The sequence below is a fragment of the Psychrobacter sp. van23A genome (assembly GCF_030845275.1).
Lineage (GTDB): Bacteria > Pseudomonadota > Gammaproteobacteria > Pseudomonadales > Moraxellaceae > Psychrobacter > Psychrobacter faecalis.
This window is the reverse complement of record NZ_CP132595.1, coordinates 1730144-1787814: the sequence shown is the minus strand read 5'-3', so window position 1 is coordinate 1787814 and position 57671 is coordinate 1730144. Positions and strand designations below refer to the sequence as shown.

The following is a 57671-nucleotide window of genomic DNA, read 5'->3' as shown; positions in this document are numbered from 1 at the left end:
ATTTCTAGGTTTAGGTTTTAAGTCCTTTTAAGTATTGGCTATTGTAGCATTATTCGCAAAACTTTCTTATGTTCGTCAGTTCTTAGTCAGTAAAGTGCTGTCAGTAGCATGGCTGAGGATTTATGCTACTATAAAAATCCTAAAATAAGATTGTTTATAGCCGCGTTAATATTGTAAAAATAATTTTTGCGATTGATGTGGTTTTTATAGCTTTATGCTGCAAGGAGTTGTCGTCGTTATGCTATCTACCATGCCTAGTAGTACAGGCTTTCAGCCTAGCCCAGAGCAGCTACAAGTGCTACAGACTGCCAGCGAGTTTGCTTATCAGGTTTGGAAAAGTCGAACGGGCGCTTGCCAGACGTTTTTGCGCAGTTATCCATTACAGAGCACGTTAACGCGCCAGCAAATTGATGATTTGATTCAAGATTATACCTTGGATGAGAATTATCAGCTCGCCAATGAAGACAAGGTAATGAGTGGTTTGCGGCATTTGCGTATGCTGCTAATGATGCGCTGGATTTGGCAAGATGCCTTGGCCATGATTGAGCTTGAGCAATTGACCGATGAGCTGTCTGAATTTGCCGATGGCTGCATTTTATTTGCCAAAGACTATACCTATCAGCAGCTGATTGCGCAATATGGGCAGCCGACCTTTATTAATGCGAAGGGGAATGTGCAAGTCGATGATATGGCGATTATGGCAATGGGTAAGCTTGGCGCGCATGAGCTCAATTTATCCAGTGATATCGACCTTATTTTTGTGCATCAGGCGCGCGGTGAAACAGACGGTGACAAAGCAAAAGGCACGCGCAGTATTGATAACAAGCGTTTTATGACCCGGCTTGGACAAGGTATTATTAGACTGCTCGATAATAATACCGCTGATGGTTTTGTGTTTAGGGTTGATATGCGTTTGCGTCCGTGGGGCGATGGCAGTGATTTGGCGATTCATTTATCCGCATTGCAGAAGTACTTTGCCCAGCATGGGCGGGCGTGGGAGCGTTTTGCTTGGCTCAAAGCCCGCGTGGTTGGACACATCGAGCAGCCGTTTTACGATGACATACAAGCGCTGATTAAGCCTTTTGTATTTCGTTATTACGTTGATTATAGTGCTTTTTCAGCCCTCAGAGAGATGAAGTCTCTGATTCAAAATCAAGTCGCTCAGCGCGAAGACTTAGACAATATCAAGCTTGGCGCGGGTGGTATCAGAGACATTGAGTTTATCGTTCAAGCCTTTCAACTGATTTATGGTGGTCGGCATCCGCAGTTACAGGTTAAGTCTTGTTTGGCAGCGATGCAGGCACTGTGTCAACTTGGGTATTTAGAAGAAACTACTTATCAAGAACTGCAGGCAGCTTATCGTTTTTTACGGCGTCTTGAACACGGTATTCAAGCGATTAACGATCAGCAAACGCAGCGCTTACCGCATGACCCAGAGTGGCAGCATAATTTGGCAATGACCCTTGGCTTTGATGATTGGGCTGGGTTATTAGCGACGCTGAATGATCACCGCTATCATGTCAATGTGCCGTTTGAGCGTATGGTTACTGAACGGCAGATACCGGATCAAGACGATGATGAGTTTGAGCCTGAACATCTAAACGAGCAGATTGCGCGCTTAAATGAGGTATTAACTGAAGAAAATCGCGAGCGTTTACAAGGTTTTTGGCAGTCAAAAATGGTCGCCAATTTGAGCGATGAAGCGCGTGAGCGTTTGGATGATGCGTATCCTGTGATTGTCCACGCGCTCCTTGTCCATGAAGAGCAGCAGCAACTTGCTAATATCGCTTTGCCGCGTTTAATAAATTTGCTAGAAGCCATTTGCCGCCGTTCTATTTATTTGGTGATGATAGCAGAAAACCCCAATGCCACCGTTGAGCTGATTCCGATGTTGTCGGCTAGCCCTTGGATTGCAAAAGAGTTGGCGCAGTATCCGGTACTTTTAGACACGTTTTTGCAGCAGCGCTATCGACATCTGCCAGACAAGCTTGAGCTGCGTGATATTTTGCGCCAGCAGTTGTTGCGCGTAGAGCCTAACGATGAAGAAGAATTGCTGAGCGTACTGCGATTGTTTAAAAAGAACCAAGTGCTCGCAGTGGCTGCCAGTGACGTGCTGGCAGAGCGCCCTATCATGAAAGTGTCAGACTCACTGACCTACATTGCTGCTGTGGTGTTAGAGGCGGCGCTGGAGCGTGCCTTTGCGGAAATCGTCAAACGTTATGGTTACCCAATTGGTCAAGATGGCGATCCGGTCACCGAAGCGGATTGCGGCTTTGCGATTATTGGTTATGGCAAGCTTGGCGGGCTTGAGTTATCCTATTCATCCGATTTAGACTTGGTGTTTTTGCATAAAATAAAAGAGCAGGGCATGACCACGGGTGAAAAATCGGTCAGTGGTATGAAGTTTGCCGCCCGTTTGGCGCAAAAGCTGATGACTTATCTGAATACCCAAACTCGTGATGGCCGTGCTTATGAAGTCGATATGCGCCTGCGTCCCTCGGGCAATGCGGGCATGATGGTGGTTTCTTGTCATGCGTTTGAAACCTATCAGCTTGAGAAGGCTTGGTCTTGGGAGCATCAAGCATTGGTACGGGCGCGAGCTATCTGCGGTGATAAGCGCGTGACCGCCCGTTTTTGTGACATTCGTCGTACCGTTTTGGCGCTACCGCGTACCATTGAGCAAGTCCGTATCGAAGTAACCAGTATGCGTATTAAAATGCAAAAGCATTTGGGCACCAGTCAGCACCAGCAGCAAGCGGGCAAGTTCCATCTTAAACAAGATGCGGGCGGTATTGTAGACATTGAGTTTCTCGCGCAGTTTGCGGTATTGGCTTATTCGCATGAACATCCAAGCTTGACCAAATGGAGTGATAACGTACGTATTTTTGAAGAAGTTGCCGCGCTTGGTATTTGGGAAGTAGAAGTTTGCCAAGATTTGACCGATGCGTATTTACGTATCCGCGCCGCGACCCATCAATTGGCACTATCTGAGCAATCGTTACTGGTGGATGAGTCATTATGGACAGAAACGCGAGCACTGGTACAAGCGCAGTGGCAGCATTTGATGGGCGTAGAATCTGCTGAATAATCCTGCCATAAAACAATAATGCGGCGTTATAAGTTCATTGCAATAAGCGTAGGGCTTTGATAGCCATTGTAACGAATGGTATATGAATAAAAGCCATGCAGTGATAAACTAAAATATTGTATTTGCTTCTCGTGCCGGTGCTATAATCACTGGCACCTTAAATTTGCAGATAGAAAAATTGCATCTGAAATTGCATCTAAAAATAGGCACTCAGTGTCAGCAGGCAATTTTACTTAAAACACTTATTTAACCATTAACACTCAACAAGAAAAGTTAGACGTCAGCGCTAGCATAAGGACTATTAAATGAATATGGCAACACAAGAAGGTAAGCTTTGGATGAATGGCACGATGATTGAACAGCCAGATGCCAAGGTTCATGTGCTTACGCATAGCCTGCATTATGGTATGGCGGTGTTTGAAGGGGTACGTGCTTACCAAACGGCTGACAATCGCACTGCAATTTTTCGCTTAAAAGACCATACCGATCGTCTACTGGGTTCTGCCAAAATATTTCAAATGAATGTACCGTTTGATGCAGCCGCACTTGAGCAAGCGCAAAAAGATGTGGTTAAGCAAAACAACTTGGCAGAAGCCTATATTCGCCCACTTATTTGGGTTGGCGCCGAGAAATTGGGTCTATCATCGCGTGACAATAGTATCAATGCGATGGTCGCTGCTTGGCATTGGGGCGCATATCTTGGTGAAGACGGTATCAAAAACGGTATCCGTGTAAAAACCTCGTCATTTACCCATCACATGACCAACGTGACCATGTGTAAAGCTAAAGCCTCAAGCAACTATCCTGTGTCTATAATGGCTAACCAAGAAGTCACGCGTAATGGCTATGATGAAGCTATCTTGATGGACCCACAAGGTTATGTCTGCCAAGGCGCGGGCGAGAACTTGTTCTTAGTCAAAGATGGTGTACTGCATACCCCAGATTTGGGCGGCGGCGCCCTTGACGGTATCACTCGCCGTACTATCATTCAATTCGCTGATGATTTGGGTATCAAAGTCGTTGAGCGCCGTATCACTCGTGACGAGTTTTACTTAGCCGATGAAATCTTTATGACAGGTACCGCGGCTGAAGTGACGCCTATTCGTGAATACGATGACCGCGTCATCGGTAATGGTGGTCGTGGTCCATTGACTGAGAAGTTGCAAACCTTGTACTTTGATGTAGTCCATGGCCGTAATGAGCAATATATGGATTGGTTAAGCTTTATTGATTAATTTTTAAAGCTGCATTTTATTTTTAAAACCATATTGTATGAAATAAAAAAGCTAAGACTGAAACAGTCTTAGCTTTTTCCTCTTTATCATTGCGTCACTTTTATTATGACTTTGAGGTGTAATGGACAAAATTCATGCTAAAAAGTAGAAGGTACTCGCTAATGGACATAATTCATGCTATTTGAGCGACTTTGATAGTAGAAAGTCTTTAATAAACCGTAATTTACGGTGCTCACTTAGACCGTGATGACTGTGTAATTGTCGCTTGAGCTCGCTGAATAATCCTTCAAGAGAATTGGTGGTATTTGGTATGTCTAAATGCCCATATTCTTGATAAGTGAATAACCAATCACTATTGGTTCTGAGACTACGATAAGCACTTCTAAGGCGCTTATGCGTGTACCACGTTCTACTGTTATCGTCATTGATACTACGCTCATTAAGATAGGCTTCATGAGTCAAATACCAATGATCTAAGCGCTGTATGAACGCCTCTTTATCAAGCAGTTTTATTTCTAAAGTAAGTCGTCTAAGCTCAATACTAGCAATGTTCTTAGGTCGACGAGTCAGATAGCGGGTCACTATTTGCACCTGATGAAACTGGCACATCTGGCAAGGGGTGCGGGTGAATAAAGTACGCAGTCCTCGTCTACCATCACAGGTGATGCTTTGTATATCAACGCCTAACGATGCTAGATGATCAATTCCTTGCTTGTAGGCGCTGTTGGTTTCATGACTCACTATCGCGTAATAAAGTACGGTTCTAGTGGTATTGTCCATAAAGACCATTAAACCAAACTTGCGACCAAAGTAAGTGGTGTCCATGATGATATTAGCAGTCTTTGGTCGCTTAATCTGATACTGGGTACTGACTTTATCTAAGCGTCTTTGAATGGTTTTAAGACTACAGTGATATTTATCAGCCAGTTGCTTATAGGTCTGTTTTCCCTGAGTGTATTCCGTCCAAAGGGTCTGGTTATTGAGTCTTGTGCCACCTAAAAACTGCCGTCTGCAAGCGAGACATTGATACTGCTGTTTACCAAGCTTGCGTCCGTTCTTCTTGGTGTGTTTATCACGACAAAAAGGGCAGTTTTTTGATTCATGGCGTTGATTCCTTGCAAATATAGACAGTATATAGCGTTAGACCCTACGTCAGCATGAAAAATGTCCATTACACCGACTTTGATAATTATTAAAGGTTCAAGAGGGTGATGTTATATCTGACCAGCGCATCAATTTTACTTCATACTGAGCTAATAACTCTGCAAACTCGTCACTGATTAACCACTTATACTCAATCTCACGAGCCCCTTTGATGTCATCCTGCCAGCTATTACTTCTACTTTCAGGAACAGCAGGATGACACATAATCAGTGTAGGTGATACGTTAGCTGTATGACAGGGTGCAGCTTGCAGCCACTTTTTCCATAACATTGCTAATTGCTGACGATCAGCATCAAAACCATAAACCCCACCAAATTTATCATTGGTTATAATTCGATGATGCTGACAAGATTTTCGCCAAGCATAACCACCTAGTATATAAATGATCCAAGACTTTACGTCATTGATAAGCGGTGTAGTAACGCGTGCGCTCAGCATGCCTTTTGCTATCTTATCACTATAGCGGTTAGTGAGCTCTTTAATTAAACCCTCACGAATAACAGGAAACTGATGAATATGTTGATGTCCGTCAATAAATACAGGCGCACGATTAAAGCGTTCTTCAAATCCATCTAATTGTTGTTTAATAATATCGGTTACTTGCATGGGATTAAAACGACGCAAGTAGCTAGCGATAATGATTGATTTTAATGAACCACGCAGGGCGGAAGCAAATATACCCGTCAAATCTAAATGCAAGCCAATATCGACATTGAGTTGGTTCAGACGATTGATATCGCTATCCGTAATTGTACCGCCAACCATATAGCTGCTGGCACCAATACGTCCAAGTTCAGCAAGATGAATGACGGCATCGTTAACGGCAGTCGACAATCCTAAATCATCAACGTTAATAATCACAGGGCGGGCATGGTTAGATAGCGCAGCAGCTTGCTCTTTATAATGAGGATGGCTCATGATTTAAACGCCCAAAACTTGCCCAAGGCAAAGGTCATAACGGTAATAACGCCCGTGACCAGTAGCCATATCACTATATAATACTGCTCGCCAAACCAACGTAACCCTAAAACAAATAAGCCTTGATTGGCAATAAATCCTGCAGCAGAACTACTAAACCATTTTCCTAAAGCAGGAAGATGCTTTTTTTTATGAATATGATTATTGTTGTGCTGAATGCTCTTATCTGAATACTCTGATTGTTTAAAGGTAAGATAAAAATGCCCGAAAAAGCTGACCATAAAAGCAAGTAAAAAAGCGCCTACGTTTGCCCATGCTGGCGTGGCAGTCGTGAAATTAACAATACTGACCAATACTAAAAAATGCACCAAAGCCGCACTGGCACCAACGGCTAAAAACCAAAGGGCTTGCATAGCATTCGATTGCGTTTCTGCTGTGTTATTCATCAGCTGGTTTGTCCATTGCACTTTTGGCCGTCGCCTGTAGGTAATTATCAGCGTATTGATGAGTAGTATGCGCAGACTTGCTATTGATGACTTCATCGATTAAATACAGTGGTCGCTGCTTAACCTCTTCATAGAGTCTACCGACATATTCGCCAATCACGCCAATACAAACCAGTTGTATACCAGTAGAGAACATAATTCCTGCGGCAACCGTTGCCCAGCCTGCGACATCGCTACCAAATATTAAGGTATCTATCACGATATATAAGCCGTATAAAAAAGCCAATGCAGAGACTGCAAAACCTATGCGGGAAATCAGCCGCAGTGGTCGCTGAGAAAAGGAGGTAATACCTACAAGTGCCAATTCAAACAAGCTGCCATAGTTAAATTTACTTTCACCAGTATCGCGATTGGCAGCGGTAAAGGGCAAATAGACCGTATTAAAGCCAACCCAAGCATACAAGCCTTTCATAAAGCGTTGGCGCTCTGGTAATGAGCGTAAAGCATTTAGCACCTTGAGATTCATCACCCGAAAATCACCGGCATTAGGACGAATCTCGTAGCGCTGACTGTCTTGGATAAAATGATAAAAACTGCCTTTTAAAGTTTTTGCAAGTCGGCTTTCATGCGGGCGATTGGCTTGAATACCCGCGACCATATCAATATCCGATTGCTCAATCATCGTTAGCATTTGTGCTAATACTGCTAAGGGATGCTGTCCATCGGCGTCAATCATAGCAACCATCTCGCCTCGCGCAGCTGCTAGACCAGCACTGAGCGCAGGCTCTTTACCAAAATTACGCGATAAACGTATGAGCTCTAATTCTGTATTTGCTGGACGAGTAGGCATTAACTGTGTGACTACCTCGACTAAGTTATCGCGGCTACCATCATCAACAATAATAATCTCACAGTTTGCTATTCTTGCTGTTGAGCTCTCTAGATTTTGCTTGGCCGATGCTATATCTACTGGCGCGCGTAGTGTCTGCGTAAAGGCGAAGACCTCTGGCAAAAAGGCTTGTAAGGCTTCAGCATCATTATACGCAGGCATAATAATTGACAAATAAGGGCGAGATTGTGACAACTGTTCTAGCATAAACACTCAATTATTTTATTCATATAAATGGCTATTTACCAGCCGCTGATAAGCAAATGCTGATAGGCAAAGTTTTATTTAGAATGCTTAAAGCAGCGACTTGGGACATAAGCCACCCAGTTTATCAATAACGGTTTTTCTATCTTACCGTCACGCCAATCAATCTGCCATTGACCTTGCTGCTTAATTAAGGCATTAGCGTTGTTATGGCTATTCTCTACTTCAGTAGTGGCAATAGCATCAACATCATCAAGCAACGGCAGGACGATATCTTCTTCGCCCTCTTGCCACATGACTAACGTGCCATTTTCTTGTAGGCGCTGGGTGTTCATCCAGGGCGAGTGACTGGCAGGACCGGATATCATTTGTGAGGGAAAGCCGCTATTCATCGCCACTAATGCGCCAAGCCAGCGATCACCTGAAACGCTATCAAGTGTACAGCTACTCAATGATTGCCAAGTAGTCTGTGCTTGAACTGTCAATGCCTGCTCCGGCCACTGCATACGAGAAGGCTTATGACGAATCTTGTCGCCGAAGCCCACATATACTACCATTAGTACGGTAACAAGGGACAACCAAATAGTCAGAGCTTTTCGTAGCTTGATGGCGGTTAATAATTGAGTGGCAGGTGCTATCAAGGAGGCAGCGAGCAACCCTGACAGTGCCCACATTGGCATGCCCCACATATCACGCAAGCCCACCCCAAACACCAAGCTTAAAACAACCAATACCGCGATTGGTGATAACCACATATACCAAAGCAGTCCTGCGTCCTGCGGTAAGCTGTGCTTGTAGTCATCAGTCTTTAATAAACGCTTGCGATTAACAGCAAGCATAATTAGTAGCGGAATATGGGCGACAAGCTGAGCAATGATAAATCCTATCCAGCTAAAATGCCGCTTGATGTTATATGCCCCCGCAGCAACCTCTTGCGAGCGTCCACTGGCATAACTAAGCGGCAACCAATCGTGCGTTGCTAACCAATATAAATGCGGTGCGAAGATAGCCAACATAATAAAAGCCGCTATCCACGGTTTCGGTTGTTTTAATAATGGCCACTGTTTTGGCAGCATTAAATAGAATGCCATTGGTATCAGTAAGAATATCACGGTGTACTTGGTTAGCATGCCAAGTCCACCAATCACACCCAGTAATATCCAATCTCTGAGACGGTTTTGAGTCAAAGATTGATAAAACGCTAAGTACAACCCTGCCCAAATGGGAAACTGAGCGACGTTGTGATTAAACTCAAGGCTAGGGTAAGTGTAGTACAGAACCGCTAAAGTTAACGCGCTACCGATTAGAGCGGTGGTTGGTGACCAAATCTTCTTACCTAACTGATAAATTAGGACTGAGGTCAGTAAGACAGATAATTGGCTGAGTAAATAAGGGCCAACATGACCAAACAATTGATAAAAGCTGTATAATATCCATGACGATAATGGGGGATGTTTATAATAGCCCCATTGCCATTCGCTGCCCCAATTTATACCCTCGCTAACATCGAAGGGTACACTGCTGGCTAGAAAGCTTGGAGTGATAGACCAAACCAAAAAGTAAGCCATTAAAAACAACCCAAACCCGCGCCAAGATTTAGGTTTTTCAGGCTGTTGTTTAGAGAGAATATCCATGCCATTATTTATAGGCTGAGCATAAGAGGACGATTGTTCAGTAGGTGTCATAATACGAGCCTTATAATATACAACCAACTTAAAGTAAGTCTGGTCTATAAGTTTTTCCGTATTATAGAGACAATTGATAGATAGGCATAGTCGGGCACGATTTTTATCTGTCGTATTATGAATTTTTAGTTACTAAAAACCATTAACATATAATAATTTTTATTGTACTTGATTATTAGGATTTAATTATGAGTGATGAGATTATCAAAGTTTTTGTAGGATGCGATCCTAATAACTGTGATTTAGAGCAAATGATGGTTCTAGAGTATAGTATTCATAAACATACCAAATCGCCAGTTGAAATCATATGGATGCAGCTATCACGCAATCCAGATAGTTATTGGTATTCTAACCCTGAAATAGGAGAAGGTTGGAATACGGCTAAGTGGGCAACCCCTTTTTCAGGATTCCGTTGGGCAATTCCAGAATATTGTAACTATTCTGGCAGAGCAATTTATATGGACGCTGATGTGGTCATCTTGAGCGACTTGGCTCAACTATGGCAACATCCTATTGAAGGCCAAGCTATCGTAGCTGCGAAAACGAATGCTGATATGACGAGGTTATGTACCTGCCTATGGGATTGTACCAAAGCGAAAAGCAAGATACTGCCAATTGAGCAGCTTAGACAAGATGTTGATAGTCATCAAAAAATGATGGATCTAATTAAGTTTAACCCTCAACTCGTTGAACCTTATGAAGATAGCTATAATTGTATCGATGGTGAAGACTTGGCATTAGAACAGATTAAGATATTACATTATTCAGACATGGGCACGCAGTTTAGTCATAAATACGCGCTTGCAAGAGTCGAGGAGGAGGGGTTTAAACATTGGTTCGATGGTAAAATAATGCCACATCCAAGAACTGAGCTTAGTGAATTATTTGATAGTTATTATAATGAAGCACTTGCTGCTGGATATAAACTAGATGATTACCGCGTCTCGCCGTTTGGTCATTTTCCGAAAAAAACGCATAAGCGTTATAAGGGTAATAAAATAACCCGTCGAAAAGATGGTAAGTCATTTTTTTCGCGTTTATTTAACTTATAAACTGTCAATAATATTGAAATGCAGGTAGCATGCAACTTTATAAAAAACGATTGAGGATACTTGATGCGTGCTATGGCGTCACAAAAAGATAAGATTGTCCTATCTATCAACTCTCTACAAGGCGCGGGTGCCGAGCGATTTGTTTTAACAATAGGGGCAGCTTTTCATCAATTAGGCTTTGATGTTCATGTATTGCGATTTAATGCTAAAGTAGAGTTTACGTTAGATGAAAACTTAACTTATCATTTAATAGACTACGAGCGTTATCGTTGGTTACCAAAAGGTAAGATACGCTATTCAGTTATTGCCAAAAAAGTAGACAACTATATTCTTAAGAATATTGGTCAGCCTACTTTGCTTTTATCTAATCTGGAGCGTTCAGACAGTATTTTTTGTTATAGTAAGCTGCCAAATATTATTTATGTTATCCATAATACGTTATCGTTATATTATAAGTTTAATGAAACAGATAGTGATAATTTGAAGTTAACACTAAGAGATAGATATTCAAAACATCCTTGCGTGTGTGTAAGCGAGGGTGTTAAAGAAGATTTTGTAAGATATTTTGGTGAGAGTAACCCAGTAACTGCTATTCATAACCCAATTGATAGAGATGGTATTCAGAATTTAGCTGAAGCTTTTATTCCAGAGTATCAAGACTATATCATTCACGTTGGTAGCTTTAAGGAAGCAAAGCGCCACGATATTCTATTAAAAGCTTATGCGCAGACAGATCAGTCTTTGCCATTGTTATTAGCGGGTCAAGGTAAGCTTAAAGGTGAAATAGAACAATTAATTATAGATCTCGATTTGTCAGATAAAGTTGTTCTTCTCGGGTTTTGTGAAAATGTATTTCCTTATATTAAACATGCTAGATTTAAAGTATTAACCTCTAATTGGGAAGGGTTCGCTTTAGTTATTGCAGAATCTCTAGCGTTATCTACACCTGTAGTTAGTACCGATTGTCAATCTGGACCCAAAGAGTTACTACCAAAAAAGAATTTGATGCCAACAGATGATATCACCCTTATCAGTGAGAAGTTAAACCAAGCTATGAAAGACTCACAACAATTCTCTGCTCCTTTTAATGAAGCACTTCTACCTATTCCCATCGCTAGAAAATATTTAGCGTTTGCAGAAAGCTTTGCTAAACAAACATAGGCTAAGTAATGAGTATTTAACCGTGTTTAGGGTAAGCTCTTAACTCAAAAAAACTTACCCAACCTTTTCTGGTATTTTCAAAATTAGGATATACTCTAGACAATAGTTATTTATTTAATAAAATACCGATAGCTATAACAATTAACAATACGATACCGCCTATAAATCTATTACGCTGTCGTATTTTTTGCCGCTTAAGCTTGGTATGACCACGGCTGGCCTGATATTGCTCAATATAAATATCACCATCATAGTCTTTATCGAATATTTTTATATAACCGGGATTGAGTGCTTCTACGGTTAAGGTGTCGCCAAGCTTCTCCATAGCGACATCCAAACTGTCTTGATCTACTTGAGTTTGTTTGCCGTCTACTTGTTCGGTTATCCATTGTTCTACTAAAGCCATAGTATTGGCAGTATTGCTAAAAAACATAGTACTAGCCAGATAGTCGTGCGACATGCCCGGCAGTCCTTTAGTCTTATAAAATGCGACATCAGCATCAATAGTATTAAAATAATCTAAAGGTTTTTTGACCAGTGCATCGGCATCTAAATATAAAATATTTTTATTAGGGAATTTTTTTAGACATTCTAAAATGAAGTGTGGTTTGATACGAGTATTTGCCTCCCAGTAACCCGCATCTTCCACTTCTTTAAAGTAGTAATTGAGGTTAAATTCATCGAGCGATTGCTTTAGATTTAAAGCATGACTGCGATAACTGTCGGTATAAAAACAACATACGATAAAGCTATCCGGTGCACTGATTTTTTCAAAGAATAATGGAGTTGAAGCTGAAGTCATGGAAAGCTCTGTAAATTTAATAATAAAACACGAATGGTGAGATTTTCTGGCGCTATATTAGATAAGTATTTCAAATATATCCAGTAGTATTAGTAACTGATTTTAATCTAACCACCACTCAGAGTTTTTACTTTTATGTAAAGAGCGCATAGTAGAAAAAGCACTGTTGTTTTTTTGAAGCTTGTCAAAAACGGATAATAGCATTGTCGTCGCTAGCTTATCGGACCCATAAAAACTCTCATAACGCTTACGCATGTTTTTTAAAGTATCATCAGAGCCAATACGAAAATAAGTCAAGCCGTCGTATAAAGGAATGTCATTCCGATAAAATGCCTCAATATTGTCGTCGAGCAGGGGCAAAGATTCAGAATTAGCAGGTTGTAGCAAAAACTGTTTAGTTTCATAAATTCTTAAAGTATTCACAAGCGTAGTGATGTTCATCAAAATAGCAGCCCTGATGCTATCGGTTGAATGATCAACAAAGGTGTCACAGGCAGAAACAACCCAGCGTAAAGACAAATGCTCTAACAGATAGTCTGTTTCTGTATTCCATAACTGCTCAAACTCAGAAAAAATTTCTTTGGGCTTATAATTGCGACGTAGTAATACTACGAGTGTGGCATGATAAAAACAAAGCTCTGACTGCCCGATAAACTGATGTTTTAAATTCTCCAAATGAGCAGTTAAATCATTGGTTCGCGGTTTATGCGTTAAGGCTGAAGCATCGCACATAGCATCTGTGATTAGAGAGGCTTTCATCTCATCAAGGCTTTTATTCATAAAGGTTTTGACGATTTTTCCCGCATTTAATTGTTTTTCACTTTTAAACAGTAAAATCGCTTTTCTTCGCCATCCACTCGGTGCTGTCATTTAATACAAACCCTATTCGTAAATGTTTATATATTGATTGAAGCGTGTATCTGACCAAAATTTTCTATCCACTAATACATTTAAAAAATAGCAATTAATCTAGTGCACTAAATAGACCCTGAGAGACTGGTGAATGATTTACAACAGGCACGTTATTTTCTTTATAAATCTTACCTAGCAGGTTAAAAGACGGCACAATCCGATCAGTAATTGCCTTATCTAATTTACAAGGCGCGCTATCGCCTTTACTCTCATAAAATCGAGGTTGGTTATTATTCAATAAATCAATCCCATATAAGTGAATCGTGCCAGCGTGACGTGAATAAGCCAACTGGGCGGCGACGTAAGCTACTGTTCCTGCTTCTATAAACCCATATGTCATATCTAAAGATAGGCCGATAGGCGCAGGCTGATGCTGCGTATCTATAACAAAGTTAGGTTGATTGGCCAATAATGCTAGCGGTATCTTTTTATTATGTGAGAGTGGTTTTAATAGCAGCCTACCAAACCAAGACTTATTTGTTTTTACGCTCCAAGCTCGATCGGCAGGATAGATAATACGCATTGCATTATGGTATTTGCTTATCATGCTGGGGTGTGAGATTGCTAATGCCTCAAACACTGCTAGAGTTGCATACAAAGGCTGGCCTGTGTAGTACTTGTTTAAAATATCTGGTTGATGTTTGACGAAGCGCGCATCACTAATGACATAACCGACGACATTGGTAAAATTGTATTGAGCCATTAGGCTAATACTGCCATTCACAAAAATAGTCGCCGTATCTACTAAGTCCGCAAATGATAAATCTGTAATAGATGGACCAGAAGCAATGATATTGACTGCTTGCTGGTGAAGGTTTTGCTCGGCTTCTCTTGCATCAAAAGCAGAAATACCAACACTCTGATTGTCAATATTAAAAGTGGCGCTAGGAGGTAATTCCATGTTGGGTTCCAGATGTTTCTATGACTTAGTTACACCCAATACTCTTGCAACCAAGGGCTAGGCTTCACATGACGATACCATTTACCGCCGCCGCCTTTGATAGCGTCTGGTGGATTAATTTCACCATGAAAGATAACAATTTTTGCGCCTTCAGGTAACGTCGGTGCACGTACAAAATTCAAAGGAGTAGGCGCCATACACTGATATTTAAAACTGACACACCAGTTTTTATCCCAGTACTCTAAATGGTGATGCTCACGCAGATAGTTAGAAAGATAAGCCTGCTCATGACGAACCTGTGTACGAATGGTTTCAAAGTTGCGCTCAAAGTTTGCGAGCAAATTAGGATAGGAGCCCATACCGATATTAAAGCGATAAACCGAGCTATTGCCAATCATGCGCCATGGCTTTTTCCAGTCACGAATAATGACCACGCTGTCTTCATACTCAGCTCTATAAGTGAAAAAAGCATCAATATTATCGACGATAACGATATCGATGTCTAAGAATAAGGCGACACCTTTTAAATCATATAACTCTGGCTTAAAAGTGGTCAGTTTTTTCCAGCCACGTTCAGGGCCTGCTGGTAAATCCATTTCTGGAATCGGATAACAAGCAACTGCAGGGTCGATACCAGTACTATCATCGGTTAGGCAAACCATTTGAAAATCTAAGGTCAAATGACGACTGACCATATTATAAAGACGGTTGACGTATTCAGGACCATATTTATCGCCCCATTTCATACAAATAATATAACGCTGCTCGGCAGTGCTATGATCGGTTTGTAGTTGCTCGGTCGATGAAAGGCTGGTTACGTCAGTCGCCATAATGTACTCATATTAAAGTCAATGAAGATTTGTTCAGTCATTATTCAGTCAAAAAATATCCTAATAAATAACCGCTTGCTCATATTAGCATAGCTATCATTGACGATATCTCTAGATGCTTAACTGATTGTACGAATGTTGCTTATTAGAATTAAACTTTAGAATTATTAGACATTTGCTTATTATCATATAAGGCATGTTTTTGGATATTACCGTTGATAAAATCAGCCAAAGCTTTTTCGTCAGCCCTATAAGGGTTGTCTAATAAAGGGATTTGTTTAAAACGGCGATAACCCCACATATAATGACTGTAATGAGATTCAATCATATGCTGCATGGCAATATTGAGCGCATGAGCAGCGGTTTCAGTATTGCGGTCATAGAGCGCTGGATCGTCTAATTTATAACAATAAATGTCAAAACCCTGCCCGTCGTCGCGGCGAATACAAGATAAACCAACTAACGCACACTTGGTTTTACTTGCTAGCTTTGATGCTAACGTGCTGGTTAACGTTTCAATACCAAAAAACGGCACGATAACCCCGCCTGAAGGTTCGGGTACATGATCAGGCAACACAATACTAAAACCGCCTTGTTTTAAGGTTTTAAAGACCGCTTTGACACCACTACCATCGGTCGGAACCAGTGTGGCATTAAGACGCGAGCGACCTTGTAGAACAAAATCGTTGGTAAGCTTACCTTTAACAGGCTTATACATAATCGTTGGCGCGCCAAACTGATTGAGCCACGCGTTCATCATCTCCCACGTACCCAGATGCGGGACAATCGCCAGCATTCCATTAGGATTGGCAAGCCCTTCTAAGAAATACTCTTTATTATGCACGTCACGAATCTGGGCAATGCTCCATTGCGGTGGCATCGCCCAGCTTTTAATAGATTCGATACTGGTTAAACATTGATGATAAATAATCTCTTTGGTTAATGCGCGTTTTTGATGAGCAGATAACGACGGCGCAACCAGTGCCATATTAATACGCACAGTACGCATAATACTAGCATTTGGTAGGCGTAATATTATCCAGGCAACAAAACGTGCCAGCATCTGCAAAACAGACAGTGGCACGAATTTGAAGAAATGATATGGATTCATAACCATTCACATGGTGATGAATCACATAACGGGCAATATAAACAATATTTGCGCATGACTAAACCAATTATTGTGCAGGTTTATTGGTATCAGGCTGGGCCTTTTCGCGTACACGGATACCAAGTTCACGTAGCTGTTTGCTATCTACCGGAGCAGGCGCTTGCGTCAATGGGTCTTCAGCAGTTTTGGTTTTAGGGAAGGCGATCACGTCACGGATAGAGCTTGCGCCGACCATTAGCATAATGAGGCGATCCAAACCAAATGCTAAACCACCATGCGGAGGCGCACCGAATTTTAGAGCATCAAGTAAGAAGCTAAATTTCTCTTCGGCCTCAGCCTCATCGATACCTAGCGCTTCAAATACCGCTTTTTGCATCTCAAGGGTATTGATACGTAAGCTACCACCGCCGATTTCAGTACCATTTAACACCATATCATAAGCGATAGAAAGCGCTGATTCAGGATTGGTTTTTAATTCTTCAACTGAGCCTTTTGGCTTAGTAAACGGATGGTGCATTGACGTCCAGCGGCCATCATCCGTTTCTTCAAACATTGGGAAGTCAGTCACCCAAAGAGGCGCCCATTCACAGGTCAGCATCTCTAAGTCTAGACCAATTTTTTGACGTAGTGCGCCGATGGCATCGTTGACGATACTGGCTTTATCAGCACCGAAGAAGATAATATCATTACTCTCGGCACCCGTACGCTCAATCAAGCTCGCTAGGATGTCATCGGTCATGTTTTTAATGATAGGCGACTGTAGACCAGATTCTTTATCCACGCCGTTGTTGATGTTACTGGCGTCGTTGACTTTAATATAAGCCAAACCACGTGCACCATAAATGCTCACAAACTTGGTATAAGCATCGATTTGCTTACGGCTGAGCGCAGCGCCACCAGGAATACGTAGAGCAGCAACGCGGCCCTTAGGATCGTTGGCAGGACCGGCAAAGACTTTAAAATCAACGTCTTTCATTAAATCAGCAACGTCGACCAATTTTAATGGAATACGTAGGTCAGGCTTGTCTGAGGCATAGTCACGCATCGCTTCAGCGTAAGTCATACGCGGGAAGTCTTCAAACTCCACATTCATCATGGTTTTAAATAGATGCTTAATCAAACCTTCGTTGATATTCATGATTTCTTCTTCATTTAAGAAAGAAGTCTCAATATCGACTTGGGTAAATTCTGGCTGACGGTCAGCACGTAAGTCTTCGTCACGGAAACACTTAGCGATTTGATAATAACGATCAAATCCTGACACCATCAATAACTGTTTAAATAGCTGTGGTGACTGCGGCAAAGCAAAGAAGTTACCCGGGCGAGTGCGTGAAGGCACTAGATAATCCCGTGCGCCTTCTGGTGTGGCACGAGTCAAGATAGGGGTTTCAACGTCTAAGAAACCATGGTCATCTAGATAACGACGAATGGCTGAGGTGGCTTTAGCACGGAAAACCATACGCTCTTGCATTTGCGGACGACGCATATCAAGGTAGCGATATTTTAAACGCAGATCTTCTGATACCGTGGTTTTCTCATCATTTAATGGGAAAGGCGGGGTTTCAGATTTTGCCAATACTTCAATCTCTTTACCCAATAGCTCAATCTGACCACTGGTCATATTAGCGTTTTCAGTGCCTTCGTAACGACGGCGAACGCGACCGGTAATTTTTAAAACATATTCAGGACGTACCGCATCAGCAGTCGCGAATGCTTCTGGCGTATCAGGGTCAACGACAACTTGTAAGATGCCTGCGCGGTCACGCATGTCTAAGAAAATCACACCACCGTGATCGCGACGACGATGTACCCAGCCTACGATGCTAATGGTTTGCTCAAGTAAGCTTTCGGTTACAGCGCCGCAATATTCGTCTCGGTATTCGCTATGCGTCATAGTGCTTTGCGTCATAATATAATTATCCAGTTGTCAGCCCAATTCGAAATACAATAATGCAGCCGCTAGCGTGTAATATAAGCGCCGTGCCTTTGAGTATTTAGCCAAAAAAGCACGAATAACGCGATATAAGACAAATGGTCATCACGTTGGCTGCAGAAAATTTGATGTAAACGCATATTATGCCTAATCTGCCTTTGTTATACAACCTGTGGCTTCCAATCAGTAGTGTTCAAACGAAGGGTAGGGACGTATCAGTAGAGGTGGTATTTATGCAGTAGTATTTGTCTTAGGTTAAATATTGTCATTTTGCTTGAAAATGCTAGTCACTGTGCGCATATCAAGCTAACTTATTAAACCGTATTAAAACCCCTTCAATTATCTATTAAAATTATTTATTTCAACTATCAAGGAATCCTGCTCATGCTTTTTCATCCTTCTAAAAATCCTGTTGAGCTAAGAGTTATCCATCTCAATAAAAGCCAAGAGCAACGTCGTGAAGATCTGATGGAGGCAACGCAAGGTAAAGCGGCGCTTAAACAACTTAAAAAAACCATGGCGAAAAAAGCCAAGCAAGCATTAAAAGTAAAAAATAAGAGTAAAAACAAAAAGAATAATAGCGATGAGAAGCAGCAAGTTTTTGTGCTTGATTTTGATGGTGATATCAAAGCCACAGCGGTGAAGCATTTACGCGAAGAAATCAGCACACTCATCAGTACCGCTAATAAAGGCGATGAAGTCGTCGTACGCTTAGAGTCGGGCGGCGGTTTGGTTCATGGTTATGGCTTGGCAGCGGCACAATTAGCACGTTTAAAAGACGCCGGTCTAAAGCTTACCGTCTGTGTCGATAAAGTCGCGGCCAGTGGCGGTTATATGATGGCTTGTGTCGCCGACAATATCGTTGCCGCACCCTTTGCGATAATTGGTTCAATCGGTGTGGTCTCGCAATTACCAAACTTCCATAAATGGCTCAAAAATCATGACGTTGATTACGAGATGTTCACCGCAGGCGACTATAAGCGCACCGTGACCGTGTTTGGTGAAAATGACGCCGAAGACCGCGCTAAATATCAAGAAGAGCTGGAGCAGACGCACGAGTTATTCAAGCACTTCGTTAATACTTATCGTCCAACACTGGATGTCGCTAAAGTTGCCACTGGTGAGCATTGGTATGGGGAAGATGCGCTAAAACTTAACTTAATTGATAGCTTGCAAACCTCAGACAGCTACATTTTAGAGCGTATGGAAAATAATGAAGTGTATGCGCTGCATTCACGTCAAAAGCCCACGCTTGCCGAAAAATTGGGTTTATCACAAGCTGCAGAAGCCACACTCAGCATGGCGATTGATAAGCTACCAGATGCATTGGCACGTTTTGATTTAGACTCTCGCTTGAATATCCTAAAATAAGTTTAAATATCATTAGGTTGCTTGATAGTTAGCGTTTTAACATTCCAATACTGAATCGTGCATTGTTTGTATTTTGTAAAAGGCGTGTCCTAGCGGGTCGCGCCTTTTTTGCTGTTTAATCGCAAATGCTGTGTTATAAATGGGGCAGATAAAACAGAGTATACGTACGTACACTATAAAATCTCATTAATCTTTTTATGCAATCTCAACACATAGAATTTTGATGTGAATTTCATAAAAGCCATTAATCATCAGTAAAGAAAAGGATGTCAACTATGTCTACCGACACATTAATGTTTACCGCCAGCGAACATGGTCAAGCCATGCATGCCAAAGTCAAAGAGTTTATCGAAACCCAAATCGAGCCAATAGAAGCACAGTTTTGGGCGGACTGTCATGCGCAAAACCCTGATGGTAATTGGAAAAATTGGCGCTGGCCAGAAAAGTACGAGAGCCTACGTAAACAAGCGCGTGAAGCGGGTTTATGGAATTTATTTTTACCTGATGATAAGCTTGGGGCTGGGCTGTCGGTTACTGATTATGCACCGATTGCCGAGCTCACCGGTCGCAGTTTGCTCGCGCCTTATGTCTTTAATTGTAATGCCCCTGATAGCGGAAATATGGAGCTGTTATGGCGTTATGGTTCACAGGAGCAGCAAGATAAATGGCTAACGCCGATATTAGAAGGTAAAACGCGTTCGGTATTTTGTATGACTGAGCCTGATGTGGCGTCAAGTGATGCAACCAATATGCAAGCGACTGCTGTCGTCGATGGCGATGAGATTGTTATCGATGGTAGCAAGTGGTGGTCATCGGGTCTTGGCGACCCTGCCGTCGATGTTTTGATTGTCATGGCTTATACTCCTGATGAGGATAAAGACCGTCACCATCAGCATTCGATGGTCTTGGTGCCAGCAAACACCGCAGGCGTTAACATCGAACGTATGTTAAAGGTATTTGGTGATTACGATGCGCCGCACGGTCATGGCGAAGTCCGCTTTAATAATGTGCGTGTGCCAGTCGATAACTTTATCGGTGGACCTGGTATGGGCTTTGAGATTGCGCAAGGTCGCCTAGGACCAGGTCGTATTCACCATTGCATGCGCTGTATTGGTGCTGCCGAAAAGTCTCTTGAGCTCGCGGTTAAGCGCGGTATGCAGCGTACCGCGTTTGGTAAGCCTCTGCTACAATTAGGCGGTAACTTTGAGCGTATCGCTGACGCCCGTATCAAAATTGACCAAGCGCGTTTATTGACACTATACGCGGCGCAAAAAATGGACGCGAAGGGGACCAAAGCGGCATTGACTGAAATCTCTGCCATTAAAGTCGTTGCACCGACTGTCTTGCAAGAAGTGGTTGATATGGCGATTCAAATTCACGGTGGCATGGGTGTTTGTCAAGATACGATGTTGCCTGCTTTCTTTGCACAAGCTCGCGCACTACGTTTAGCCGATGGTCCTGATGAAGTACATAAAACCATGATTGCCAAATTAGAATTAAAACGCCAAGGTTTTAGCCGCTCGTCTAAACCTCCTAAATCTTAAAAAGTCGGCTACATTGTCATTTAAATTATATGACCAAAAATTCACTATCGATGATTTGATAGTGAATTTTTAACTCTTAAGCTTTTATAAACAACAAATAACTGGTAAAAAATAAACGACCACACGATAAGGAATGTCTTATGGCAACTGAACATCATGCCAACCATACTGATGCTGACAATCAAACCGTTAATAAAGTTTTAGATAAAGGCGGCGAAGTGCGCGAGGGCGAAGAGCTTGACGCCAAAGCGGTCAGCGACTGGCTACGCGAGCAAGGCGTTGATATAAAAGGCGAGCCAACGGTGACACAATTCTCAGGTGGCGCTTCAAACTGGACTTACCGGCTGCAATATGAAGGCGAAGGTGACGGCCAAGATTTGATTTTACGCCGTCCGCCAAAAGGCACCAAAGCCAAATCGGCACATGATATGGTGCGCGAATATACCGTGCAAAAAGCTTTAAAAGATGCTTATCCCTATGTACCAAAAATGGTCGCGCTGTGTACTGATGAAGACGTTATTGGCGCAGACTTTTATGTCATGGAGCGAATGGAAGGTATCATTCCGCGGGCTAATTTGCCAAAAGGCGTCGATTTAAACGAAGCGCAAACACGCGAGTTATGTACCAATGTCATCGACGCTTTGATTGAGTTGCATGAAGTCGATTATACCAAGCACCCTGATTTGGTAAATCTTGGTCGCGGCGAAGGTTATTGTGAGCGTCAAGTGACGGGCTGGGATAAGCGTTATGTCAAAGCCAAAACGCCCAATGTGCCAAGCTTTGCTTTGGTAAGACAATGGCTTGGCAAGCACACGCCTGCCGATAGTAAAACTTGTGTTATCCATAATGATTGGCGCTTTGATAATGTGATTTTGGCGGCTGATGATCCGACCAAGGTCATCGGTGTGCTCGATTGGGAAATGGCTACCTTAGGCGACCCTTTGATGGATTTGGGTAGCGCTTTAGCGTATTGGATTGAAGAAGATGACAACATCATCATGCAGCAATCTCGCCGTCAGCCAACGCATTTAAAAGGCATGATGACCCGTGATGAAGTGGTAACCTATTATCTTAAAAAGACGGGCCTTAAGATAGACAACTGGACGTTTTATGAAGTGTTTGGACTATTTCGCCTAGCCGGTATCGTGCAGCAGATTTATTATCGTTATTATAATAAACAAACCAGCAATCCAGCTTTTAAGAACTTTTGGATTATCGTCCATGTCTTACATGCTAAATGTCTCAAGCTGATTGCTCAGTATGAAGGCGAGGCTTTATTTATAAGCCACGTGCAACCGCATCTGCAAGATATAGGCGTCGATGCGGCGATGGTCGAGCAACTACCAAGTCCGATTCAAACGGTTATCAAGGGCATTTTACCAAAAAGCTATTTTGGACAAAGTAATTCTAAAGCTAAAGAATAAACGCTTTAAACGCATAGTAAATGCACAAATTTATAGCCGTTGATTCAATCTAAAAAATTTAAAAAAGTACGATTAATAAGGCAATGTTTTATGACAACCATACTTTTAGCGCGTCATGGTCAAGCGTCATTTGGGCAAGAAGATTACGACCAGCTCTCAGAGCTTGGTAGTATGCAGGCGCAAATGCTGGGTCAGCATTATGCAACGACCCAGCGCCGAATCGATGCGATTTTTAGCGGTAGTTTGGTTAGGCAGCAAGATTCTGCGCGCCATTTTTGGCAAAGTTATCAGTCATCTTTTGGCGAGAGTAACGAAAAACCAAGCGTAACTGCCATCAATCTAGATGAGCCTGATAGCTATGTACTGCCGCAGTTTGATGAGTTTAATCATAAAGATGTACTGATAAAATCTAATCCTGCTTTTGCTAGCCGTGTGGGAATTGCTGCTGAGATTGCTAAAGCAGAGGTGCCAGTCACACGGCTGGCAGAGTTGTTTGACGACGCGATGCAGCGTTGGCATGCGGGCGAAAACGACAGTGATTATATCGAAAGCTGGCTACAGTTTAATGAGCGCGCCAAGCAAGCGCTTGAGCAAGTACGTCAACAAGTTGCCAATTTGCAGTTAGGCGTTGACAGTACGGTTTTGGTGTTTACCTCGGGTGGTATTATCGCTGCGATCACTGCGCAGTTATTACAGCAGGGCAGCTCAACAGCCTATCAAATCAATAAAAGTTTGGTCAACACTGGCGTGACATCGCTGACGCTTAAAAATGAACGGAGTCGCCTGTTGTCTTTGAACGAATACAGTCATTTATTTGCTGAGGGCAAACGCTTTGTGACTTGGCGCTAAAAAACAAAGATCAAAGTCTTAAAGCCAGTTAATTAAAAACATCGTGAAGCGGTTACTGTAACTAGGTAGCCGTTTTTTATGGTTTTAAAATCAATCATTACAGGGTGAAAGTAGTTTGATTCTATGCTGCTTTAGGTTGCTTGCGTGTTTGCTTTAGGCTATAACTGCTAAACTTACTCTGTAGATTTACGTTACGATAGACAGTCGACGTCATTTATATGAATACCAATAGGATGGTTTATGAAAAATAAATTAATAAACTTAGTGACCAGTAGCGCTAACCACCATAAAAATCAGTTATTTAGTGCCATTCAGCCAGCGCGTTATCTGAAAGGTTTAAATAAGCAACAGGTTGGCCGCGGTAAAACGGTTTTAATCACTGGCGCAAGCTCAGGGTTAGGCGAGGGTATGGCAAGACTCTTTGCAAAACTTGGTTATAATCTTGCCATTTGCGCCCGCCGTACTGATCGTTTAGAAAATTTAAAAACCGAGCTATCGGCGCAGTATCCTGATATCCGTATTGAATACCGTGTCTTGGATGTCAGTGATTACGATGCGATATTCGAGGTGTTTGATGGGTTCGCAGCGGATTTTGGTCATATTGATCGCGTGGTGGTCAATGCCGGCGTCGGTGATAGCCGCCGGATTGGCAAAGGGCGCTTTGATACCAATCGCAAAACCGTCGAGATTAACTTCATCTCAGCGCTTGCCCAATGTGAAGCGGCGATGAATATTTTCCGAGCTCAAAATAGCGGTCATCTGGTGGTGATATCTAGTATGTCAGCGATGCGCGGCTTGCCTAAGCATTTGACCGCTTATGGCGCAAGTAAAGCGGGTTTAGCACATCTTGCAGAAGGTATCCGTGCCGATATGCAATTGACCAAATTGCCGATTAAGGTATCGACCATTTATCCAGGTTATGTGCGCACCGAAATCAATGAAAATGCCAAACCTTTACCGTTTGAAGTAGATGCAGAAACAGGCACCAAAGCGATCGTTGCTGCGATTGAGGCAGAAGTAGACGAAGCTTGCGTGCCAAGCCTGCCATGGTCGATTGTCGGTCAAGCGATGAAGCATTTGCCATTACAAGTGGTTAATAGAGTCAGCTGATAGCGGTTGTGTTGTTATTAATTTTAACCCCAGTTCGGGATAAGGGCTCAAAAAAAGATAAAAAAAGAAGTCCAAAGTTGCTAAAGTAAGTTTACCAAGACCACTTAAGCAAAAAGGACTTCTTACATGGACAACCTAACCGAACTATACTGCCATATTGACGACTTTTATCAGCAATTCAAACCTGAGTTTGAGGCTCACTTAATCGCAACGGGCCGTCAACGGCTAAGAGCATGCAAGATAAGTGTATCAGAGATGATGACCATCTTGGTACTGTTTCATCAACTGCGGTATCGACAGTTTAAGTCTTTTTACTACCATCACATGCTTGGCATGATGAAGCGGGAGTTTCCAAACTTGCCCTGTTATTCACGGTTTATAGAGCTGATACCACGCAGTATCATGCCATTATGTGCCTACTTGCAAAGCATGATGGGCGACTGTACGGGTATCAGCTATATTGATTCAACCAAGATAGCAGTTTGTCATAACAAGCGTATCTACCGTCATAAAGTCTTTGAAAGAATGGCAACCCGAGGCAAAAGCAGCATGGGCTGGTTCTATGGCTTTAAGCTGCACGCCATTATCAATCATAAGGGCGAGCTTTTATCTGTTAAAGTCACTGCGGGTAATATCGATGACAGAGTGCCTGTTAAGGATATGGCAACGTCTGTGTTTGGCAAGGTGTTTGGGGATAGAGGATACATCAGTAAAGCACTAAACGCGTGGCTCACAAAACACACTGATACTACGTTGATAACTAAACTTCGGCGTAATATGAAACCCCAATTGCTTGAGCCTATAGATGAGGCACTACTCAATCATCGCTCTTTGGTTGAAACGGTGTTTGGAGAGCTTAAAAACTTGTGCCAAATCGAACACTCACGCCATCGTAGTGTCACGGGGTTTATCACAAACTTACTGTCAGGTTTGATTGCTTATTGCTGGTTTCCCTATAAACCCACCATCAAAAACATGCCTCAGCAGGGACAGGTAGCCACATTGTAAATAGTATCAATGAGTTACAATGTGGCTTATCCCGAACTGGGGTTAATTTTAAAACTAATCAAGAAAAATTAACGCAACAAAAAGCCCGCTACATTGTATATAGTGGGCTTTTATTTTTTGAAACTTATAAGTCTTAACTACTGAGAGTCTTAACGACTATAAGGTTTGCGGATTATCTGACATGTGTTTTTCACGCAATTTTTGGCGCAGTACTTTACCAACGTTACTCTTTGGTAGCTCAGTAACAAACTCGATATAACGCGGACATTTATAGCCGGTTAAATTGTCTAGAGCAAATTCTTTAATCGAGTTTTTGGTCACGTTATTGTCGGCAGGGATGACGTAGATTTTGACCGCTTCTCCTTGACGCTCATCAGGAATACCGATCACCGCGCAATCAAGAATGCCTTCACAATCAAGCATCACGGATTCTACTTCGTTAGGAAAGACGTTAAAGCCTGAGACCAAAATCATGTCTTTCTTACGGTCTAATAATCTAAAGTAGCCTTTTTCATCCATACTGACGATATCGCCCGTGCGAAAGTAACCATCTTCAGTAAAGTCTTCGCTACTGTCTCTATTCAGATAACCTGAGGTGACGTTAGGACCTTTAACACACATCTCACCAGCTTCATTGACACCGACGCGCTTGCCGTCTTCATCTATGATGATGACATCAACGCTCGGGACTGGGACGCCAATAGTGCCGTTAAACTTACGGTCGGTAACAACGTTGGCAGTGCCGACAGCCACACCCTCAGTCATACCCCAGCCTTCAATCATGGCGCAACCAGTGGTTTCAAGCCAGCGCGCTGCCGTCTGTTCGGTCGCTGCCATACCGCCTGCTTGCGAGATACGTAGCGAGCTAAAATCAAGGTCTTTAAAGTTTGGATTATCAAGCAAGCCTTTAAACAAAGTATTAACTGCTGGGGAAATATGGAACGGTTGTTTAGATAAGGTTTTGATAAATCCAGGTATGTCGCGTGGATTGGGTATCAGGATAAAGGTATAGCCTGAACGCATACCGAGTGAGCTTAGCATAAAGGCAAAAATATGATACAGCGGTAGGGCCATGACCATATTGATATAAACTTCATTAATCTCTGACGTGATAGGGCGCGTCCATGCTTCTGATTGCATGGCTCCTGCGACGATATTACGTTGAGATAAAATCGCACCTTTAGAGAGTCCGGTCGTACCACAGGTATATTGTAAAAATGCTTTTTGATCCAAAGTCATTTTTGGCTTTTGGAAGGGTAGGTTTTTGCCTTTTTTGAGCACATCGGGAAACTTTGTGACTTCATGCTTAGGGTCGTTTAGCTTGTATTTGGGCACCAAACGTTTGACTTGACAGATAATGGTATTTACTAAAATACCTTTGAGGCCCATCATATCGCCCATTTTTGATAAGACGATACGCTTAATTTGCGTCTCATCAATCACTTGCTCGAGCGCTTGAGCGAAATTATCCACCACAAAGATAACCTTTGCATCTGAGTCATTTAACTGATGGCGCAGTTCACGGCCAGTGTAAAGAGGGTTAACGGGCGTACAGACGTAACCTGCGCGCAAAATACCAATCATGGTTGGCAAGTATTGCGGCACGTTTGGCATCATCAGCGCAACCACGCTGCCTTGAGGCAGTCCTTGTGCTTGTAGCCAAGCGGCGACGGCAAGAGAAGCCTTATCAATGTCATCATAGGTATGAGTCACGCCCATACAGATACTCATAGGATGCAGACGAAAGCGATCAAAACACTCTTCATACAGCTCCACGATGCTGCCATATCTATCTGGATCGATCGTTTTCGGCACACTCTTAGGTATATTGGGCAAGCCAAGGTTTATTCAACGTCATAGTCAGCGTCCTGGAATTTCAATTAAGTTTCTATCGTTAAGCAGTCGTATCCGTGTCAATAAAAAATCAGCGCTGACGTAAAGCAATGGCCGCTGAGTTTGATAACATCCTTATCTATTGACGGACTACTAAGTTTCTTTGCAACTAAAATATAATGTATCGACGATATAATGATACATTTAAGCAACACATTAGCATGAATCTAAGTAAAGGCAATATTAGCATGCGAGTACTGCCCAGTACACATTAAAAGTTTATAAATAAATGCTTCTATAGGAAAAAAAAGACCATCAATGAGGTGGTAGTGAAACATGCTGATATTTGGATAAAAATTTAAGATGGTCTTTGGATAAATACGATATATAACTTAAAAACCGTTTAAGTCGTGCCTAAAAATATCACTGCAAAGGAATAGCGATAGGTTAAAGAGTAGTGCGTTTTTACTTAAACTTTAAACGAGACTGAATCGGCACTATGTGCGGTTATTGTTCGGTTATTGCTTGATTAATGGTTTCGCTTAATTTTTGCGGTACACGAATAGGGCGCATGGGTGCGCTATTATTGCTTGCAGAGTCTGGCGTGACTTGGTTTTGCACGCAAGCGATGACAATTTTAGCGCGACTTAATAAAGTAGTGTTTGAAAAGGCAGTACTTTTCTGAGGAATATCATTGTCATTCGGCGCTAAGCGATGGATACTTTGATAAAATATAATGCTGGCAGGTTTTAGCTCAACCTTATCAATGCGTACGTTGATGACCTCATCTAATAAAATGGCTTTTTTATACTGCAAATCTGCTTGGCTAACGACAAAATGCTGAATCTCACCATCATCGGTCTGCAAAAAATAGCCATTTAAACCAAGCTTGGTGAACCAGTCGCGGCGGCAGTTTTCAAAAAACACCAGATGATTGGCATGGTAGACGATGCCGCCAGCATCAGTATGGTTAATATAGACATTGTAATCAGTAGCAAATAGCGGGGTGCTTGCGTGCATCGATTGTGCAGCGGTATTTTTATTCATGGTTGTCATCAGGTTACTCAGTAAATTTGCGCCATTAATAGCATGTAGAGTTTAAGAGGTTGATATATAAGGTTATAAAAATAAAAAATAAGAAATAACAATGCTTAGATTGTTACTCATGACAGCTACTCTATCGTAAGAGATAAAGGCGCGCAACAGCTAGCTGTGGCGATGTCTGTTATGATAAGCCTTTATTTATCATCTCTTGCTGCTTGCTTTATTTTATAAAAATACTTGTTATAGAAAGATTTTATTTCAATTCATAATGATAGGATAGTTTATGACCCGTTTTGTTTGTTTTAATATCAATGGTATTCGCGCTCGTCAACATCAGTTAGAAGCGATAAAAGAGATTATCGACCCTGATGTGATCGGTCTGCAAGAAACCAAAGTACACGACGAGCAGTTTCCGCTCGCAGATGTGGAAGGTTTGGGCTATCACGTCGAGTATTTTGGTCAAAAAGCGCATTACGGCGTCGCATTATTATCTAAAATTGCCCCTATTTTTGTGCAAAAAGGTTTTCCGGGAGAAGATGAAGAGGCACAGAAGCGCTTTATCCATGCCCGCTATGTATTCGACGGTCGCGAAGTGGATGTGCTTAACGGTTATTTTCCGCAAGGCGAGAGCCAAGACCATCCGACTAAGTTTCCTATGAAGCGTGCCTATTATGCGGATTTGATAACCTATATTGATACACTAAAGGCAGAAGGGCGCTCGCTGGTTATCATGGGTGATATGAACATTGCCCCAGAAGATATCGATGTTGGTATCGGCGAGGCCAATGCCAAGCGCTGGCTTAAAAATAGAAAAACCTCGTTTTTACCTGAAGAGCGCGAATGGTATGGTAACTTGATGGCGCGAGAGCTGACCGATACTTATCGTCTGCATTATCCAGACAGCACCGAATTATATAGCTGGTTTGATTATCGCAGTCGCGGTTTCAATGATGATCCTAAGCGCGGGCTGCGTATAGATCATATTTTATGTACGGCAGATTTGATCGACCATTGTGTCGATGCTGGTATCAGCTATGAGCTACGCGGCATGGAAAAACCGTCTGACCACGCGCCAATTTGGGCAGCGTTTGATTTAAATAAAGTATAATAACTGGCTTTGAACCATAGACTTTTAATATCAGATTTTTAGCATTCGTTTTTAAGAACTAAAAACGAATAACTAGAATTTTATAAAGATAATTTATAACCAATAATACATCAGCATTGATGAATAAGGATTGAATGATGGCTGTCGGCAACGTTGCAGTACCTAATACGATTTATCCTATTGATGGGATTAAACTAAGCGCCACCGCTGCAGGCGTACGCTACAAAGACCGCGATGATTTGGTGGTGATAGAGATTGCTGATAGCGCCAACACTGCGGTTGTGACTACTAAAAATACCTTTTGTGCCGCACCGGTACGTGTTTTACGTGAACACTTTGCTAAAGCCAGCCCGCGTTATTTAATCACCAATACCGGCAACGCCAATGCCGGTACGGGCGCTGATGGTAAACGCCGCGCGGTTGATATCTGTAGCGCCCTAGCTGCTAAAGCGGGCGTGGATGTCAGTACTGTTTTGCCATTTTCGACAGGCGTGATAGGCGAGCCACTAAACAGTGATGCTGTTATCGCAGGCTTAGACAATGCCTTAGCCAATTTGGCCGCCGATAATTGGCTGGCCGCGGCCAATGGTATTCGTACGACGGATACGATTCCAAAGCTTGCCAGTGAAAAGGTTGATGTCGATGCTATCAGCTATCATATTACGGGCATGTCAAAAGGCTCGGGAATGATACGCCCCAATATGGCGACCATGCTTGGCTATGTGGCCACTGATGCCAATATCGCCGCTGACTTATTGCAAGAAATGCTGAGCAAAATTAATGAGCAATCCTTTAACCGCATTACTGTCGATGGTGATACCTCAACCAACGATTGCTGCGTCTTGATTGCAACCGGAACAGCGAGCTCGGAGATTATTGATAGCCCAGAGCATCCGCATTATCAGCCGATATTTGACGCCTTAACAGCAGTGTTTGTGCGCTTGGCACAATTGATTGTACGAGATGGGGAAGGCGCGACCAAGTTTATGACGGTAAAAGTCACGGGTGGCAATACTACGCAAGAATGCTGCGATGTGGCGTATGCGGTCGCCCATTCACCACTGGTCAAAACGGCGTTTTTTGCCAGTGATGCCAACTGGGGACGTATCTTAGCAGCGGTTGGTTATGCAGGTATCGACGACCTTGATACCGAGCAAGTCGATGTCTATTTAGATGAAGTGATGATTTGTCAAAATGGCGGTGTGGCGCCAAGTTATACGGAAGCGGCGGGCAAAGAAGTCATGAGCCAGCCTGAGATTACCATTCATATTAATTTGGCCCGCGGTGATGCCGAGGATACCGTTTATACCTGCGATTTGTCTTATGATTACGTTAAGATAAATGCGGACTATCGCAGTTAAAAGTTATCTATCATTTTATAAAAACGCTCAAAGCCATCCATTATAATGTTAGCTTTGAGCGTTTTTTTATGTTCAATATTTTTGTATTAAATACGGTCTAATTTAAACCGTTTATTAACAGCAGTTGCAAAAGCTGACGTTACTTTACAAAGCAGTTATAGAGGCTAGGCATCGGTGCGACCTATACTGATTGCAGTAAACAATAGACGGTACTATTAATAGTTGAGGAAATTTATATCAATTGTGTTCGTTTTTATTTTAGATGAGCTTAGATTGACTTTCTGATTAACAGTATCTTTATGACTGCTTGCTACCTTTTGAATAGTGATAATTGATTAAAATGAGTTTGAAAGGTAATGATCAATACTAATAAATAAACTGAGGATTTAATAATGAAAAAATTAGCAATTGCGGCATTGATGACGACTTTTGTCTTGTCAGGTTGTTCTACCATGGGTATGAATGATGAGCGTACTATGGTGGTCGAAGGCGAACCTGTGAATGTGAAAGTGGTTAACATTCCAAGTTTCAAAATTGAAATAGCACCACTTAAAGCGGTGTGTGAGCTGCCCACCGCGAGTGGTACTATGGTTGAGTCAGAGTGCCTACAATATCGCCAGACTTATCAGAAAAACTACACGCCTCTAAATGGTGATATTCAAGGCTTTACTTATGAGCCAAACTATCGCTATATTCTAGATGTGCGTCAAGAAGCGGTTATGAATGAAGCAACGAAAGTGGTTAAGCCGGTTTGGATTTTAAATGAAGTGATTTCAAAAACTGCTGAATAATTTTAGTTGTAGCTTATTATAGAAAAGCCTCTAATCATTAGAGGCTTTTTTTAGTCACAGAAAAAGGTAAACGTATTTTATCAAAAAGCGCTGTAAAACCACGTCCCTTCTAGGGCGTGGATATCAGGCGTCAGCTATTGTCGCTCAGCCTTAAAACAGACTTGTCAACCAAACTTATTAAGACCATAATCACTCTATGAAAACGCTCAAGTTGCGCATCAAAGACAAACATGCCAATCAGCTAAATAAACTGGCTGGTGCGGTTAACTTTGTGTGGAACTATGTAAATGACTTGAGTTTTAAACATCTTCAACGCACCAATCATTTCTTTTCAGCTTATGATATTGCGGCTTATGTAAAAGGTAGTGGCGAGCTGCTAAACCTGCACAGCCAAACCTTACAAGCCATCACCGAAACCCATACTAAATCTCGCAAGCAATTCAAAAAAGCCAAACTAAACTGGCGAACCAATAACCCAAAATCTAAGCGTAAATCACTTGGTTGGATTCCTTTTAAAAAAGCAGCAATCAAATACTTAGGTGTCAAAAAAGTAGGTAAAAAAGCTCTTAAATCCACCATTCAATTTAGCCTGGCTAAAGGCAAGAAGCTGACCATCGACGTGTGGGATAGCTATAATCTAGCACTCTACACCATCAACACCTGTGAGCTTGTGCAAGACAGTCGCGGCCACTGGTATGCCTGTATCACCATTAAAGAGTACCCAAAAATTGAGTGCGGTACAGGCGAAACTGGTATTGATTTAGGCTGCAGGGACTCAGCAACGACAAGTAATGTTGAGGTACTAAAAACCAAAGTCACCCAGCAATACGCTAAAAAACTAGGCATTGCTCAGCGGGCTAAAAACAAACAAAGAGTTAAGGCGATTCACGCCAAGATTAAAAATACCCGCCAAGACTTGATTCATAAATTTACCACCAACCTTACCAAGACTAATAAAATAATCATCATTGGCAAACTTCAATCAAAATCATTCACTAGGGGCAAACTCGCCAAGTCCGTCTATGATGCAGGTTGGTTTGAGATTAAGCGGCAACTGACCTATAAGTGCGAGAACGCAGGTTGCTACTATGATGAGGTGAATGAAAGTTACACCACCCAAACTTGTTCGTGTTGTGGCTCACGCCAAAATAGTCCGAAAGGTAGGACGGGTCTTGGAATAAGAGAATGGCTTTGCGAGTGCGGTGTCACTCATGACCGCGATATTAATGCGGCAAAAAATATTCTCGCGCTCGGGCTTGAGCGTCTAGTAGTAGGAATCCCCTCACTTTAGAGAGGGGAGGAAGTCAAATTAACATTGACTGTAATTGACACTAACGCCGCGGGTAGCAGTGGGGATGCGGTTATCAGCATAAATAGCAAGACCACCGCGAGCGGTTTCTTTATATTTATCAGACATATCCGCGCCTGTCTGCTTCATGGTTTCAATGGCTTTATCCAATGAGACAAAGTGCTGACCATTGCCGCGGCAGGCAAGACGAGCGGCGTTAATGGCTTTTACCGCGCCCATCGCATTGCGCTCAATACAAGGGACTTGTACCAAGCCGCCAATCGGGTCACAAGTCAGACCTAAATTATGCTCGATACCAATCTCGGCGGCATTCAAACATTGCGCTGGCGAGCCATCCATAATCTCTGCCAATGCCGAACCTGCCATGGCACAGGCTGAACCGACTTCGCCCTGACAGCCCACTTCAGCCCCAGAGATAGAAGCGTTTTGTTTAATTAAGCTGCCAATGGCGGTGGCATTTAATAAAAACTTACGGACGCCATCTTGGTTATAATTGGGTAAAAAGTCACGATAATAGTGCAAGACCGCAGGAATAATACCCGCCGCACCATTGGTCGGTGCTGTGACAACTTTACCGCCATTGGCATTTTCTTCATTGACGGCAAGTGCATACAAATCAACCCAATCCATCGCTGCAAGCTTATCGGTTTTGGCGATAGGCAAGTCTTTTTCAGCGCATAGTTGATTATGTAAATCGTGAGCGCGGCGTTTAACATCAAGTCCGCCCGGTAAAATGCCACTGTTTTTACAACCTTGAGTCACACAGTCCTGCATCACCTCCCAAATCGTATCTAAATAGCTAAAGATATCTGCTTGATTGCGATAGTGACATTCGTTAGCGAGTACCAGCTCACTGATACTTAACCCATGCTCACGGCATTGTTCAAGCAACTCTGCGGCAGTATTAAAAGGGTAGGGAACGATATCAATCGTTGGGCTGGCATGATCCTCATCGGGATTGTTTGCGTCATCTTCGTTGATAACGAAACCGCCACCAACCGAATAATAGGTTTGCTCGTACTTGCTACCATCGGCCAATAACGCGCGGATGGTCAAGGCATTAGGATGATAAGGCAATACCGTATCATCGTACCAATACATATCGCGCTCGCTATCGAAGTCGATAATATGTTTGCCTGATAAATTAAGCTGTTTATCAGCAAAAATAGGCGCTAGATATTCGCCAGTCAAGCGAGTATCAATGGTACTCGGCGTATGTCCAAGTAAACCCAAATATATCGCCGTATCGGTTGCATGTCCTTTACCGGTAGCGGCCAAAGAGCCATAAAGCTCGATTTCAATATTTTTAATCGTCGTTAATGGGCTTTGCTTAAGCAATGACGTCAAAAATAAATTGGCCGCCACCATGGGCCCGACCGTATGAGAGCTCGACGGTCCAATACCAATTTTAAATAAGTCGAAAACACTAATCATATAAATACCAATAAATTGTCAGTGCATCAGCGTATGTGATAAATAGGCTTAAGTACTGGTGTGAAAAAAGATAATAGATAACGGCCCCCAAAGCCTTGATAAATACAGCACAATGACAAGAGCAGGCATTTATTTAAATGCACACTTTAATAAATGTGAGTATTTAAAAAACATGGGATATTATCTATAAATGTCTCCCAGTATAGGCGTACAGAGGCCTGCTGAATAATAACTTTTATTTATCATAGAACTCCGTTATCATGCTCGCAGCCATTACCTGTGTAACATCCTGTAATCTTGCTAACACTATATAGTGAACAACGTCGCAGAAATCCTTAAACTACTTTTAATAGAACCTATTTGACGGTCTGCATTTGGTCAAAGTAAATGACTTTCCTGCTGTTATCGTTTTTTAATTCCTCTATAGTTGTTGATGATTGGCATGACTTAGTTGTTATCGTTTTGACTGAATTCATATCTGTATTCTCATAGTTGTATTTCTCACAGTTTTTTAGCTGACTAATATTCTCTCAGCTCAAATAGGACAGCGCATGACAACTCCCGAACCTCATTCTCCAAACCCCGAAAATAGCACCCAAGAATCTGCTTCGCACAATGCATTAGAAGCGGCTGGTATTGATGCAGCTGCGACGAGTTATCCGCACAATCCAGACTTTGATAATGGTCGTTGGTTTCCAACGTGGCGTCCGTATGGCGGTGATTTGGATCGTGATCCGGTCGGTATCAATGAGTATTTGCCGCCAGCAAAGAGCGTGTTATTAGGTGTGCAGCATACTTTTGCGATGTTTGGGGCGACGGTGCTGGCGCCATTATTAATGGGCTTTGACCCCAATTTAGCCATTTTGATGTCCGGTATTTGTACGGTGATGTTTTTTATGATTACCGGTGGGCGTATGCCTAGTTATTTGGGCTCAAGCTTTGCCTTTATTGGGCCGGTTATTGCGGTGACGGCTTATGCAGGCGTGGGATTTAATGACAATTTGAATGTCGCCTTGGGCGGTATCATGGCATGCGGCATCATTTATGCGCTGATAGGTCTATTGGTCATGAAGACGGGTACAGGCTGGATTGAGCGTTTGATGCCGCCCATTGTTACCGGTGCCATTGTGATGATTATTGGTTTGAATTTAGCACCAGTGACCATTCAAGGGGTATCTGCCAACCAGTTTGATGCATGGATGGCTACGCTGACGGTATTGTTTATCAGTGGGGTGGCGGTATTTACCCGCGGTATGCTGCGCCGTTTGCTGCTGTTGGTTGGCTTGATATTGTCTTATATCGCTTATTTCTTTATGACCAATGTGCTCGGTTATGGCGTTCCGATTGACTTTACTAGTGTATCAGCAGCATCATGGTTTGGTCTGCCAAGTATTCATACGCCGCATTTTGAGATGAGTGCGATTATATTAATTGCGCCTGTTGCCTTTATTTTAGTGGCCGAAAACTTAGGGCACTTTAAAGCGGTCGAAGGTATGACTAAAGCACGAGTAACGCCTTATATGGGTCGGGCATTTTTTGCTGATGGTTTAGCAACGACGTTTTCAGCGGGTTTTGGTGGTACAGGTGTGACCACTTATGCAGAAAACATCGGTGTCATGGCTGTGACCAAAGTATATAGCACGACGATTTTTGTGGTAGCAGGTCTGGTGGCTATCTTGCTTGGGTTATCACCAAAGTTTGGCGCAATTATTCAAACGATACCGGCGGCTTTATTGGGCGGCGCATCTATTGTGGTATTTGGTTTGATTGCGATTGCAGGGGCAAAAATTTGGATAGACAATCATATCGATTTTAGCAAAAACAGCAATTTAATCATTGCCGCGGTCACCGTTATTATGGGTACGGGTAATTTTAGCTTGCATCTAGGCGGCTTTGATTTGGGCGGTATCGGAACGGCTACTTTAACGGCTATTGTGCTAAATGCTTTATTTAATCGACAAAAAGATTAACCGTCAAAAAGATTGATTTGTTCATCGTAAAAAAAGCCACAATAAGTATTGTGGCTTTTACTTATTGTGGCTTTTATTCATTACCGCTTTATTTATAATTTCGTTTATAGAATCTGGCAAAAAAACGATAACGGCGTAGTGCGCGTGGCTTAGGTTTTAACGACCCTAAATAAATGGCAAACATCGTCAGTAGCGCGCCGCTCCATTGCAGCGTATTAATCGGTTTATCAAGCCAGCTATAATCAATCACCAAGGCCGCAATGGGCTCGGTTAATAAGAGCAGCCCTGTCAATGCTAAAGACAGCTTAGGAATCGAGTAGGCGATAAGCCCCCACGCCAAGCATTGCATCACCGTGCCATAAATCAATATCCAACCAATCTCAGACCAAGTACTGGGCAAAATATTACCCATATCAAAGATAAACATCGGCAGAATCATTGCTATGACGCCGCCGATACTCACCAGCTGCATCAGCATAAATATCGGCGTTGGCTCAGTATCATGGGTTTTACGGATAAAGGTCATGGACGCGGCAAGCATGGCACCTGAGACGATGCCCGTGACAAACCCCCAAGTCGCAGCGGTATTTTGCGCAAACTCAGGGCTACCTATCATTGCCACGCCTAGCATGGCTAAAAATAAACTGATGAGCTGCAAAATAGATTGCCGCTCATTAAAGTATAAAAAGCCAATGGCCGCCAAAAAGAAAATCTGCAAGCTATTAAGCAAGGTTGAGATACCGGGACCGACCGCATAAATACTCTCATGCCATAGTGCCAAATCGAGTCCTAAAAACGCGCCTGATAATAGACCGTAAAAAACAGCACGCTTTGAGCGCGGAAGTCGTTGCCCTGTCATTTTAGCCAATATAGCAAACACCACGCCAGAAATAGCCAGTCGCCAAAATGACATTGCCCAGCCACCGATATCGACATGGGCGACAATTAAGCTGCCCAAACCAAAAATAACGCAACCAATGACCAAGCCAGTAGCGGCGGAGCGTGAAGAGGCGATAGCCATGCAATATCCTTATCTCATTACTATGTTACTTTTTTAAAATGCTTTTTAAGTGTGGTTTGCTAAAGAGTTGATTTGTATAGACAGGCCATATTGTCAGTGTTTTGCTCTTGAATTGGAATGCTTTGGTGCAATTTATTTTATAATGACTTATCACTCACCATAGATAAATAAAGCGGTCACCTTCTTACAGCAATAGCATTGGCGCACAAGCTGCCATTTGTTATTCTATCATCTATTTGTATTTTGAAGCACATCCTGTTTTAAAATAGTGATACTCTTCAAATACTTAACTTAATATAGTGAATTTTATATAAAATAGAGACATGATATTTTTGTGCGAAACTGTCGTAAATTTTCTTCGCTTGCTGTGCGCTTCGCTCTCCAGAGGCTTCAAAAAATCTATGACAGTTCCGCTATATCGTTTTTACAATGAACTCCCCATATATTCACAGTGCTTCTATTACTTTTAGCCTAGGTTTGCTTATGCTGCAACGTTCTATATCGAAACGACAAATAGACTTCTTATCTACACTGCTGCCACGTCGCAGTTTCATTGCGCGTCTATTTGTCATGAGCGCCATAGCTGCTACGTTTTTTGGGATGTCAAATGCACAAGCCGCCAGCTGCAAAATACCCAAAAGCTATTATAAAAATGTCTCTTGTACCTCTAGTAGTGGCTATTTCTTAGCGATAAAAGATTTCGGTGCACCAGTTGCCTTGATTGATAAGCAAGGCAAAAGTGTGCTTGATTTAACCCGTTATCAAAAAGTAGATGCCGATAAAATATCGGGTGGCTTGTTACCAGTGCTGCGCAATGGTCGGGTGGGCTATGTCAATATGCAAGGTCGCGAGGTGATCCCTGCGGTGTACGATATGCTCAAAGAAGGACAAAATTGGGCGCGTCCCGTCTCTGAAAATCGGATTGTGGTCAAGCAAAACGGTCATTATGGGGTTGTCGATACGGGCAATAAAACCATCGTGCCATTTGCCGCTGCAATTAGTGACATTGACGATTATCGTAGCGGCATGACGCGAGTACGTAAAAATCAAGCCATCAACTGGTTGGATAAAAATGGTAAACCTATATCTGACCCAAATAGTAGTGCTGCTAGTCAAACAGCGAAGAGTGCCGCTGCTAATAACATCAAGAATAATAGCAGTAATGCCAAAGAATCGCAGAAGCTAGAACCGTCTCGTGGTTTTACCACCTTGCAGCCGCGTCAACAAGACGGCAGATGGGGCTTTGTTGATGAGAATAACATCTCTATGATTACCTATTCTTTCGATGAAGTGCGACCATTTTCTGAAGGCTTGGCGGGCGTGCGTATCGATAATGAATGGGGCTTTGTCAATTTAGGCGGCGAGTTGGTGATTCCTTTTCGCTTTGATAATAGCACTGTGAGTGTGAGTGATTATTATAAAGACCAACCTGCATTTGTATTTACAAATGGCAAAGCTTGGATTGGCAATTTAGAAAACGGCAATAAAATGTGTATTGATAAAGAGGGTGACAGCATTGCTTGTGATTAATACTTAAGACTTATCATTTAATATCACGCTTAAATTTGCCGGTAAAAAAAAGAGTGTCAGAGCGATAGATCATTCATCGTTCTGACACTCTTTTTTTGCTTGAGACGGACTAGCATTAAACTTAAATGGTTATTTTTCTAGCAAGTGCTTACTAATCAAATCGACCATATAAGGCTGATAGTATTCGGGAATATCGTGTGCCATGCCTTCGATTAAATGAAAAGTTGCATTGGGTATGGTCTTTGCAACCACCCGTCCTTGCGAAGCGGGTAATAAGCCATCAGCGCTGCCATGCAGCACAATCGTCGGTGCTTTAACTTGTTTGCTATATTTGCTAATCGAGCCAGAAGCTAAGATGGCATTGAGCTGTTGTACCGTACCAAGTGGATGGAAATTACGCTGATAACGTATCTTAGCAATGTCACGTACCATGCGCACATTGACGTGTCCTGGCGTACCAACGGTTTTCATAAACCAGACGCTATGACGGACGATATCGCGCTCAGAGTGGCTCTCAGGACGATTGATAAGGGTATATAACTGCTTAGGTTTCGGCGGTTTTAAAAACGCTCGATTGGTGGTGGTAAACATCAACGCCATACGTTGCACCAAACTTGGATAACGCGCGGCGACGATTTGAGCGATCATACCGCCCATAGAAGCGCCAAGCAGATGCGTTTTACCAAGTTTTAAGGCTTTGATTAAACGTGCCGTATCTTCTGCCATGTCGGTCAAATTATAAGCAACCGGTGCGCCTTTATTTGACAGACCCGTTTGCAAGCGCATCATCATTTTCAATTGACTGATACGCGGCAAGCCATCAATCTGTACTTTAGATGACAAGCCGATATCACGATTGTCAAAACGAATCACAAAAAACCCAGCATCGATAAAGCGTTTGATAAAATTGTCGGGCCAGAAGATCATTTGTGAGCCCAGCCCCATAATCATAAGCAATGGCGGATTCTTGGGATCACCACCGGCTTCAACGCACAGCTCAATGCCATCACCAATATCTATCATTGCTTGATAAAGATGTTCGCTCAAATCAGACGGATACCAAGCATGATCGCCAAACTTTTGCCATTCAGGCGTCGGGTAATCGATTGTTGGAGAGTCGATTGTCGCAGCGCTAAGTGCTGAAGAATTAGATGGTGAAGAGCTAAGCACTGTATCATTGGTCATTTTGTCATTAAGCACTAAAGCATTGTCGGTTTCTTCTGAATTTACAGACGCGTTTGTGTGATTGGTGGGGTTTGATTCTGTCATGAAGTATCCTATTTAGATGGTCGTTGGCTTAAAATTCGAGCATCTCAAAATCAAGCTTGCCAACGCCGCATTCTGGGCACGTCCAGTCGTCTGGAATGTCTTCCCATTTGGTACCAGGCGCGATGCCTTCTTCTGGGCAGCCAAGCTCTTCGTCGTATATCCAACCGCAGACAATACATTCATAACGTTTCATAAATAGTCCTATCGATTATTTCCAGTTTTACGATTACTAATGTTTCTTTTACCAGCGTTTTTGCTATTACCAGTGGCGTTAACTAAATTAATCGGCATTTTTAAAGCAATTATTAAGTATTCTAGCCAACATTTAGCGTGTAAAAACGCACGTAGTTTAGCATATAGCGGTTATTTTCATAGTTAAGTTTACACTTGTATATTGAGATTCACCAGCTTTTATCAAGTGCCTATGCGTCACTTTCAAGGTTTTAGCAGGGCTGTCATTGCCGATTTTGCCGCCACGATAAAGCTGATTATGCTATAATTATCGCCGCTATTTTTAGCGATTGTCATCTCATTTATCACCTACCTCATTTACCACCGTCATATCATTATTTAAGTTTTATAAGTTAAGGGTTACTATGAGCGCGAATGCCGCCGTTACATCAGCTGAAGTTAAGACCACAACCGATTCATCTAATACGCTCAATACTGACCATCCATTTTGGCAAATCATTCGCACAGTACCAGACTTCCCAAAAGTTGGTATCGATTTCTATGATATTACACCGTTACTACGCAGTCATATCAATGCAGTGATTGATGAGATGTTAGCGGCTTTGCCTAAAGGTTTGCTTGATGAAGTGGATTGCTTAGGCGCCGTAGAGGCGCGTGGATTTGTATTTGCCAGTTTGCTGGCGGGACGTTTGGGTAAAGGCATGATTTTGCTGCGTAAACCCGGTAAATTACCGCCACCGGTTGCCAATAAAGCTTATGCGTTAGAATACGGCAAAGACACGCTTGAGATGCAAAATAATTTGCCGCCTGAGCGGGTATTATTGGTCGACGATATATTGGCGACAGGCGGCACGCTGATGACCGCTTATGAGCTTTGTAAATCTGCACAGCATACGGTAGTTGGCGCCTTGGTATTGTTAGATTTGGTTGCTCTGCATGGCGAGTTTCCTGTACCTGTTTATACGGTTTTAAAAGCTTAGAGAAATGGTTTTTAGCATAATAAAAAGCGCGCTGAATTAATAGTTCAGCGCGCTTTTTAATGGCATGTACTTTGTTGGTTCGTCTTGACCTGCGTTACTTGTCTTGCTGATAACTTTTACACGCCTGTTCGACGAGCAAGCGGCTAATCGTTTTTGGTTTGGTCAGCTTAAAGTCTTTGGTTGTCAGTATCGGTTTATCGGATTGCCAAGATTTTAACACTTTATCGTCAGCAGCATAGTTGACATAAGCGCGACGATAATAGCTTGCATCCTTACATGAGATAAGCCATTGTTGGTCGCTATGATGAATGCTGGTTTCTTTCACTGTTTTATTAGCGGCTTTGTCTTTATTCTCTTTTGCTTTCGCTTCATTTTCTTTAGCGTCTTTTGCGCTAACCTTTGGCGCAGGATAGGTTCTACGAATAGAGACGGTAATGTTTTCGACCTCTTTTTCATCAATAATATGAATGTCTGAGCGTTCGATAGAATCCACATCCAAGCTAAAAACAGAGCCAGTTTGGCTTTTTGAGACCTCTAACCAGTTTGCCGCATAGCCACTCATTGCAAGCGTACTACCTGCTAATATCACTGCTAGCCGTTTCATAATCGAGCCTTGCTTGTTGTTATATAAAGTCGCTTATCATAGCCAACTTGATAGAAGCAGGCAAATTACTTTTATGACAAGGGGTTCATACTGAGACAATCTCAGCACTCGTGATTAGCAGGCAAACGCATAAAATATATAAATATCGCAGTTAATCTCGCATCGCCGCGAGCATTTGCGCAAGCTCATCACGCGCACCGATAAAGCCATCGATACCCTTGGGTAATAAGTCTTGGGTGACGATATCTTGCTGATAAGCGGCACTGAACTCGTCATGGGTTAAGCTGACCTTCGCCATGTCGGGCAAATCCATTGACATACTTGGTGACAGTTGGCGTGTCACTTCGACATCCATGGCTGCCAGCTCATCAATCAGATTGGGCGCGATGGTCAATAGATCACAGCCAGCTAGTGCTAATATTTGCTCGGTCGAGCGGAAACTTGCGCCCATCACTTGGGTCTTATAGCCATGTTGTTTGTAGTATTGGTAAATAAGCTTGACCGATTGCACACCCATATCATCTGAAGCAGGGACATTTTGGCGGTTTTGCTGACGTTTTTGCCAGTCTAAAATACGTCCAACAAAAGGCGAGATTAGGGTAACGCCCGCATCGGCACAAGCAATCGCTTGATGTTGACCGAATAATAACGTCAAGTTGCAGTGAATTCCCTGAGTTTCAAGGTAACGCGCCGCTTCAATACCTTGCCAGGTTGCGGCCATCTTAATCAATACGCGCTCTGAATCAATACCTGCTTTTTGGTAGGCTTCCATAAAGCTGAGCGCTTTATCAATGGTGGCTTGAGTGTCATAAGATAAGCGTGCATCGACTTCGGTTGAAACGCGACCTTCAATCAATGCCAAAATATTACAGCCGATTTGAACGGTTAATTCATCAATCACTGCATCGACATCACCGCGATGGCGACTCATGGTTTCTGACATCAGCGCTTCATTGTCCGGATGAATCAGCGCTTTGGTAATAAGGCTTGGATTGGTCGTGGCATCGATGGGTTTTAGACGCGCAATGGCGGCAAGGTCGCCCGTATCAGCGACAATAGTGGTCATGGTGCGAAGCTGTTGTAATGCGCTCATCAGATATCCTATGATTAATTTACGTTTTGATGTTTTTATTTAGCCGTGTTATTTAGATTGGTTATTTCAGTTAGTTGCTTATGAATTTTCATTGATAAAGCGATTTATCATGGCGGTATGGTGAATTTAACGGCTATCTTTAAACTGTATCATATATTTGGACGGTTGTAGCCTGATAGTTTTATAGGGTATAGCGTTTATCGTGCATAACTGTGCTAAGATTTATGGCAAATTGCTTATTTGCGCGTATTTACGAATGGGCACTGTCGATAGTTTTTGCTATAGTAGAGCCGATCCACTGTTTGGCTCGCTAAACATGAGAACTAAGCGAGCATTTATTATTAAAATAAGCAGGTTACCTAGCTAATAGACAACAGTCATAAACTTTAGCAATAACTTTAGCAATAATATTAGAAAAAGGATGGGCGGTAATGAGTGAGCAGTCACCAGAGCAAAATGTAGACAATCTAAACCAAACCCCTGCAAGTGTTGATGGGGCTGCAACTGATAAAGCGTTTTTAAACACATTGCGCCAAAGTATTGATGCAGTTGACTGCGAAATTCAAACGCTCATTAATAACCGTGCCAAATTGGCGCAGCAAGTAGCGACGGTAAAAAAAGACCACGTTGCCAATAGTCCTGATGCCGAAAAAACCAATCCTATTTTTTATCGTCCTGAGCGTGAAGCGCAAGTGTTAAAGGCGGTGATGGAACGTAATACTGGGCCCATCGCCGATGAAAAAATGGCGCGTTTGTTCCGCGAAATCATGTCAGTCTGCCTTGATTTGGAAGCACCGCAGCGTATTGCGTTCTTAGGCCCTGTCGGCACCTTTACCCATGCCGCCGCTTTAAAGCATTTTGGTAAAGCCGCCGATACCGTGCCGCTAAATACTATTACTGACGTCTTCCGAGAAGTTGAAGCAGGCACAGCAATGTATGGCGTGGTACCAGTTGAAAACTCGTCAGAGGGCGTGGTTAACCATACCTTAGATGGCTTCTTATCTTCTAGCTTAAAGATAATCGGTGAAGTTGAGTTGCCTATTCATCAAAACTTCTTGGTTGCTGAACACACCAAAATTGATGGCTTAAGCCGTATCTACTCACATCAGCAGTCATTGGCGCAGTGCCGCCATTGGCTCGATGTTAATTTCCCAAATGTTGAGCGTGTGGCGGTATCGAGCAATGGTGAAGCGGCCCGCCGTCTCAAAAACGAATGGCATTCAGCGGCAATCGCCGGTGATGTGGCAGCGGCAGAGTACGATTTACATAAGCTGTATTCAAACATCGAAGACAATCCTAGCAATACCACGCGTTTCCTAATTATCGGTCACGAGGCGATTGCGCCATCGGGTCAAGATAAAACTTCAATTATGGTTTCAGCGCATGATAAAGCAGGCGCCCTGATCGAAATCTTAAAGCCCTTGTCTTATCATGGCGTGTCGATGACCAGTATCGAGACGCGTCCTGAACGTCCAAATAAATGGGCTTACGTGTTCTTTATCGATATGGATGGCCACATCGAAGACGCAAATGTGAGTGCAGCAATTGCTGATATCCGTCCATTGGTCAAAGATTTGCGCATTTTAGGTTCTTATCCAAAAGCCGTGCTATAAAGCTGGCTTAATAGAATGGTTTTAACAGTAGGGATTCATCAACAGTAAATGCCTTATCACATCCAAGGATAAATCATGCAGTCATCACAGTCGACAGAGTCAAATTTATCACCGCTAGTGCCGGCCTATGACAGTATTTTAGAGCTAATGCCTTATCAGACGGGCAAGCCGGTTGAAGAGTTGACACGCGAGTACGGTGTCTCAGATGTGGTCAAGCTTGCTAGTAATGAAAATCCACTGGGCTGCTCACCGCATGTCACGCTTGCGATTACCGAGCAACTGGGTCAGCTGGCACGTTATCCTGATGGCAATGGTTATTATCTCAAACAAGCACTTGCTGACTTTAACGATGTTGGTGTCGACCAGATTACTTTAGGTAATGGCTCTGATGATTTGCTTGATATCTTAGCGCGTAGTTTTGCTGGCGTCGATGATGCGATTATTTATAGTCAGTATGCTTTTATCGTTTATCCGATGCTGGCCAAAATGCAAGGCGCAAAAGGCGTGGAAGTGCCAGCCAATCGTTTTGGTCATGATTTAAAGGCGATGAGTCAGGCGGTAGCGGACAATCCTAATAGCAAAATGGTCTTTATCGCCAATCCTAATAACCCAACGGGTACGCAGCTTACGCAGCAAGAGTTACGTGCATTTGTGGCTAGTGTGCCAAGCTCAGTGTTGGTGGTACTAGATGAAGCCTATATCGAATATAGTCCTGAGAGTAATAATAGAGCGCTGCTCGATGAATTTGAGAATGTGGTTATTGTACGTACTTTTTCAAAAGCCTATGGGCTAGCAGGTTTGCGTGTTGGTTATGCGCTAAGCTCAGTCGCTGTCGCCGATTTACTCAATCGCATTCGTCAGCCCTTTAACGTTAGTAGAGTCGCTTTAGCTGCTGCCAATGCTGCGCTTGCAGACCAAGACTTTATTGAAAAAACAAGACTTAATAACCAAGAGCAAATGCGCTGGTTAGAAAAGCAGTTTGATGCCTTGGGGCTAGGGTTTATTAAGTCGCATGCCAACTTTATCATGGTTGAAATAGAAGTTGAGATGGAAGACATAAACGCGGCTGCCATTTATCAAGCATTGCTAGAGCAAGGCGTGATAGTGCGTCCATTAGCAGGTTATGGTTTGCTCAATTGGCTGCGTATTACGGTAGGGGTTGCAGAAGATAATATGCGCCTGATTGATACCTTGCGCTCAATACTGACTGAAGATTAATAAAAAAGTAGTTATCCGTATTTTAATCAAAAAATAAATCAATTTTACGACGCCAATATCAGCATGCTTTATGCCTACTGATGCTGGTTTGTTGAAAGAGAAACGCCGTGAGTCGCCAGCAAAACAACCTTAGCAATCAAAATATAAGTAATCGAAACTTAAGCAATCAACCCATAACCAACCAAAACAATCATATGCAATCGTCTATACATACTCAGCCGCCATTATTTGAGCAAGTCTGTGTTATCGGTCTCGGGCTGATTGGCGCGAGTCTTGCCCAAGCCATCAAAGACCTTGGTTTAAGTGCGCGCTTGGTGGCGGTTGATCGACATGCACCAAGCATCGATGAAGCCATGCAACATGGTTTGCTAGATGCGGGTAGTGCCGTCTTAAGTGAAGTGGTATCGGGCAGCGACTTAATTGTCATCGCCGTGCCAGTGCAAGCGGTAAAGGCTGTGTTTGTCGATATCAAAACCGCGATGGATCATGGACAGCTTGCTGCTGATTGCCTCATTACTGATGTCTGTAGTACCAAGGTTAATATCATTGAGGCGGCAAAAGCGGTCTTTAGCTCGCTACCAACGGGGTTTGTCCCTGCGCATCCGATTGCTGGAGCGGAAAATTCAGGCTATCATGCCAGGCGCGCCACTCTATTTGTCAATCATAGCGTGATTATCTGTGAGCTGCCAACGACCAATGATAACGCTGTTGCTAAGCTTCGTCAGTTATGGGAAGCAGTTGGTGCGACGGTCATGCCGATGGCGGCTGAACGTCATGACGCAATATTGGCACATACCAGTCATCTGCCGCATTTGCTGGCGTTTAATTTGGTTGAACAGCTGGCAAGTCATGATGACAATTTAGATATGTTTCGCTATGCCGCAGGCGGTTTTCGCGACTTTAGCCGTATTGCCGCCAGCGACCCTAAAATGTGGCATGATATATTTTTTGCCAACCAAAGCGCGATTATAAGCGCTCTTGACGAGTATGGCGTTTATCTACAGAATATGCGCCAGCTTATCATTGATAAAGATTCGACCGCCCTCATGGGGCTTTTGGGCCGCGCGCAAGCCGCACGGCGACATTTTGGCCATATGTTAGCCAGCACCCCTTATACGGATACTTCTGCCATGTCAGCTTCTTATAATATTACTCCTAGCAACACCGTCTCTGGCACCATTACTATTCCTGGTGATAAATCTATCTCGCATCGCAGTATCATGCTTGGTAGCCTTGCCACAGGTGTCACCAACGTCACAGGGTTTTTGGAAGGAGAGGATGCGCTGGCTACCTTGCAAGCATTTCGTGATATGGGCGTGAGTATTGAAGGCCCTGATAAAGGTAAATTAACCATTCATGGCGTCGGTATGAACGGTCTAAAACCAAGCAAAACGCCCTTATATATGGGCAACTCAGGCACCAGTATGCGCCTGCTTGCCGGTATATTAGCAGCGCAGTCATTTGATAGTGTATTGACAGGCGATACCAGTCTAAATAAGCGTCCGATGGAACGTGTGGCCGCACCATTACGTGAAATGGGAGCCGTCATTCAAAGTACCGGTCATAATGGTACCGCACCGCTTAGCATTACGGGTCGAGCGAATGTTGGTGAGCCGCTCCAAGGTATGGAATATGATATGCCAGTTGCCTCTGCACAGGTTAAGTCTTGCTTATTATTGGCGGGACTTTGGGCAGAAGGTACCACGACCGTTATTCAACCTGAAGTTAGCCGCGATCATACCGAACGTATGCTCTCAGCCTTTGGTTATCCTGTGATGGTTGATGGCAATCGTGTCAGCGTCAAAGGTGGCGGTACGCTTACAGGCGGCGATATCGCCGTTCCTGCTGATATCTCATCAGCGGCTTTCTTTATGGTAGCCGCAGCTATCAGTCAGGGCAGCGAGCTGACCCTAACGCAAGTGGGTATTAATCCGACGCGTACGGGTATCATTGATATTTTAAAATTGATGAATGCTGATATTAGCCTAAGCAATGAAACCCATGTCGGCGGCGAGCCAGTGGCGGACATTACTATTCGCAGCTCAAGCCTAAAAGGTATCGAGATTCCAGAATATTTAGTACCTTTAGCGATTGATGAGTTTCCCGTATTATTTATCGCTGCTAGCTGTGCCCAAGGTCGTACGGTGTTAACCGGTGCAAAAGAGTTGCGTGTGAAAGAGTCAGATCGTATCGCCGTGATGGCAGACGGTCTACAAACACTAGGCATTGATTGTACGGTGACTGAAGATGGCCTGATTATTGAAGGTAAAGGCATCGAAGGTAAGGGCAGTAACGTTAATGAAGTGAATAACAGCCAGCCTGTCTTTGGCGGCGGACATATTACCTCGCATCATGACCATCGTATTGCCATGAGTTTTGCGGTTGCCAGCTTACGTGCAGCGAAGCAGATTACCATTGAAGGCGTTGAAACCGTCAATACCAGTTTCCCAGGATTTGCTGAGCTTGCCAATCAAATTGGTATGTCTATCAAGGTCGATAATGGCGCGGCTTAATATTGAAGTTGTTAATTACCTGACAAAATATTATTAACTTCTAAAATTTAAAGCTTTATCTTCTGAATCTGTTAAAGTCCAAAAGCTAAATTTTAAACTTGTTATAAAATTTATTTAATAATAGTTGTTGTCGTGAGCAATGTGTTGATACTTAGTTGGTATCAACGCATTGCTTTTTACTTTCTACCCTCTACGTAGTAACCCTGCGCTCTTACTTTTATCATTTGATAATGGTTTAAAAATAGGTAAGGGCGCGCTTTGCTCTAAAAAGTTGTATCGTCTTATGGCCACTCAAAATGTTGTCAAAAAACCCGTTGCTCCTATTCAAACCACCAGACGCGGTATTGCCACCGCGCTAACAGCGTTCTTTATTTGGGGTGCATTTCCGTTATACTTTAAGCAGCTCGCTGCTTATGATGCGACCGAGATTATCGGCCATCGCATTATATGGACCTTTGCCTGCTTGCTTATCGTATTGGTGCTGACCAAGCGCTGGCAATGGATTGATACGCTAAAGCAAAACCCGAGATGGATAGCATTTTCTTTTATATCGGGTTTGATTATTGCCACCAACTGGCTTACTTATGTATGGGCGGTCAACCACGACCGCATTCTTGAGGCCAGTTTGGGTTATTTTATCGGACCATTGGTCGGCGTGGCGCTCTCGATGATTTTGTTTAAAGAGCGTTTGCGCCCCTTGCAATGGGTAGCTATTGGTTTTGCGCTATTGTCCGTGCTGATTCAAGTCGTTATGATTGGTAGCCTGCCATGGATATCGCTGATTTTAGCCTTTAGTTTTAGTACTTACGGCACCATCCAGCGCCAAACACCGCTCACGGCGGTCGATGCCATGTTTGTAGAAACCACCATGTTAGTACCGATCTGTTTATGGTGGTTTTGGCAAGCTGACGTGGTGAGTAGTCAGTTAAGTTTTTGGTTTACCTCAAACATTTGGCTGCTGATGCTGGCAGGTCCGATTACGCTGATACCATTATTGTTGTTTAATAAATCGACTAAGATGGTTGCTTTTAGTATTCTAAGTTTTATGAATTATCTGACCCCGACCTTTATTTTCTTCTTGGCGGTATTCTATTATAACGAGCCTTTTGATTTACATCGTCTGGCGGTATTTGGTTTGATTTGGCTTGGGTTATTATTATTCAGTATTGACCTATGGCGCCATCGTCCGAGTAAAGCGTTAAAAGCTGCGCGCCTGCGCGACGAGGCGTTATCGTAAAATTGTTTTAAAATAAAAGTATAATAAATAAGGATAAGCGCATGTTTCATACCGAATCTGATGTGGTATTTGTCAAAGGCTTAACAGTAGAGGCGGTGATTGGTGTCTATGCCTGGGAGCGCGCTATTACGCAGCCACTCCTGATTGACATAGCGCTTGAGACGGATATTAGTAAAGCGGCTGTGTCAGACGATGTTAATGATGCGCTCAATTACAAAGCGGTCTGCGATGATGTGAGCGCATGGTGCCAAGCCATTCAAGCGCAGCTGCTTGAGCATTTGGCTGGTCAAATCGCTGATAAGCTACTGGCAAAATATAACTGTCATAAAACAACGCTCAGCGTTGCCAAGCCAACTGCTATTCAACAAGCGGATGCGGTTGGGGTGCAGATCACCCGTTATGCCAAAGGCTCAATAGCCGAATCCAATGTAAACCAAGATAGTTAATCTGATGACACATAGAGCATTGGCTGATTTGAATCTTGAAGACTTAAAACAGTGCGCGCCTGAACAGCTGCAAACGCATTCTGTATCGGCAGTGCTGCTCGCCCTCGGTAGTAATTATCAAGCTGAGAAATACTTACCACGCGCTCGAGAACAGCTTGCGGCTTTAGGTGAAATACAGCTATCAACGGCATTTCAAAATCCTGATTTTACCGCGACACCTGAGCTACCAAAACCTGACTATACCAATCAGTGTGTTTATTTAACCCTTACATCTGCGACCCTGCAGCAGTTGCAGCAGACTTTTAAAAAAATTGAGAGTGATTGCGGTAGACAGCGTTGCTCTGAATCAATAAAAAACCCTATAAAAAAAGTCGCTATGGATATTGATATTTTACTAATAAAATTAGACGATAGAGAAAATAGCCTAAGCAATTATTTGGCGCCTAAAAAAATAGTCAAAAATTCAGAGCAATGGATAATCATGGCAGATCGTTATCCATTTAAGGCCCATGAAAGGGCAGGGGTTGAAGAGTTGATTTTGAGTGGGCTTTAAAGAAGTTAAATGCAGTGGCTGAGCTGTTATTAAGAATAAGTCAAAGCTATTAAATCCTTAGTATTTTCCTTCAAGTATCTCAAAATGAAAGCCGGGTACTACCCAGCTTTTATCTAATTCATATGGTTTAGCGCAAAAATCCTTACTGCGCCGTCAAACCACCATCAATAATAAATTCTGAACCTGTTGAGTAGCTCGATTCATCTGATGCTAAAAATAGCACCATACCGCTGACTTCTTCGGGCTGAGCCACACGTCTCATCGGAATGGTTTTGGCAAAAGCTTCAACTGCATCTTTGGTATCGCCTTGCATAATCATCGGGGTAGCGATGACGCCTGGGTGAATGGAGTTCACACGTATGCCATAAGGGGCGCACTCTAATGCCGCCGCTTTAGTCATACCGCGTACCGCAAATTTAGAATCGGTATAACCGATAGCGCCGCCAACCAAACCGTTAATCGATGATATATTGATGATAGAGCCTTGCTTAGCGGCTTTCATCGTTGGAATAACCGCTTTCATGCCTAAAAAGACCGATACTTGGTTAATCTCTAAAATCTTGCGATAGTCTTCCAAAGAAGTATCCAAGATAGATTTGTGCGTGGTAATACCCGCGTTATTTACTAAGACATCGATTTGACCAAATTTTACCTGTGTTTCTTTAACGACTTGTTCCCAATCATCTTCATTGGTGACATCATGTTTGATAAATAGCGCATCAGCGCCAAGTTCGGCGGCCAAGGCGTCGCCTTTATCAGAATTGATGTCGGTCAAGACGACTTTAGCACCCTCCGCCATACATAAACGCGCATGAGTTTCACCCATGCCTTGAGCTGCGCCCGTGATAATGATAACTTTGTCTTGTAAACGCGCCATGATAGTGCCTTTTTTTAATTATGAATAATAAAAGAGTATAAGACAAAATGACTAAATATTCATTAACAGTTATATAGTCTTGACTGCATATTTTATCTTTTAAACAATGTTTTTAAAGCATAGCTTTAAATCATGATAGTGAGAAAACGATGTACAACGATATATTGGATTTTTGTTTTAATGAGGCAGGTAGTGAGAAGTTTTTTGAAAAAGACTTAGCGTTTGATAAGTTATTAATAGAGCGCTACAGCGATATACTTGAGCAAGCAGCGGCGGCAGAGTTTTATACGTGGCGTAGCAGCATACAAGGGCGCTTAGCAGAAATTATTATATTAGACCAGTTCTCGCGCAATATTTACCGTAATACGCCAGCGGCTTTTGCCCAAGATGCGATGTGCCTTGTACTTGCGCAAGAGGCGGTGGCTGCCGGAGCATTAGAGGCGTTTGAAACGATTGATGAACGTAAGTTTGTATTGATGCCTTATATGCACAGTGAATCAAAACTGATTCATCAGCAAGCAGAAAGGTTATTTAAACAATATACCAATGCAGACAGCATAGATGCTGAGCTCAAACACAAAGTAATTATCGATCGATTTGGCCGTTATCCGCATCGTAATGACATTTTAGGACGGGTGTCGAGTAGCGAGGAAATAGAGTTTTTGACCCAGCCTGACTCGTCATTTTTTATAAATGTTGTCTGTTAACTATAGTGAGTGAAAAGTAATATAGAGACATCACGCACTGCTGATATCAATTTTTCTTGCTTGCTGTGCCTGCGCAGACAGAGGCTACAAAAAATTGATATCAGCAATACCGTTGCGTTTTTAGAATATTTTGACGATAGTTAGTCGTTAAAGCGCTATTTGTCTATTGGTTAAAATAAAAAGAGACCAATTGAATTGGCCTCTTTTTATTTAATCTCCAAGCTAGCGAGCAATTTACTTCTGCTCAGTGCCAGCTGCATCCATATCAGCACGACCGATGACATCTAAGTCTTCTAAGCACAGTTTATCGTATTCTTTTTTGCAAAAGTTTGGGTCTATCTTGCACATGGCCGCTTGTAGTTGATCGAGTCGATTTTCCGACTGCTGGATATGTTCGAGCATTTTAGCAAAGGCTTCAGCCACTGGGTCTTGTGAAGAAGGGTCAATCCCATAAGCCTGAAACGCCGTCGCTCGTGCAGTGTTAGAAGTAGGGTCTGTTTCTTGCTGGTCAGCAGTTGCACCTGCTTGCGCGGCTTTTTCTTGTTGTTTGGCGTCCTGTACTTTGGTTGTAATAGGATTGCCTTTTTCGTCATGATGGTCTGAAATCATACGAGCGGCGCTACCAACCATCGTTGCACCTGCGGGTACGGGTTTGACCACCACCGCATTTGAGCCAATTTTAGCGCCTTTACCAACCGTAAATGGTCCTAATACTTTGGCACCAGCACCGACAATGACTCCGTCCTCTAAAGTAGGATGACGTTTGCCATTATTCCATGAAACGCCGCCAAGGGTGACGCCGTGATAAAGGGTAACGTCGTTGCCAATCTCAGCCGTTTCACCAATCACTACGCCGACGCCATGGTCAATAAAAAAACGCTTGCCGATTTTAGCGGCAGGATGAATCTCAATGCCAGTGATGATACGCGAGCCATAAGAAACGGCGCGCGCCGCCAGTTTTTGCTCATTTTGCCAAAGACAATGCGCGCCGCGATGTAAAATCAGGGCGTGAATGCCAGGGTAGGTCAAGATGACTTCTAGGCTATTACGCGCAGCAGGGTCGCGATTGAATACCGCTTCGACATCTTCTTGTAGGTCTTTTTTGATACGGGCAAGCGATTTGAACAAGGAGGTTGGCAATGACATAAAGCGTCCTATCGATTGTCAGAAAAATACTGTCAGGAAAATAGTGTCAGAAAAATCACAATGACATCTTTTAAAGTTATAACAGCTTTGAGTTGTAAAATACAGTGTTGTCTTATCTGTGTGGCTCAGGCTTCTATCTGTTCAAAGACAAGTCCCGCAAATAAATGCTAAATGGCGCTAAAAACGTAATGATAAAACCATTTTTCTAATGTTTGCTAAGCTTAGCAATCAGTGCGCTTAATAGCTGATACTCTTTTTGATCCAGCTGCACGCGTGAGCCAAGTCGCGACAGTCGCGCTGGCAAGGATTTTAAATGTTCACTGTCTGCTAAGCCGCGTTGAACCATCAAGTTGGTGGTACGCTGAACGAGCTGTTGTAGTTGCTGCTGGGTGATGGCCGGCTCATCCCATTGTTGACGTAAATGCACGTCTAATATGGGCTGAACTGGGTTTACATCGTCTAAGCTTTCATCAGGGTTTTGAGCATGGGTTTGCGCATAAGCAAAGATAAAGCTGGCAATGACCTGTACGGCAGAGGCAACATTGAGCACCGGATAAGCGGGATTGGCATCGATTTGAATATGATAATCGGCGTACGCCAGCTCTTCGTTGGTCAAACCGCGGTCTTCACGACCAAATAAGATAGCGATGTTGGGCTTGCTAATAGCTTGCGGGCTTTCACTATTATTTGCTAAATTAAGCGCAGTTTGCTTATCGATAAAGTCAAACATGATGTTGGCCGCTTGCGTCGGTGTGACCACAGGACGCGGCATGTGACGGCTACGGCTGCTGGCCGCAAATACCAGCTGGCAATCCGCTATCGCCGATTCTAACGTCGGCGTTATGGTGGCTGACATTAATAATTCACTACCGCCTGCCGCGTGCGAAACACTGATTTCATCAATGGGCAGCTTGGGGTCAACAACGGTCAGACGCGATAGACCCATGGTGTGCATGGCGCGCGCCGCTGAGCCAATATTGGCAGGTAAAGTGGTATTGACCATGACAATTTGTAAGGAAGACAGATAATCGCTTACCGTAAGACTGCCGGTTGAGAGCGCTAATTTTTTCGATGGCATCAAAGTTGAGGCAGAGTCGTTACGCATTATAGCCCCAGTCTTTGTTTGATTTCTTGTTCAACCCGTTGCAATGCTACGGCGACGTCTTCAACTAAACCAGCTTGGTCACCAATAAGGCGCTCACGGCACGCTTCTTGTAATTGGCTACTAAGGCGAGTTAACTGAGTCGCACCCAAATTGGCACTGGCACCTTTTAGCGCATGCGCAAGCTCATAGCCGTTGGCATTATCCTTTTCTTGTTGTGCGCGTCTTAGTTTGACAATGCGCTCGTGACTGTCGGTAAAAAACACTTGTATCAAATCAACAAAGTCCTCTTCTAACAACTCACGCATGTCATCAAATTGCTCGTCATTGATAATCTCATCATCGTTTTGCGTATTTGTATTGTTAGGATGTTCAGTCATAATCATGTGTCCAATATTTTAAAAGTTAAAGGCTCAGCTTAGCTACTATAAAGGTGTTAGCTATAATGAAAATGTAAATTGTCTTCATTAACCATGCTCTTTAATTGCTGCAAATTGTCATCGTTAGGGTAGATGCGCCAATGCTCAGATAGCCCGACATTGGCAATACCGTATTCTTCATAAATGCTCAGCCCAAGCGGCAAGCAGTTATCATTAATAGAATCATCGGTGTTGCTAAGGGCATTATTAGCATAGCCGCCGTTTTGCAGCGCATCTTGATGCATGTCATTTTCTAGCGCCAATAAATCATTGCCGTTTTCATCGTATAAGCTGCCGCCCATCGCTGGATCGTAAGCGCCGTTTGCACCGCCGTTATTACCTTTCTCGTCCTGCTCATCGTGATAAGACAAGCGCGGCGCTGGTATGATGTCTGCTTGAGCGGATTTTAGCAAAGGCTGCATACGTGTGAGCAGATTAATATCGCTACCGTGGACTTTGATGCTAATTTTTTTCATCCAACGCAGGCGTGCATCAACCATACTCATGGCATTATCAAGACGGGCAAAAATGCGCCCGTCACGCTCACGGATACTGCCTTTAATGACGACGACTTCATCAATCTTCAACTGCTCTTTTACACGGTTAAAGCGCTCGGCATAACAGCTGACTTCTAGACGTGAGGTGCCATCGTCTAAAGTGATGACGTTACGCGTACCGAAATTGGCAATATCGATAATCAAACCCGCAAAGTAGCAGCTACCGTTATAACCCGTGTCTGCCAGCTTATCGAGGCGAGCGCCGGAGGTATAACGTTTAAGCTCATCGCGATATTCATCGATAGGATGTCCAGTTAAGTATAAACCTAAGGTATTTTTTTCCGCTTTTAGACGATGTTTATCACCCCAAATCAGCTCTGGTGTCATGATCAGTGGTGGCGCTGCGACCACGCCATCCATTTCACCGAACAAGTCCATCATGCCAAGCTCATTGTTTTGGCGGTCTTGTTCCGCAGCTTGTACGGCGCTTGGCAGTTGACTCATCAGCGCCCCGCGAATCTCGTATGCTTCGTCGCTTGGCAAGTCTGGTCGTAAAGTCGCGGCAAAATCATCAAAACAGCCCGCACTGACTAAGGCTTCCAATGTACGTTTATTGACTTTTTTAATATCAACGCGGCGGCAAAAGTCGTATAAATCTTTAAACGGTCCTTCACGTCGGCGCGCCTCAACGATAGACTCAACCGCACCTTCACCAACACCTTTAATCGCACCCAAGCCATAAATAATATTGGTCGGCGTATCGGCGACAAAATGCCACTCACTACGGTTTACCGATGGATTAACGACGGTTAAACCGAAGTTTTCGCGGCAATCATTGATAAAGAACACCACGTTATCAGTGTTGTTCATATCAGAGGTGAGTACCGCCGCCATAAATTCGGCAGGGTAGTACTGCTTTAAATAAGCCGTCTGATAAGCAAGGACGCCATAAGCAGCAGAATGCGAGCGGTTAAAACCGTAGCCAGCAAACTTTTCCATCAAGTCAAAGACGCCGCCCGATGTCGTTTCATCGATGCCTTGCGCGGTCGCACCCGTGACAAAAATATCGCGCTGTTTGGCCATTTCCTCAGGTTTTTTCTTACCCATGGCGCGGCGTAGCATATCAGCGCCGCCCAAGCTGTAGCCTGCCATGACCTGCGAGATTTGCATCACCTGTTCTTGATAGACAATAACGCCGTTGGTATTTTCTAAAATTGGCTCAAGGTTAGGATGGTCATAAATGACTTCCTCGCGGCCATGCTTACGGTCGATATACATCTCAACCATGCCTGCATCGAGTGGTCCCGGACGATAGAGCGCACACATGGCAATGACGTCTTCGATATTGGTTGGTTGTAATTTGGATAGATATTTTTTCATACCCATACTTTCTAACTGAAAGACAGCCGTGGTTTTGGCTTCTTGCAGCAGCTTATAGGCTTTTTTGTCGTCTAAAGGCAAGTCCTCTAACACCAAGGCATCTTTGCCCTCGCGGGCGCGGCGCAGATTGATGTTTTCTACTGCGGCGTTAATCACCGTTAAGTTACGTAAACCCAAAAAGTCAAACTTGACCAGCCCAACGGCTTCGACGTCGTCTTTATCAAACTGACTGACGCGGTGACCTTCGTCATCACAGTAAATCGCGCTAAAGTCAGTAATTTTATGGGGAGCGATGAGGACGCCACCCGCATGCTTACCAACGTTTCGACAGACGCCTTCGAGTTTAATCGCCATTTCCCAAATCTCAATGGCATCTTCATAGTCCATATTATCGGGGTTGGAGATTAAGTCTTTTAGCTGCGGCTCTTGTTCAAGTGCTTGGCTAAGCGTAATTCCTGGGGTTTTTGGAATCAATTTGGAGATTTTATTGGCCAAAAAGTATGATTTGCTTTGTACCCGCGCCACGTCTCGTACCACCGCTTTTGCTGCCATGGTACCAAAGGTAATAATTTGCGACACCGCTTCACGGCCATAGGTTTGTGCCACATAATCAATCACGCGGTCACGACCTTCAATACAAAAGTCAATATCGAAGTCAGGCATAGAAACACGTTCAGGATTTAAGAAGCGCTCAAATAACAAGTCGTAATGAATGGGGTCGAGGTCAGTAATATTGAGCGCATAAGCGACCAAAGAGCCAGCACCAGAACCACGACCGGGTCCAACC

At 43.2% G+C, this 57671-nt stretch carries 47 protein-coding genes and 1 pseudogene (1 of these 48 cut by a window edge); 24 read left to right on the top strand and 24 right to left on the bottom strand.

The annotated features are described in order from the left end of the window. Positions 1–238 precede the first annotated feature (238 nt). Positions 239–3088, top strand: a complete 2850-nt coding sequence (gene glnE / locus RAH45_RS07630; RefSeq protein ID WP_082894412.1) for a bifunctional [glutamate--ammonia ligase]-adenylyl-L-tyrosine phosphorylase/[glutamate--ammonia-ligase] adenylyltransferase — start codon at positions 239–241, stop codon at positions 3086–3088. Between the two features lie 305 nt (positions 3089–3393). Further along, positions 3394–4323 carry a branched-chain amino acid transaminase gene (locus RAH45_RS07625; RefSeq protein ID WP_068408726.1) on the top strand — a complete coding sequence of 310 codons (930 nt, stop codon included), beginning with the start codon at positions 3394–3396 and terminating at the stop codon, positions 4321–4323. Positions 4324–4500: 177 nt separating this feature from the next. On the opposite strand, the gene RAH45_RS07620 is transcribed toward RAH45_RS07625, so the two are convergent. The 5 genes from RAH45_RS07620 to RAH45_RS07600 all read right to left on the bottom strand — a co-directional run bounded on the left by RAH45_RS07620 (position 4501) and on the right by RAH45_RS07600 (position 9629). After that, complete coding sequence (locus RAH45_RS07620; RefSeq protein ID WP_306495102.1) at positions 4501–5148, bottom strand: IS256 family transposase, variant Zn-binding type; 648 nt, start codon at positions 5146–5148, stop codon at positions 4501–4503. 375 nt (positions 5149–5523) lie between these two features. Further along, the gene (locus RAH45_RS07615) at positions 5524–6405 is read right to left on the bottom strand and encodes a ChbG/HpnK family deacetylase (RefSeq protein ID WP_068408727.1); all 882 of its coding nucleotides are present in this window, start codon (positions 6403–6405) and stop codon (positions 5524–5526) included. Further along, positions 6402–6851, bottom strand: coding sequence for a GtrA family protein (locus RAH45_RS07610; protein WP_068408729.1), 450 nt, complete (start codon positions 6849–6851; stop codon positions 6402–6404). The genes RAH45_RS07615 and RAH45_RS07610 overlap by 4 nt, the downstream gene beginning before the upstream one ends. Further along, complete coding sequence (locus RAH45_RS07605) at positions 6844–7947, bottom strand: glycosyltransferase family 2 protein (RefSeq protein ID WP_305935563.1); 1104 nt, start codon at positions 7945–7947, stop codon at positions 6844–6846. The genes RAH45_RS07610 and RAH45_RS07605 overlap by 8 nt, the downstream gene beginning before the upstream one ends. A gap of 74 nt (positions 7948–8021) precedes the next feature. Beyond that, complete coding sequence (locus tag RAH45_RS07600; protein WP_306495101.1) at positions 8022–9629, bottom strand: glycosyltransferase family 39 protein; 1608 nt, start codon at positions 9627–9629, stop codon at positions 8022–8024. Between the two features lie 188 nt (positions 9630–9817). Between RAH45_RS07600 and RAH45_RS07595 the strand changes: the two genes are divergently transcribed. Together RAH45_RS07595 and RAH45_RS07590 are read left to right on the top strand one after the other, a co-directional pair. Beyond that, a complete protein-coding gene (locus RAH45_RS07595) occupies positions 9818–10681 on the top strand; it encodes a glycosyltransferase (RefSeq protein WP_286797720.1) in 864 nt (287 codons plus the stop codon). A gap of 63 nt (positions 10682–10744) precedes the next feature. After that, positions 10745–11842, top strand: coding sequence for a glycosyltransferase (locus RAH45_RS07590; protein WP_223808507.1), 1098 nt, complete (start codon positions 10745–10747; stop codon positions 11840–11842). A gap of 106 nt (positions 11843–11948) precedes the next feature. Here RAH45_RS07590 and RAH45_RS07585 read toward each other — a convergent pair whose 3' ends face one another. The 6 genes from RAH45_RS07585 to aspS all read right to left on the bottom strand — a co-directional run bounded on the left by RAH45_RS07585 (position 11949) and on the right by aspS (position 18292). Then, positions 11949–12644, bottom strand: a complete 696-nt coding sequence (locus RAH45_RS07585) for a putative nucleotide-diphospho-sugar transferase (protein ID WP_144296933.1) — start codon at positions 12642–12644, stop codon at positions 11949–11951. Between the two features lie 102 nt (positions 12645–12746). Further along, positions 12747–13514 (bottom strand): hypothetical protein, encoded by a 768-nt coding sequence (locus RAH45_RS07580; protein ID WP_144296934.1) that lies wholly within the window; start codon positions 13512–13514, stop codon positions 12747–12749. Between the two features lie 94 nt (positions 13515–13608). Beyond that, entirely contained in the window at positions 13609–14457 is an 849-nt protein-coding gene (locus tag RAH45_RS07575; protein WP_144296935.1) for a WaaZ-like lipopolysaccharide core biosynthesis protein, read from the bottom strand. 29 nt (positions 14458–14486) lie between these two features. Beyond that, entirely contained in the window at positions 14487–15287 is an 801-nt protein-coding gene (locus RAH45_RS07570) for a glycosyltransferase (protein ID WP_193030146.1), read from the bottom strand. A gap of 151 nt (positions 15288–15438) precedes the next feature. Next, positions 15439–16398 carry a lysophospholipid acyltransferase family protein gene (locus RAH45_RS07565; protein ID WP_193030144.1) on the bottom strand — a complete coding sequence of 320 codons (960 nt, stop codon included), beginning with the start codon at positions 16396–16398 and terminating at the stop codon, positions 15439–15441. A 67-nt stretch (positions 16399–16465) separates the two neighbouring features. After that, positions 16466–18292, bottom strand: a complete 1827-nt coding sequence (aspS, locus tag RAH45_RS07560) for an aspartate--tRNA ligase (RefSeq protein WP_193030208.1) — start codon at positions 18290–18292, stop codon at positions 16466–16468. Positions 18293–18715: 423 nt separating this feature from the next. Between aspS and sohB the strand changes: the two genes are divergently transcribed. From sohB to RAH45_RS07530, 6 genes are all read left to right on the top strand, one after another. After that, positions 18716–19702 carry a protease SohB gene (sohB, locus tag RAH45_RS07555; protein WP_193030142.1) on the top strand — a complete coding sequence of 329 codons (987 nt, stop codon included), beginning with the start codon at positions 18716–18718 and terminating at the stop codon, positions 19700–19702. A 293-nt stretch (positions 19703–19995) separates the two neighbouring features. Continuing rightward, positions 19996–21246, top strand: a complete 1251-nt coding sequence (locus RAH45_RS07550) for an acyl-CoA dehydrogenase family protein (protein ID WP_180952554.1) — start codon at positions 19996–19998, stop codon at positions 21244–21246. A 140-nt stretch (positions 21247–21386) separates the two neighbouring features. Next, positions 21387–22670 carry a phosphotransferase family protein gene (locus RAH45_RS07545; RefSeq protein WP_068408749.1) on the top strand — a complete coding sequence of 428 codons (1284 nt, stop codon included), beginning with the start codon at positions 21387–21389 and terminating at the stop codon, positions 22668–22670. A 90-nt stretch (positions 22671–22760) separates the two neighbouring features. Beyond that, positions 22761–23519, top strand: coding sequence for a histidine phosphatase family protein (locus tag RAH45_RS07540; RefSeq protein WP_068408751.1), 759 nt, complete (start codon positions 22761–22763; stop codon positions 23517–23519). 408 nt (positions 23520–23927) lie between these two features. Continuing rightward, positions 23928–24629: an SDR family oxidoreductase gene (locus tag RAH45_RS07535; protein WP_306495928.1), complete on the top strand. Its 702-nt coding sequence runs from the start codon at positions 23928–23930 to the stop codon at positions 24627–24629. 126 nt (positions 24630–24755) lie between these two features. Beyond that, positions 24756–25637: an IS982 family transposase gene (locus tag RAH45_RS07530; protein WP_306495100.1), complete on the top strand. Its 882-nt coding sequence runs from the start codon at positions 24756–24758 to the stop codon at positions 25635–25637. A gap of 156 nt (positions 25638–25793) precedes the next feature. Here RAH45_RS07530 and RAH45_RS07525 read toward each other — a convergent pair. Both RAH45_RS07525 and RAH45_RS07520 read right to left on the bottom strand, forming a co-directional pair. Beyond that, positions 25794–27495, bottom strand: a pseudogene (locus RAH45_RS07525) (AMP-binding protein). A gap of 482 nt (positions 27496–27977) precedes the next feature. Continuing rightward, positions 27978–28526 (bottom strand): hotdog family protein, encoded by a 549-nt coding sequence (locus RAH45_RS07520; protein ID WP_145989763.1) that lies wholly within the window; start codon positions 28524–28526, stop codon positions 27978–27980. A gap of 271 nt (positions 28527–28797) precedes the next feature. Here RAH45_RS07520 and xthA point away from each other — a divergent pair, with 271 nt between their 5' ends. From xthA to RAH45_RS07500, 4 genes are all read left to right on the top strand, one after another. Further along, positions 28798–29622 (top strand): exodeoxyribonuclease III, encoded by an 825-nt coding sequence (gene xthA / locus RAH45_RS07515; RefSeq protein WP_102076264.1) that lies wholly within the window; start codon positions 28798–28800, stop codon positions 29620–29622. 137 nt (positions 29623–29759) lie between these two features. Further along, positions 29760–30983: a bifunctional glutamate N-acetyltransferase/amino-acid acetyltransferase ArgJ gene (gene argJ, locus RAH45_RS07510; protein WP_102076263.1), complete on the top strand. Its 1224-nt coding sequence runs from the start codon at positions 29760–29762 to the stop codon at positions 30981–30983. A 392-nt stretch (positions 30984–31375) separates the two neighbouring features. After that, positions 31376–31774 (top strand): DUF4377 domain-containing protein, encoded by a 399-nt coding sequence (locus RAH45_RS07505; RefSeq protein WP_068408379.1) that lies wholly within the window; start codon positions 31376–31378, stop codon positions 31772–31774. A gap of 196 nt (positions 31775–31970) precedes the next feature. Then, positions 31971–33065, top strand: a complete 1095-nt coding sequence (locus RAH45_RS07500; RefSeq protein ID WP_306495098.1) for an RNA-guided endonuclease InsQ/TnpB family protein — start codon at positions 31971–31973, stop codon at positions 33063–33065. An 18-nt stretch (positions 33066–33083) separates the two neighbouring features. Here RAH45_RS07500 and RAH45_RS07495 read toward each other — a convergent pair whose 3' ends face one another. Next, entirely contained in the window at positions 33084–34517 is a 1434-nt protein-coding gene (locus tag RAH45_RS07495) for an L-serine ammonia-lyase (protein WP_306495097.1), read from the bottom strand. A 551-nt stretch (positions 34518–35068) separates the two neighbouring features. On the opposite strand from RAH45_RS07495, the gene RAH45_RS07490 reads away from it, so the two are divergent. Further along, on the top strand, positions 35069–36487 hold the full coding sequence (locus tag RAH45_RS07490) for a solute carrier family 23 protein (protein ID WP_102076764.1): 1419 nt from the start codon (positions 35069–35071) through the stop codon (positions 36485–36487). An 88-nt stretch (positions 36488–36575) separates the two neighbouring features. Here RAH45_RS07490 and RAH45_RS07485 read toward each other — a convergent pair whose 3' ends face one another. Next, the gene (locus tag RAH45_RS07485; RefSeq protein WP_102076765.1) at positions 36576–37508 is read right to left on the bottom strand and encodes a DMT family transporter; all 933 of its coding nucleotides are present in this window, start codon (positions 37506–37508) and stop codon (positions 36576–36578) included. Positions 37509–38078: 570 nt separating this feature from the next. Here RAH45_RS07485 and RAH45_RS07480 point away from each other — a divergent pair. Then, the gene (locus tag RAH45_RS07480) at positions 38079–39038 is read left to right on the top strand and encodes a WG repeat-containing protein (protein ID WP_369811335.1); all 960 of its coding nucleotides are present in this window, start codon (positions 38079–38081) and stop codon (positions 39036–39038) included. A gap of 129 nt (positions 39039–39167) precedes the next feature. On the opposite strand, the gene RAH45_RS07475 is transcribed toward RAH45_RS07480, so the two are convergent. Both RAH45_RS07475 and RAH45_RS07470 read right to left on the bottom strand, forming a co-directional pair. After that, positions 39168–40061: an alpha/beta fold hydrolase gene (locus tag RAH45_RS07475; protein WP_225211688.1), complete on the bottom strand. Its 894-nt coding sequence runs from the start codon at positions 40059–40061 to the stop codon at positions 39168–39170. 274 nt (positions 40062–40335) lie between these two features. Beyond that, positions 40336–40500, bottom strand: coding sequence for a rubredoxin (locus tag RAH45_RS07470; protein ID WP_068406924.1), 165 nt, complete (start codon positions 40498–40500; stop codon positions 40336–40338). Positions 40501–40903: 403 nt separating this feature from the next. Between RAH45_RS07470 and RAH45_RS07465 the strand changes: the two genes are divergently transcribed. Next, positions 40904–41479: an adenine phosphoribosyltransferase gene (locus RAH45_RS07465; RefSeq protein ID WP_068406921.1), complete on the top strand. Its 576-nt coding sequence runs from the start codon at positions 40904–40906 to the stop codon at positions 41477–41479. 94 nt (positions 41480–41573) lie between these two features. Here the strand turns inward: RAH45_RS07465 and RAH45_RS07460 are convergent, their stop codons facing one another. Together RAH45_RS07460 and RAH45_RS07455 are read right to left on the bottom strand one after the other, a co-directional pair. Then, the gene (locus tag RAH45_RS07460) at positions 41574–42083 is read right to left on the bottom strand and encodes a hypothetical protein (RefSeq protein WP_306495096.1); all 510 of its coding nucleotides are present in this window, start codon (positions 42081–42083) and stop codon (positions 41574–41576) included. A 151-nt stretch (positions 42084–42234) separates the two neighbouring features. After that, positions 42235–43176 (bottom strand): transaldolase, encoded by a 942-nt coding sequence (locus RAH45_RS07455; protein WP_068406916.1) that lies wholly within the window; start codon positions 43174–43176, stop codon positions 42235–42237. Positions 43177–43607: 431 nt separating this feature from the next. On the opposite strand from RAH45_RS07455, the gene pheA reads away from it, so the two are divergent. The 6 genes from pheA to RAH45_RS07425 all read left to right on the top strand — a co-directional run bounded on the left by pheA (position 43608) and on the right by RAH45_RS07425 (position 50756). After that, positions 43608–44789, top strand: coding sequence for a prephenate dehydratase (gene pheA, locus RAH45_RS07450; RefSeq protein ID WP_068406913.1), 1182 nt, complete (start codon positions 43608–43610; stop codon positions 44787–44789). 75 nt (positions 44790–44864) lie between these two features. Next, positions 44865–46007, top strand: a complete 1143-nt coding sequence (gene hisC, locus RAH45_RS07445; RefSeq protein ID WP_068406909.1) for a histidinol-phosphate transaminase — start codon at positions 44865–44867, stop codon at positions 46005–46007. Between the two features lie 194 nt (positions 46008–46201). Beyond that, positions 46202–48520, top strand: coding sequence for a bifunctional prephenate dehydrogenase/3-phosphoshikimate 1-carboxyvinyltransferase (locus tag RAH45_RS07440; RefSeq protein WP_068406907.1), 2319 nt, complete (start codon positions 46202–46204; stop codon positions 48518–48520). A gap of 283 nt (positions 48521–48803) precedes the next feature. After that, the gene (gene rarD, locus RAH45_RS07435; RefSeq protein ID WP_068406937.1) at positions 48804–49757 is read left to right on the top strand and encodes an EamA family transporter RarD; all 954 of its coding nucleotides are present in this window, start codon (positions 48804–48806) and stop codon (positions 49755–49757) included. 41 nt (positions 49758–49798) lie between these two features. Further along, on the top strand, positions 49799–50203 hold the full coding sequence (gene folB / locus RAH45_RS07430; protein ID WP_306495095.1) for a dihydroneopterin aldolase: 405 nt from the start codon (positions 49799–49801) through the stop codon (positions 50201–50203). 4 nt (positions 50204–50207) lie between these two features. Further along, a complete protein-coding gene (locus RAH45_RS07425) occupies positions 50208–50756 on the top strand; it encodes a 2-amino-4-hydroxy-6-hydroxymethyldihydropteridine diphosphokinase (RefSeq protein WP_306495094.1) in 549 nt (182 codons plus the stop codon). 142 nt (positions 50757–50898) lie between these two features. Here the strand turns inward: RAH45_RS07425 and RAH45_RS07420 are convergent, their stop codons facing one another. After that, entirely contained in the window at positions 50899–51633 is a 735-nt protein-coding gene (locus tag RAH45_RS07420; protein WP_102076770.1) for a glucose 1-dehydrogenase, read from the bottom strand. Positions 51634–51782: 149 nt separating this feature from the next. Between RAH45_RS07420 and RAH45_RS07415 the strand changes: the two genes are divergently transcribed. Next, positions 51783–52340 carry a DUF924 family protein gene (locus tag RAH45_RS07415; protein WP_306495093.1) on the top strand — a complete coding sequence of 186 codons (558 nt, stop codon included), beginning with the start codon at positions 51783–51785 and terminating at the stop codon, positions 52338–52340. 234 nt (positions 52341–52574) lie between these two features. Here RAH45_RS07415 and cysE read toward each other — a convergent pair whose 3' ends face one another. The 4 genes from cysE to dnaE all read right to left on the bottom strand — a co-directional run. Beyond that, a complete protein-coding gene (cysE, locus tag RAH45_RS07410) occupies positions 52575–53447 on the bottom strand; it encodes a serine O-acetyltransferase (RefSeq protein WP_238060413.1) in 873 nt (290 codons plus the stop codon). Between the two features lie 244 nt (positions 53448–53691). Then, a complete protein-coding gene (locus RAH45_RS07405) occupies positions 53692–54564 on the bottom strand; it encodes an RNA methyltransferase (RefSeq protein ID WP_068406936.1) in 873 nt (290 codons plus the stop codon). A 26-nt stretch (positions 54565–54590) separates the two neighbouring features. Continuing rightward, complete coding sequence (locus RAH45_RS07400) at positions 54591–54968, bottom strand: Hpt domain-containing protein (RefSeq protein WP_225211687.1); 378 nt, start codon at positions 54966–54968, stop codon at positions 54591–54593. A 56-nt stretch (positions 54969–55024) separates the two neighbouring features. Continuing rightward, a protein-coding gene (dnaE, locus tag RAH45_RS07395; protein ID WP_191691928.1) for a DNA polymerase III subunit alpha crosses the window boundary here: on the bottom strand, positions 55025–57671 show its 3' portion. Its footprint extends 1067 nt past the window's final position; 2647 of the gene's 3714 nt are visible here — the last part of the coding sequence; its start codon lies beyond the right edge, outside the window — the gene reads right to left on this strand; the stop codon is at positions 55025–55027.

Excerpts from the sequence above, each read along its gene's own strand:
- RAH45_RS07480 (WP_369811335.1), top strand. The coding sequence starts at position 38,079 with ATGAGCGCCATAGCTGCTACGTTTTTTGGGATGTCAAATGCACAAGCC.
- RAH45_RS07465 (WP_068406921.1), top strand. The coding sequence starts at position 40,904 with ATGAGCGCGAATGCCGCCGTTACATCAGCTGAAGTTAAGACCACAACC.
- RAH45_RS07415 (WP_306495093.1), top strand. The coding sequence starts at position 51,783 with ATGTACAACGATATATTGGATTTTTGTTTTAATGAGGCAGGTAGTGAG.
- RAH45_RS07625 (WP_068408726.1), top strand. The coding sequence starts at position 3,394 with ATGAATATGGCAACACAAGAAGGTAAGCTTTGGATGAATGGCACGATG.
- RAH45_RS07455 (WP_068406916.1), bottom strand. The coding sequence starts at position 43,176 with ATGAGCGCATTACAACAGCTTCGCACCATGACCACTATTGTCGCTGAT.
- RAH45_RS07470 (WP_068406924.1), bottom strand. The coding sequence starts at position 40,500 with ATGAAACGTTATGAATGTATTGTCTGCGGTTGGATATACGACGAAGAG.
- RAH45_RS07585 (WP_144296933.1), bottom strand. The coding sequence starts at position 12,644 with ATGACTTCAGCTTCAACTCCATTATTCTTTGAAAAAATCAGTGCACCG.
- RAH45_RS07505 (WP_068408379.1), top strand. The coding sequence starts at position 31,376 with ATGAAAAAATTAGCAATTGCGGCATTGATGACGACTTTTGTCTTGTCA.
- RAH45_RS07485 (WP_102076765.1), bottom strand. The coding sequence starts at position 37,508 with ATGGCTATCGCCTCTTCACGCTCCGCCGCTACTGGCTTGGTCATTGGT.
- RAH45_RS07605 (WP_305935563.1), bottom strand. The coding sequence starts at position 7,947 with ATGCTAGAACAGTTGTCACAATCTCGCCCTTATTTGTCAATTATTATG.
- RAH45_RS07615 (WP_068408727.1), bottom strand. The coding sequence starts at position 6,405 with ATGAGCCATCCTCATTATAAAGAGCAAGCTGCTGCGCTATCTAACCAT.
- RAH45_RS07540 (WP_068408751.1), top strand. The coding sequence starts at position 22,761 with ATGACAACCATACTTTTAGCGCGTCATGGTCAAGCGTCATTTGGGCAA.
- RAH45_RS07590 (WP_223808507.1), top strand. The coding sequence starts at position 10,745 with ATGCGTGCTATGGCGTCACAAAAAGATAAGATTGTCCTATCTATCAAC.
- RAH45_RS07620 (WP_306495102.1), bottom strand. The coding sequence starts at position 5,148 with ATGGACACCACTTACTTTGGTCGCAAGTTTGGTTTAATGGTCTTTATG.
- RAH45_RS07535 (WP_306495928.1), top strand. The coding sequence starts at position 23,928 with ATGGCAAGACTCTTTGCAAAACTTGGTTATAATCTTGCCATTTGCGCC.
- RAH45_RS07595 (WP_286797720.1), top strand. The coding sequence starts at position 9,818 with ATGAGTGATGAGATTATCAAAGTTTTTGTAGGATGCGATCCTAATAAC.
- glnE (WP_082894412.1), top strand. The coding sequence starts at position 239 with ATGCTATCTACCATGCCTAGTAGTACAGGCTTTCAGCCTAGCCCAGAG.
- argJ (WP_102076263.1), top strand. The coding sequence starts at position 29,760 with ATGGCTGTCGGCAACGTTGCAGTACCTAATACGATTTATCCTATTGAT.
- RAH45_RS07600 (WP_306495101.1), bottom strand. The coding sequence starts at position 9,629 with ATGACACCTACTGAACAATCGTCCTCTTATGCTCAGCCTATAAATAAT.
- RAH45_RS07495 (WP_306495097.1), bottom strand. The coding sequence starts at position 34,517 with ATGATTAGTGTTTTCGACTTATTTAAAATTGGTATTGGACCGTCGAGC.
- RAH45_RS07575 (WP_144296935.1), bottom strand. The coding sequence starts at position 14,457 with ATGGAATTACCTCCTAGCGCCACTTTTAATATTGACAATCAGAGTGTT.
- RAH45_RS07580 (WP_144296934.1), bottom strand. The coding sequence starts at position 13,514 with ATGACAGCACCGAGTGGATGGCGAAGAAAAGCGATTTTACTGTTTAAA.
- RAH45_RS07610 (WP_068408729.1), bottom strand. The coding sequence starts at position 6,851 with ATGAATAACACAGCAGAAACGCAATCGAATGCTATGCAAGCCCTTTGG.
- RAH45_RS07425 (WP_306495094.1), top strand. The coding sequence starts at position 50,208 with ATGACACATAGAGCATTGGCTGATTTGAATCTTGAAGACTTAAAACAG.
- pheA (WP_068406913.1), top strand. The coding sequence starts at position 43,608 with ATGAGTGAGCAGTCACCAGAGCAAAATGTAGACAATCTAAACCAAACC.
- RAH45_RS07420 (WP_102076770.1), bottom strand. The coding sequence starts at position 51,633 with ATGGCGCGTTTACAAGACAAAGTTATCATTATCACGGGCGCAGCTCAA.
- RAH45_RS07520 (WP_145989763.1), bottom strand. The coding sequence starts at position 28,526 with ATGACAACCATGAATAAAAATACCGCTGCACAATCGATGCACGCAAGC.
- sohB (WP_193030142.1), top strand. The coding sequence starts at position 18,716 with ATGCTTTTTCATCCTTCTAAAAATCCTGTTGAGCTAAGAGTTATCCAT.
- xthA (WP_102076264.1), top strand. The coding sequence starts at position 28,798 with ATGACCCGTTTTGTTTGTTTTAATATCAATGGTATTCGCGCTCGTCAA.
- RAH45_RS07565 (WP_193030144.1), bottom strand. The coding sequence starts at position 16,398 with ATGAATCCATATCATTTCTTCAAATTCGTGCCACTGTCTGTTTTGCAG.
- hisC (WP_068406909.1), top strand. The coding sequence starts at position 44,865 with ATGCAGTCATCACAGTCGACAGAGTCAAATTTATCACCGCTAGTGCCG.
- RAH45_RS07530 (WP_306495100.1), top strand. The coding sequence starts at position 24,756 with ATGGACAACCTAACCGAACTATACTGCCATATTGACGACTTTTATCAG.
- RAH45_RS07400 (WP_225211687.1), bottom strand. The coding sequence starts at position 54,968 with ATGACTGAACATCCTAACAATACAAATACGCAAAACGATGATGAGATT.
- aspS (WP_193030208.1), bottom strand. The coding sequence starts at position 18,292 with ATGACGCATAGCGAATACCGAGACGAATATTGCGGCGCTGTAACCGAA.
- RAH45_RS07460 (WP_306495096.1), bottom strand. The coding sequence starts at position 42,083 with ATGAAACGGCTAGCAGTGATATTAGCAGGTAGTACGCTTGCAATGAGT.
- RAH45_RS07405 (WP_068406936.1), bottom strand. The coding sequence starts at position 54,564 with ATGCCATCGAAAAAATTAGCGCTCTCAACCGGCAGTCTTACGGTAAGC.
- RAH45_RS07440 (WP_068406907.1), top strand. The coding sequence starts at position 46,202 with ATGCAATCGTCTATACATACTCAGCCGCCATTATTTGAGCAAGTCTGT.
- RAH45_RS07545 (WP_068408749.1), top strand. The coding sequence starts at position 21,387 with ATGGCAACTGAACATCATGCCAACCATACTGATGCTGACAATCAAACC.
- RAH45_RS07500 (WP_306495098.1), top strand. The coding sequence starts at position 31,971 with ATGAAAACGCTCAAGTTGCGCATCAAAGACAAACATGCCAATCAGCTA.
- RAH45_RS07490 (WP_102076764.1), top strand. The coding sequence starts at position 35,069 with ATGACAACTCCCGAACCTCATTCTCCAAACCCCGAAAATAGCACCCAA.
- RAH45_RS07570 (WP_193030146.1), bottom strand. The coding sequence starts at position 15,287 with ATGGCGACTGACGTAACCAGCCTTTCATCGACCGAGCAACTACAAACC.
- folB (WP_306495095.1), top strand. The coding sequence starts at position 49,799 with ATGTTTCATACCGAATCTGATGTGGTATTTGTCAAAGGCTTAACAGTA.
- RAH45_RS07550 (WP_180952554.1), top strand. The coding sequence starts at position 19,996 with ATGTTTACCGCCAGCGAACATGGTCAAGCCATGCATGCCAAAGTCAAA.
- rarD (WP_068406937.1), top strand. The coding sequence starts at position 48,804 with ATGGCCACTCAAAATGTTGTCAAAAAACCCGTTGCTCCTATTCAAACC.
- RAH45_RS07475 (WP_225211688.1), bottom strand. The coding sequence starts at position 40,061 with ATGATAGATATTGGTGATGGCATTGAGCTGTGCGTTGAAGCCGGTGGT.